The organism is Vogesella oryzagri, from assembly GCF_040148885.1.
In the GTDB taxonomy this organism is placed as follows: domain Bacteria; phylum Pseudomonadota; class Gammaproteobacteria; order Burkholderiales; family Chromobacteriaceae; genus Vogesella; species Vogesella oryzagri.
In genome coordinates this window covers 166,688-222,808 of sequence record NZ_JBEFLD010000006.1, presented here as the reverse complement: position 1 = coordinate 222,808, position 56,121 = coordinate 166,688, and the positions used below count along the sequence as shown (strand labels likewise).

The window sequence follows — 56,121 nt, the reverse complement described above, 5'->3', positions numbered from 1 at the left end:
GAAGGCGGCAAGAAGCTGGAAGTGCGCGGCTTCCTCGGTATCTCGTTGCTGGGCCGCACTCAGGTGTGGGAACGCCAGTAATACCGGTTACAGGTTGGCCGCGGCCAACCTTGCTACTAAACGGGACGGCAGCTGCCGTCCCGTTTGCTTTTGGCTTAGGTACAATCGCAGGCATGAACCATCCCGTCGACATCGCCAGCCAGCCGCCCGCGGCGCCGGCCGCCACCGCCAAGAAACTGGAGAAGCTGGGCATCCGCCGCCGCTTCGATCTGGTGCTGCACCTGCCGCTGCGTTACGAGGACGAAACCCATCTCTATCCCATCGCGCAGGCGCCGTATGGCCAGGCGGTGCTGGTGGAAGGCGAGGTGACAAAGTGCGAGGTGCAGTTCCGCCCGCGCCGCCAGCTGGTGGCGCAGATCGAGGACAAGTCCGGCAAGCTGGTGCTGCGCTTCATCCATTTCTACCCCAATACTCAGCAGGCGCTGGCCGTCGGTAGTCGCGTACGCGCACTGGGCGAGATCCGCCGCGGCTTCTTCGGCGACGAGATGGTGCACCCCAAGCTGCGCAGCGTGCGCGAGGGCGAGGCGCTGGCCGACAGCCTCACCCCGGTGTACCCGACGGTGAATGGCTTGACCCAGCCGGTGCTGCGCCGGCTGGTGCACGCCGAACTGAAAGCCTTGCCGCTGCCGGAGACACTGCCGGACGAGGTGCGGCGCAGTCTGGGGCTGATGCCGTTTGCCGACGCGGTACAGCTGCTGCACCGGCCGGGGCCGGAATATTCCGCCACCCAGCTCACCGACGGCAACCTGCCGGCCTGGCAGCGGCTGAAGTTCGACGAGCTGCTGGCGCAGCAGCTGTCGATGCGGCTGGCCTACCGTGCGCGGCGCGAAGGCACCGCGCCGGTGATCCAGGGCGACGGCAGTCTGCGCCAGCGGCTTGCGGCCAACCTGCCTTTCGCACTGACCGGTGCGCAGCAGAAAGTGTTGGCCGAGATCACCGCCGACCTGGCGCTGCCGCACCCGATGAACCGTCTGCTGCAGGGCGACGTCGGCAGCGGCAAGACCGTGGTGGCGGCGATGAGCGCGCTGGCGGCGATCGAGGCCGGTTTCCAGGTGGCGCTGATGGCGCCGACCGAGATTCTGGCCGAGCAGCATTATCTGAAACTGTCCGCCTGGCTGGCACCGCTGGGCATCGAGGTAGCCTGGCTGTCCGGCAGCCTGCGCAAGAAGGCGCGCGGCGAGATGACCGCCAGCATCGCCAGCGGCGCGGCGCGGCTGGCGGTGGGCACCCACGCGCTGTTCCAGGACGATGTGGCGTTCGAACGGCTGGGGCTGGTGATTGTCGACGAGCAGCACCGCTTTGGCGTCGGTCAGCGGCTGGCGCTGCAGCAGAAGGGGGCCGAGCCGCACCAGCTGATGATGTCGGCGACGCCGATTCCGCGCACGCTGGCGATGAGCTTCTACGCCGATCTGGATGTGTCGGTGATCGACGAGCTGCCGCCGGGGCGCACCCCCATTGTCACCAAGCTGATCAGCGCCGAGCGCCGCGACGCGGTGGTGGCCTATGTCAACAAGACCTGCGGCGAAGGCAACCAGGTGTACTGGGTGTGTCCGCTGATCGAGGAATCAGAGGCGCTGCAGCTGCAGACCGCGGTGGATACCCACGTGGTGCTGCAACAGGATCTGCCGCAGTGGGGTATCGGCCTGGTGCACGGCCGCATGAAGGCGGCGGAAAAGGCCGCGGTGATGGCGCAGTTCGCCGCCGGCGAGCTGCATATCCTGGTGGCGACCACGGTGATCGAAGTCGGTGTGGACGTGCCCAATGCCAGCCTGATGGTGATCGAGCACGCCGAACGCATGGGGCTGGCGCAGCTGCACCAGCTGCGCGGCCGGGTAGGGCGCGGCGCCGCCAAGTCCACCTGCGTGCTGCTGTTCGAAACGCCGCTGTCGGAGCTGGCCAAGGCGCGGCTGAAGGTGATCTACGAGAACACCGACGGCTTCGAGATCGCACGTCAGGACCTGAACATCCGCGGCCCCGGCGAATTCCTCGGCGCACGGCAGAGCGGGCTGCCGATGCTGCGCTTTGCCGACTTGGAAGCGGACATCGAACTGCTGGAGGCTGCCCGCCAGCTGGCGCCGCAGCTGCTGCAACGTTGGCCGCAGCAGGCCCATGCGCACCTGACACGCTGGCTGGCCGGGCGCGAGCACTTCCTCAAGGCGTAAGGTTGGCCGCATGCGGCCAACCTTTACATATGAACAAGGGCTGCCAGTGGCAGCCCTTGTTGTTTGTGCAGTCGTGCTTACACGAACAGCTTCACCCCGGCGTAGTACAGGCCGATGGCCAGACCCATGCTCACCGGCAGGGTCAGCACCCAGGTCAGCGCGATGGTTTTCACGGTGGAGAAGTGAATGCCGGCGCGGTTCACCAGCATGGTGCCGGCTACGGCACTGGACAGGATCTGGGTGGTGGACACCGGTGCGCCGATCAGGCTGGCTAGACCGATGGAGGCCGCCGACATGGTCTGCGCCGCCATGCCCTGAGCGTAGGTCATGTCCTGCTTGCCGATCTTCTCGCCGATGGTATGCACCACGCGCTTCCAGCCCACCATGGTGCCCATGCCGATGGCCAGTGCCACGGCGACGATTACCCAGGTCGGGGCGTATTCGGTGGTGGCGGCCAGGTCTTTCTGCAGGCCCTTCAGCTGTTTCTGGTCAACTTCGCTGATGCTCGGCACCTTGCTGATCTTCTTGGCCGCATCGGCCAGGCAGATCAGCTGGGTGCGCACGTCTGCGCGGGCGTTTTCCGGCAGTTGCTGCAGGGTCTTGGCATCGCCGATGGCAGACAGTAGCGCGCCGCTCTCGGCCACCACCTTGTTTACTTCGCAGGTGTGGTTGCCGCCAGCCGGGTACTTGGCATCGATGATGCTCTGGTTGCGCTGGTACATTTCCTTCAGCTGTACCGCGGCGATCTTGGTGTGCTCGATCTGCAGCGGTTCGGCGTCCAGGTTCACCACGAACTGTGCCGGGGCCAGCGCGATCAGCACCAGCATCACCATGCCGACACCCTTCTGGCCGTCGTTGGAGCCGTGGGTGAAGCTCATGCCCATCGAGGACACGATCAGCATGAAACGTGCCCAGAACGGCGGGTGCTTGCGGCCTTCGATCTGCTGGCGCTGGAACGGCGACTTGTGGATGTTGCTCAGCGGGCGGATTTTCAGCAGCGCGAACAGCATCAGGCCGGCCAGGCCGGCGCCGAACAGCGGCGACACGAACAGCGACAGGAACACGTCGATGGCCTTGCTCCAGTTGATGCCGTTGGCGATGGAGTCGCCGGTGAGCAGCGCGTTGCCGATGCCGACGCCCAGAATGGAGCCGATCAGGGTGTGCGAGCTGGAGGCCGGAATGCCGAAGTACCAGGTGCCCAGGTTCCACAGGATGGCGGAGGAGAGCAGGGCGAACACCATCACCATGCCCTGGGTGGACTGGATGTGCAGCAGCATCTCGGTGGGGATCAGGTTCACGATGGCATAGGCCACGGCTAGGCCGCCGAAGAACACGCCCAGGAAGTTGAAGAAACCGGACAGCAGCACGGCGGTCTGCGGCTTCATCGACTGGGTGTAGATGACGGTGGCCACCGCGTTGGCGGTGTCGTGGAAACCGTTGATGAATTCGAAGGCCAGTACGAAGCCGACGGAGAGGACCAGCACGACCGCAAGAGAGGTATCGAGGCCCGAGAGCAATTCCAGCATGATTTTGGCTGTGGTTATTGGGGAAAGCCGGGATTCTTGGGGCTGTAACATGACACGTCAAGAGCTTGTAATAAACTTTTTGTGTGATGTCGAAAACTTGTGCCAAATGCCGGTGTCAGGCTTGACAAAAGGGTATTTGGGGTCGTTGTAGGTATTTGATGCAAAAAGGAAAAAGCCCTTGCGGCGCAAACCGTAAGGGCTTTGTAATATAACCGTAATATTAGCCGAATTTACCGGTAATGTAGTCTTCGGTCTCTTTGCGCTTGGGCGCGGTGAAGATGTTGTCGGTATCGCCGAATTCCATCAGTTCGCCCAGGTACATGTAGGCGGTGTAGTCCGACACCCGCGCCGCCTGCTGCATGTTGTGGGTGACGATGGCGATGGTGTAATCCTGTTTCAGCTCATGGATCAGCTCTTCGATGTGGCCGGTGGAGATCGGATCCAGCGCCGAGGTCGGCTCGTCCAGCAGCAGCACTTCCGGGCGGGTGGCCACGGCACGGGCGATGCACAGCCGTTGCTGTTGGCCGCCGGACAGCGAGTTGCCGGATTGCTTGAGCTTGTCTTTCACCTCGCCCCACAGCGCGGCCTTGCGCAGTGCCCATTCCACGCGGTCGTCCATCTCGGCGCGCGACAGGTTTTCATACAGTTTCACGCCGAAGGTGATGTTGTCGTAGATCGACATCGGGAATGGCGTCGGCTTCTGGAACACCATGCCGACCTTGGCGCGCAGCATGTTCACGTCCACGCTCTTGGCCAGCAGGTTGCTGCCGTCAAACAGAATCTCGCCCTCGGCGCGCATGCCCGGGTACAGCTCGAACATGCGGTTCAGGGTGCGCAGCAGGGTGGATTTGCCGCAGCCGGACGGACCGATGAAGGCGGTAACCTTGCCGGCGGGAATGTCCAGATTGATGTTCTTCAGCGCGTGGAACTTGCCGTAGTAGAAGTTCAGGTTCTTTACCTGGAGCTTGATATCGTTAGTGGTCATGGGTCGCCAAGCCTTAATGAGATTGCGATTTCTGGCTACCAAGCCAGCGGGCAACGATGTTGAGGGTCAGTACGCTGAAGGTGATCAGGATGGAGCCTGCCCACGCCAGTTGATGCCAGTCTTCGTATGGACTCATGGCGAACTGGAAGATCACGATCGGCAGGTTGGCCATCGGCTGGTTCATATTGCTCCAGAACTGGTTGTTGAGCGCAGTGAACAGCAGCGGAGCGGTTTCGCCGGAGATACGTGCCACCGCCAGCAGAATGCCGGTGATGACGCCGGACTTGGCGGCGCGCAGGGTCACGAACAGGGTGACTTTCCACTGTGGTGCGCCCAGTGCGAAGGCCGCTTCGCGCAGGCTGCCCGGTACCAGCCGCAGCATGTTCTCGGTGGTGCGAACCACTACCGGGATCACCAGCAACGCTAGCGCCAGCGAGCCGGCCCAGCCGGAGAAGTGGCCCACCGAAATCACATACACCTCGTAGATGAACAGCCCGATCACGATGGACGGAGCCGACAGCAGGATGTCGTTGATGAAACGGGTGGCGGGTGCCAACCAGCCGCGATCGCCGAATTCGGCCAGGTAGATGCCAGCCATGATGCCGATCGGTGTGCCGATCATCGTGCCGAAGAAGGTCATCTGCAGCGAGCCGGCAATGGCGTTGGCCAGGCCACCGCTGGAGCCGGGTGGCGGTGTAATCTTGGTGAACACGTCTACCGACAGGCCGGAAAGGCCGTATTGCAGCAGCGTCCACAGGATCCACAGCAGCCAGAACAGGCCGAAGGCCATGGCCAGAGTGGCGCCCAGCATATTGAAGTTGTTGATCAACCGGCGGCGGGCATAAATCGCGCGGCTGCGGTGGGCTTGACTTGCCATGGGCTTGCTTGCCTTGTCAGTGCGGGCAACATTGGTCGTCATGTTGCGTCCTCAGGATGCGCGGCCTTCCTGCTTCTTCAAGCGCAGCAACAGCAGCTTGGAGCAGGCCAGCACGACAAAAGTAATAAAGAACAGAATCAGGCCGAGTTCAATCAGCGATCCCAGGTACAGCTCACCATTGGCTTCGGCAAATTCGTTGGCCAGGGTGGAGGCAATGGAGTTGCCGGCATCGAACAGGCCGGTGGAGAAGTTGGACGAGTTGCCGATCACGAAGGTGACCGCCATGGTTTCGCCCAGCGCGCGGCCAAGGCCGAGCATGATGCCGCCGACCACGCCGGTCTTGGTGTAGGGCAATACCACGTGGCGTACCACCTCCCAGGTGGTGCCGCCCAGGCCATAGGCCGATTCCTTCAGCATCGGCGGGACTACTTCGAACACGTCGCGCATTACCGAGGCGATGAAGGGGATCACCATGATGGCCAGGATCAGGCCGGCGGTGAACATGCCGATGCCCATCGGCGCACCCTGGAACAGGAAGCCGACCAGCGGCAGGTTGCCCATATTGTCCAGCACCCAGGGTTGTACGTATTCACCGAACAGCGGGGCAAACACAAACAGCCCCCACATGCCGTAAATAATGGAAGGAATACCGGCCAGCAGCTCCACCGCGATACCCAGCGGGCGTTTGAGGAACGGGGGGCACAGCTCGGTCAGGAACAGGGCGATACCAAAGCTGATCGGCACACCGATCAACAGTGCGATAACAGAGGTCACCAGCGTGCCGAAGATGGGCACTACGGCACCAAATTTTTCCGCGACTGGGTCCCAGTCGCTGCTGGTCAGGAAACCCCAGCCAAAGTGTTTGATGCTGGGCAGGGCGCCGATCAGCAGGGACAGCAGGATGCCGAGCAGCAGCGCCAGTACCAGAAAGGCGAAGCTTCGGGTCAGCAGGCGGAACAGGGCGTCAAGCAGCATCTGCCGTTTGAGATGCGCGGCGTTCTGGGTGTTTTCCATGTTGCTCACATTTGCGGTAATGCAGGTAAAAAGCCGGGAGGCTCGCGCCCCCGGCTTATCTGGCAGTCAGGCCTGCCGAATTACTTCCATACCTGGGCGCCGGCGGTGCTGGTGATCTGCTTCCAGCTGCCGCGAATCAGGGCTTTTACATTGTTCGGCATCGGCACGTAGTCCAGTTGGCTGGCGGTGGCGTCACCATTGCTGTAGGCCCAGTCGAAGAACTTCAGCGCTTCGGCGCCTTGTTCCGGCTTGTCCTGCTTCTTGTGCATCAGGATGAAGGTGGCGCTGGAGATCGGCCAGCTGTCCTTGCCCGGCTGGTTGGTCAGAATCAGGTAGAAGCCCGGGGTCTTGGCCCAGTCGGCACCGGCGGCTGCGGCCTTGAAGGTGCTGTCATCCGGCTGCACAAAAGTGCCGGCGGCGTTTTGCACCGCGGCGTGGGCAATCTTGTTCTGCTTGGCGTAGGCATATTCAACATAGCCGATGGAACCCTTGATGCGGGTTACATAGTTGGCCACCCCTTCGTTGCCCTTGCCGCCGACACCGGTCTTCCAGTTCACTGCGGTGTTGGAGCCAATGCTGCTGCTCCACTCCGGGGAAACCTTGGACAGGTAGTTGGTGAACACGAAAGTGGTGCCGGAGCCGTCGGAGCGACGCACTACGGTGATTTTCTGATCCGGCAGCTTCACGCCCGGGTTCAGCTTGGCGATGGCGGCATCGTTCCAGTTGCTGATCTTGCCCAGGTAGATATCGGCGATCAGCGGGCCGGTCAGTTTCAGCTGGCCAGCAGCGATGCCCGGCAGGTTAACGACGGGTACCACGCCGCCGATCACGGTCGGGAATTGGGTCAGGCCGGCTTTTTCCAGCTCTTCCGGTTTCAGCGGCATGTCGGATGCGCCGAAGTCCACGGTTTTGGACTGAATCTGCTTGATGCCACCGCCGGAACCGATCGACTGGTAGTTCATGTTGTTGTTGGTCTTGGCCTTGTAGGCTTCGGCCCATTTGGCGTACAGCGGGTACGGGAAGGTAGCGCCAGCGCCAGTGATATCAGCAGCCACCGCATTGCCAACAACAAAACCGGACATTGCCAGGGTAACGGCCCAACGAGTAGTGAAGTTCATGCTTGCTCCGAAAGTTGAAGTACGCGTTTCGACGGTTCGGATGCTAGAGGCTTGGCGTTTCAGAAATATTACAGTTCGTCACATGCGGCCCGAGTTATGGGCAACTGCTATAATCGGCGGCTGTAAAAAGAACAGACATGGAGATGGGCGATGCAAGGCAAGCTGGTGCTGGGCAATTGGAAAATGAATGGTCGTCTTGCGGCCAACCTTGCATTGCTGCAGGCAATGCTGGCGGATGCAGACATCAACCGCGCCGGCGTGGGCATTGCCGCGCCTTATCCTTATCTTGCCCAGTTGGGCGCGGCGTTTGCCGGCAGCCAGTTGGCAGTGGCGGCACAGGATGTCAGCCGCTATGCCGCCGATGGCGCCTTTACCGGTGAAGTTAGCGCCGACATGCTGGCGGACATGGGCTGCCGCTATGTGTTGATCGGCCATTCCGAGCGGCGGCAGTACTTTGCCGAAGATGACGCGTGCTTGCGTCAAAAACTGCAGGCCGCGGTGACGGCCGGCCTGGTGCCGGTGTACTGCGTGGGCGAAACGTTGCAAGAGCGCGAGTCGGGCCGTTTTGCCGAGGTGGTTGGCGAGCAGCTTCAGGCATTGGACGCCATCAGCGGCAAGGAGTACGTGGTGGCATACGAGCCTGTATGGGCCATCGGTACCGGTCGCGTCGCCAGCATCGAGCAGATCGACGAGGCGCACCGGCTGATTCTGGAGCGCGTGTTGCAATGCCATGGGGCGTCTGCTAGTATTCGCGTCCTCTATGGCGGAAGCGTCAAAGCCGATAACGCCGACGCAATCCTGTCGCTGGCAAGTGTAGGCGGAGCCTTAGTTGGCGGGGCCTCTCTTGAAGTTAAAGGGTTTGGCAAGATTTGTCAGTCGGCTAAAAAGACTTTATAATATGGAACTTCTGAATACTTTTGCACTCGTCGCGCTGATCGTTTCTGCGCTGGCAATTATCGTCCTTGTCCTGATGCAGCATGGCAAGGGGGCAGATATGGGCGCAGCCTTTGGTAGTGGTGCGTCTGGTAGTCTGTTTGGTGCAACTGGTTCCGCAAATTTCCTGAGTAGGGCTACCGCGTTGGCGGCAGTCGTATTCTTTTCGATGTTGATGCTGATCAGTTATTTGCATGTTGCTGCTACCAGCAAGCTTGGCGTGATGGATACGGCAGTCGAAAATGTTGCCCCGCAAATCCCGAGCGGTGCAGCAAAGGATAAAAACTCTGGCAAGGTAATTCCGGAGTAACAATCTAGAGTATTGCCGACATGGTGAAATTGGTAGACACGCTATCTTGAGGGGGTAGTGGCCGTAGGCTGTGTGAGTTCGAGTCTCACTGTCGGCACCACATTCAATAAACAGGCCGCCGGGATTCCGGTGGCCTGTTTTGTTTGGAGTCTAAGGAGGTCTTTGGCCTCCTTTCTTTTAGGGGTGTGCGGGAAATGCTGCAAAATTACTTTCCCATTCTGTTGTTTGTCATCGTCGGCCTGCTGGTCGGGGTAGGTCCGCTGGTTCTGGGGTGGCTGTTGGCACCCAATCGGCCTGATCCCGAAAAGCTGTCTCCCTACGAGTGCGGCTTCGAAGCTTTCGAAGACGCTCGGATGAAGTTTGACGTTCGCTACTATCTGATCGCCATTCTCTTCATCCTGTTCGATCTGGAGATCGCCTTTCTGTTCCCATGGGCCGTTGTGTTCAAGGAACTGGGTGTGTATGGCTTCGGCGTGATGCTGGAGTTTCTCACCGTCCTGACGCTTGGCTTCGTATACATGTGGAAAAAAGGAGCTCTGGAATGGGAGTAGAGGGCGTTCTCGAAAAGGGGTTTGTCACCACCACGGCGGACAAACTCATTAACTGGACTCGTACTGGTTCCCTGTGGCCGATGACCTTCGGCTTGGCCTGCTGTGCTGTCGAGATGATGCACGCCGGTGCTGCGCGTTATGACCTGGATCGTTTCGGTATCGTATTCCGTCCCAGTCCACGTCAGTCCGACCTGATGATCGTGGCCGGTACCCTGTGCAACAAGATGGCTCCGGCCCTGCGCAAGGTATATGACCAGATGGCGGAGCCCCGCTGGGTAATTTCCATGGGCTCCTGTGCCAACGGTGGTGGCTACTACCATTACTCCTATTCTGTCGTGCGCGGCTGCGACCGCATCGTGCCGGTGGATGTCTATGTTCCGGGCTGTCCTCCGACCGCCGAGGCGCTGCTGTACGGCATCATCCAGCTGCAGAACAAGATCAAGCGTACTAATACCATCGCCCGCTGAGGTATCACCATGTCTGTGAAAATGGAAAAGCTCAAGACGGCGGTTGAAGAGGTGCTGGGCGACAAGCTCGTCAGCGCCAAGATCGCACTGGATGAGCTGACCGTGGTGTGCAAGGCTGCCGATACACTGGCAGTAATGACCGCCCTGCGCGACCACGACACCCTGTCGTTCGAACAATGCATCGACGTCTGTGGCATGGACTACAGCGCATACAAGGACCAACCCTGGGATGGTCTGCGTTTTGCCGTGGTCTACCACCTGCTGTCGCTCAAGCACAATGCGCGCATTCGCGTGCGCATCTTTGCGGAAGATGACAGCTTCCCGGTGGTGCCGTCCGTGGTCGACATCTGGTCTGCGGCCAACTGGTTCGAGCGTGAAGCGTTCGACCTGTACGGTATCGTGTTTGACGGTCACCCCGACCTGCGCCGCCTGCTGACCGACTATGGCTTTGTCGGCCATCCGTTCCGCAAGGACTTCCCGCTGTCCGGTCATGTGGAAATGCGTTATGACGCCGCTCAACAGCGCGTTATCTACCAGCCGGTAACCATCGAGCCGCGCGAAATCACGCCGCGCATCATCCGCGAGGAGAACTACGGTGGCTGAAATCCGTAACTACACGCTGAACTTCGGTCCGCAACACCCGGCCGCGCACGGTGTGCTGCGTCTGGTGCTGGAACTGGACGGTGAAGTGGTGCAGCGTGCCGACCCGCACATTGGCCTGCTGCATCGCGGCACCGAGAAGCTGGCCGAAAGCAAGACCTTCATCCAGTCGCTGCCGTACATGGATCGTCTGGATTATGTGTCCATGATGTGCAACGAGCACGCCTACTGCCTGGCCATCGAAAAGCTGGCCGGCATCGAAGTGCCGCTGCGTGCGCAATACATCCGTGTGATGTTTGCCGAGGTCACCCGTATCCTCAACCACTTGCTGTGGATTGGCGCGCATGCGCTGGATATCGGGGCGATGACCATGTTCCTGTACGCCTTCCGCGAGCGTGAAGATTTGATGGACTGCTACGAGGCTGTTTCCGGTGCCCGTATGCATGCCGCCTACTTCCGTCCGGGCGGCGTGTATCGTGATCTGCCGGACTCCATGCCGCAGTACACCGTCTCCAAGATCAAGAATGCACGTGAACTGGCCAAGCTCAATGAAGGCCGCCAGGGCACCATGCTGGATTTCATTGAAGACTTCACCAAGCGCTTCCCGGAAAAGATCGACGAGTATGAGACCCTGCTCACCGACAACCGTATCTGGAAGCAGCGTACCGTTGGCATCGGCGTGGTATCGCCGGAGCGTGCCAAGAATCTGGGCCTGACCGGTGCCATGCTGCGTGGTTCGGGTATCGCCTGGGATCTGCGCAAGACCCAGCCGTATGACGTATACGACCGCGTCGACTTCGATGTGCCGGTGGGTGTGACCGGTGACTGCTACGACCGCTACTTGGTGCGCATGGAAGAAATGCGCCAATCCAACCGCATCGTCCAGCAGTGCGTGGCTTGGCTGAAGGCCAATCCGGGTCCGGTCATCACCGAGAACTACAAGTTTGCTCCGCCGAGCCGTGAAGGCATGAAGTCGAACATGGAAGAGCTGATCCACCACTTCAAGCTGTTTACCGAAGGCATGCATGTGCCGGAAGGCGAAGCCTACGCCGCGGTAGAACATCCGAAGGGTGAGTTCGGTATCTATCTGGTGTCCGATGGCGCCAACAAGCCGTACCGTCTGAAAATCCGCGCTCCTGGCTATGCCCACTTGGCAGCCCTGGATGAAATGTCGCGCGGCCACATGATTGCCGACGTGGTGGCAATCATCGGTACCCAGGATATCGTATTTGGGGAGATCGACCGCTGATGCTATCCGCTGAATCCCTGGCAAAAATTGATCGTGAACTGGCGAAATATCCGGCCGATCAAGCTCGCTCTGCCGTGATGGGCGCCCTGCGCATCGCACTGACCGAGCGCCGTGAACAAGGTGCAACGCCGGAAGAGCGTTGCCTGAATTCGGAAGTGATCGAATTCGTGGCCAACTATATCGGCATCGCGCCGGTGGCTGCGTACGAAGTCGCCACTTTCTACAACATGTACGACATGAAGCCGGTGGGTAAGTACAAGATCACCGTCTGCACCAACCTGCCCTGTGCGCTGCGTGGCGGCGTGAATGCGGCCGACTACATCGGCAAGAAGCTGGGCATCCACCTGGGCGAAACCTCTGCCGATGGCAAGTTCACCCTGCTGGAAGGGGAGTGCATGGGGGCCTGTGGTGATGCGCCGGTGCTGCTGGTGAACAACCACTCGATGTGCAGCTTCATGACCCCTGAAGCCATCGATAAGAAACTGGCGGAGTTGGAATAATGGCTATCTTCGTCAAAGGCGTGATTTTTGAAGGTGTGGACACCGCTGCACCGGACTGCTGGCACATCGATGCCTATATGGCGCGTGGTGGTTACCAGGCCCTGAAAAAGATCCTGGATAACAAGATCCCCCAGGAAGACGTGATTGCGGAAGTGAAGGGCTCCGGTCTGCGCGGCCGTGGTGGTGCTGGCTTCCCGACCGGCCTGAAGTGGAGCTTCATGCCGCGTTCCTTCCCGGGCGACAAATACGTGGTGTGCAACACCGACGAGGGCGAGCCGGGTACCTTCAAGGACCGCGACATCCTGCTGTATAACCCGCATGCGTTGATCGAAGGCATGATCATTGCGGGTTACGCCATGGGCTGTAAGGCTGGTTACAACTACATCCACGGCGAAATCTTCGAAGCCTACGAGCTGTTCGAAGCCGCACTGGAAGAAGCCCGCAAGGCGGGTTTCCTGGGACAGAACATCCTGGGTACCGACTTCAGTTTCGACCTGTTCGCCCATCATGGCTACGGTGCCTACATCTGTGGCGAGGAAACTGCGCTGCTGGAGTCGCTGGAAGGCAAAAAAGGCCAGCCGCGCTTCAAGCCGCCGTTCCCGGCCAGCTTTGGCCTGTACGGCAAGCCGACCACCATCAACAACACCGAATCGTTTGCCTCGGTACCGTTCATCATCCGTGATGGCGGCCAGAAATTCCTGGATGCCGGCAAGCCGAACAACGGTGGCACCAAGCTGTTCTCCATTTCCGGGCACGTGAATCGTCCGGGCAACTACGAGATTCCGCTGGGTACCCCGTTCAAGGATCTGCTGGAGATGGCCGGCGGCATGAAGGACGGCAAAAAGCTGAAGGCCGTGATTCCTGGTGGTTCCTCCGCGCCGGTACTGCCGGGTGACGTGATGATGGAACTGACCATGGATTACGACAGCATCGCCAAAGCCGGCTCCATGCTCGGCTCCGGCGCGGTGATCGTGATGAACGAAGACGTGTGCATGGTGACGGCGCTGGAGCGCCTAGCCTACTTCTATCACGAAGAATCCTGCGGTCAGTGCACCCCGTGCCGTGAAGGCACCGGCTGGCTGTATCGCGTGATTCACCGCATTGCCAACGGCGAAGGCCGCCAGGGCGATCTGGAATTGCTGGAATCCGTCGGCAACAACATGGCTGGCCGCACCATTTGTGCGCTGGCCGATGCTGCGGTATTCCCGGTTCGTAGCTTTACCAAACACTTCCGTCACGAGTTCGAGCATCTGATCGAGCACAAGAAGTCTTTGGTAGATCACAAATGGTGTTGAGCGATGCTTGAAATCGAAATCGACGGTAAAAAACTGACAGTCAACCAGGGTAGCACCGTAATGGATGCCGCCCATGCTGCCGGTACCTACATTCCGCACTTCTGCTACCACAAGAAACTGTCGATTGCGGCCAACTGCCGCATGTGTCTGGTGGAAGTCGAGAAGGCGCCGAAACCGCTGCCGGCGTGTGCCACGCCGGTGACTGACGGTATGAAAGTGCACACCGCTTCTCCGCTGGCCAAGAAAGCCCAGGCCGGCGTGATGGAGTTCCTGCTGATCAACCACCCGCTGGACTGCCCTATCTGCGATCAGGGCGGCGAATGCCAATTGCAGGATCTGGCGGTGGGTTACGGCAATTCCGCTTCGCGCTACCAGGAAGAAAAGCGTGTCGTGGTGGGCAAGGACATGGGGCCGCTGGTTTCCGCCGAGGAAATGAGCCGCTGCATCCATTGCACTCGCTGCGTACGTTTCACCGAGGAAATCGGTGGCTTCCAGGAAATCGGCATGGCGAACCGCAGTGAGTTCTCCGAGATCATGCCGTTCCTGGGCAAGACTGTTGATTCGGAAATCTCCGGCAACGTGATTGACCTGTGCCCGGTAGGTGCGCTGACTTCCAAGCCGTTCCGCTACAGCACCCGAGCCTGGGAACTGTCGCGTCGCAAGTCGGTAAGCCCGCATGATGGTCTGGGTGCCAACCTGATCGTACAGGTGAAGCACAACGAAGTGATGCGTGTACTGCCGCTGGAAAACGAAGCCATCAACGAATGCTGGCTGTCTGACCGTGACCGCTTCTCCTACGAAGGCCTGAACTCGACCGAGCGTCTGCAGAAGCCGATGATCAAGTTCGACGGCAAGTGGCACGAGACCGATTGGCAGACCGCGCTGGAATATGTGGTGAAAGGCCTGAACGGCGTGTCCGCCGATCATGGCAAGGACGCCATCGGCTTCCTGCTGTCGCCGCACAGCACTACCGAAGAACTGTACCTGGCGCAGAAACTGGCGCGTGCCTTCGGCGTGAACAACGTCGATGCCGCGCTGCGTCGCAGCGATGCCCGCGTCGCCAAGCAGCAGCAGGGCGCGCTGTGGCTGGGTTCTTCCATCGTGGAACTGGCGGCCAGCAAGTCCATTCTGGTGGTCGGCTCCACCCAGCGTAGCGAGCAGCCACTGTTGGCCGCACGCCTGCGTCAGGCGGTGAAGAAAGGCAGCCAGCTGAACGTGATCCACGTTGCCGACGACGAACTGTTCAGCAGCCTGAACGCCAAGCTGATCGTCGCGCCGCAACAGCTGGTGAACGGCCTGGCCCAGGTGCTGAAAGCGGTGGTTGCTGCCAAGGGTGGTGAAACTGCTATCGATCTGGCTGCGGCCAACGTGTCCGCTGAGGCGCAAGCCATTGCCGACAGCCTGTGCGCAGCCGAAAGCGCTGCCGTGCTGCTGGGCAACGTGGCGCAGAACCACCCGGCGTTCTCCGAACTGTTGGCACTGGCGCAGGAGATCGCGCGTCTGACTGGCGCGCGCTTCGGTATCGCCGCCGCTGCGGCCAACACCGTGGGTGCCGATGTGGTGGGTGCCAACCCGTCGCGTGGCGCTTTCGGCCAGAGCGTGACCGCCGGCCTGACCGCTGCGGAAATGCTGGCTGCACCGCGCAAGGCCTACGTGCTGCTGAACAACGAAGTGGAAGCCGACAGCTACAACGGCCAGCAAGCCGTTGCGGCCATGAAGCAGGCCGCTACCGTGATCGCGCTGACCGCGTACAAGGGCGCTGGCCTGCTGGACTACGCCGATGTGCTGCTGCCGATCGCGCCGTTCTCCGAAACCGCCGGCTCCTTCATCAACATGGAAGGTACGCTGCAGTCCTTCAACGGCGTGGTGCGTCCGCTGGGCGACACCCGTCCGGCCTGGAAGGTGCTGCGCGTGCTGGGCAATATGCTGAACCTGAACGGCTTCGAGCAGAATTCCTGCGAAGAAGTGCGCGCTGAACTGCTGGCACTGGGCGAGCTGTCTGCCCAGCTGGACAACGGCCAATCGCTGCTTGCGGCCAACGTTGCTGCTGGCAACGGCGAGCTGGTACGTGTCGGCGATGTGCCGCTGTACCACGCCGACCCGATCTGCCGTCGTGCCGACTCGCTGCAACAGACCGCCGCTGCTGCCGTACCGCAGCTGCAGCTGCACCCGGCCGATGCCGAGCGTCTGGGTCTGCAGGATGGCCAGCCGGTTGTCGTGGCACAGGGTGCCGCCGAGGTCAGCCTGACACTGCGTGCCGACAAGGCCCTGGCGCAGGGTGCCGCCCGTGTGGCAGCTGCGCATCCGGCGACGCTGTCGCTGGGTGGCCTGTTCGAACCGATTCAGATCAAGCGAGGTTAATCCATGGAACTGCTGCAAAGCTTGTTGGGTACCGATGCCGGTCTGGCAGTGTGGACACTGCTCAAGATCCTGGTCATCGTCGGCCCGATGATGGGGGCTGTAGCCTACCTGACGCTCGCCGAGCGCAAGGTGATCGGCTACATGCAGATCCGTATCGGCCCGAACCGTGTGGGGCCGAAAGGCCTGCTGCAGCCACTGGCCGACGGCGTCAAGCTGCTGATGAAGGAAATCATCCTGCCGACCAAGTCGAGCAAGGGGTTGTTCCTGTTGGCGCCGGTGCTGTCGATCATGCCGGCGCTGGCGGCCTGGGCGGTGATTCCGTTCGATGAAGGCCTGCAGGTCACCAATATCGATGCCTCGCTGCTGTACATCATGGCCATCACCTCGATGGGCGTGTACGGCGTGATCGTGGCCGGTTGGGCCGGTAACTCCAAGTACTCGTTCCTGGGCGCGCTGCGTTCCTCCGCCCAGATCGTGTCCTACGAGATCGCCATGGGTTTCGCGCTGGTGGGGGTACTGATGGTATCCAGCAGCCTGAATCTGGTGGACATCGTGAGACAGCAGGGTGTCGGTATTGCCGGCGGTTCCATCCTGTCGTGGAACTGGCTGCCGCTGTTCCCGCTGTTCATGGTGTATCTGATCTCCGGTGTTGCCGAGACCAACCGTGCGCCGTTCGACGTGGCGGAAGGTGAGTCCGAAATCGTGGCGGGTTTCCACGTGGAATACTCCGGCATGGCTTTCGCCATCTTCTTCCTGGCCGAATACGCCAACATGATCCTGATCGCGGCGCTGACCTCCATCATGTTCCTGGGGGGCTGGCTGTCGCCGTTCCCGGCATCGTGGGGCATTCTGGGCGCCGGCAGCATCCTGTGGCTGTTTGCCAAGATGTCCGTGGTGCTGTTCATGTTCCTGTGGTTCCGCGCCACCTTCCCGCGTTACCGCTACGACCAGATCATGCGTCTGGGTTGGAAAGTGTTCATTCCGGTAACACTGGTATGGGTGCTGGTACTCGGCGTGTGGATGTTGTCTCCGCTGTCGCTGTGGAAGTGATGGAGCTTGGGTGAAATAGCATGGAAATGATCCGCAACTTTTTCAAAACCTTCCTGCTGGTAGAACTGGTGCAGGGCCTGATGGTGACTGGTCGTCACTTCTTCGCCCGCAAGATCACCGTTCAGTTCCCGGAAGAGAAGACCCCGATCTCGCCGCGCTTCCGTGGCCTGCACGCCCAACGCCGTTATGCCAACGGTGAAGAGCGCTGCATCGCCTGTAAGCTGTGCGAGGCCGTGTGTCCGGCAATGGCCATCACCATCGAGTCGGAGCAGCGTGACGACGGTACCCGTCGTACCAGCCGCTACGACATCGATCTGACCAAGTGTATTTTCTGCGGTTTCTGTGAAGAAGCCTGCCCGGTCGACGCCATTGTGGAAACGCACATTTTTGAATACCACGGCGAAAAACGTGGCGACCTCTACTACACCAAGCCGATGCTGCTGGCGGTGGGTGACAAGTACGAGGCTGAAATTGCGGCCAACAAGGCTGCTGATGCCAAGTATCGCTAAGGGGGACCCATGAACTTTCAGGCTGTCGTTTTCTATATCCTGTCGGCGATCCTGATTTTCGCGGGTTTCCGCGTGGTCACGGCGAAGAACCCGGTACATGCTGCACTGTACCTGGTGCTGGCTTTCTTTACGGCCTCCGGCCACTGGCTGCTGCTGCAGGCCGAGTTTTTGGCCATTGCACTGGTACTGGTGTACGTGGGGGCGGTAACCGTTCTGTTCCTGTTTGTGGTGATGATGCTGGACATCAATGTGGAGAAGCTGCGCGCCGGTTTCTGGAGTCACTTTCCACAAGCCGCCATCGTGGCGCTGATCATGATGGCCGAGATCATCCTGGTGCTGTCCAGCCCCGAGGCTGGCCTGTCCAAGTTGCAGCCTGCGGCGGATGCCATGGCCAAGATCAGCAACGTGAAGGTACTGGGCGGTCAGCTTTACACCACCTACCTGCTGCCGTTTGAAGCGGCTGCGGTGATCCTGCTGGTGGCCATGGTGGCTGCTATCGGTATTACCCAGCGTCAGCGCAAAGATAGCAAGGCAGTTGATCCGGGGGTGCAGGTACGTGTCCGTCGCGACGATCGCGTGCGCATCGTCAAGATGGATGTGGTGAAGCCGGAAGTGGCTACTGCATCCGAGTCCAATACCGAGCAACAGGCCTGACGGCCGTAACGACGGGAGTAAACGTGCTTACACTGACTCACTTCCTGGTGCTGGCCGGCATCCTGTTCGCCATCAGCGTCCTGGGCATTTTCCTTAACCGGAAAAACCTGATTGTGCTGTTGATGGCCATCGAATTGATGCTGCTTGCGGTGAACTACAACTTCATCGCGTTCTCGCACTACCTGTCGGATTCGGCAGGGCAGATTTTCGTCTTCTTCATCCTGACCGTGGCGGCTGCCGAATCGGCAATCGGCCTCGCGATCCTGGTGGTGCTGTTCCGTAATCTGAACAGTATCAACGTGGAAGACTTGGGCAGCCTCAAAGGCTAACAAAACCGGATTTCAATTCTAAAAAGCACGACAAACATGGATATGAAGAGCTTATACCTGCTGATTGCGCTCTCACCTTTGGTGGGGTCGATCATTGCAGGCCTGTTTGGCTGGGCGATTGGTCGCCGTGCTGCCCACGTTGTGACGATTCTCGGCGTGGCAGTATCGGCGGTACTGTCGATCGGAGTACTGAAGGGCTTCCTTGATGGCAGCGCCCACGTATTCAACGGCCCTGTCTACACCTGGCTGACGGTTGGCGGCTACGAATTCTCCGTCGGTTTCCTGGTGGATTCGCTGACTGCGATGATGCTGGTGGTGGTAACCAGCGTGTCGCTGATGGTGCACATCTATACCATCGGCTACATGCAGGAGGACCCGGGTTACCAGCGCTTCTTCAGCTACATCTCGCTGTTTACCTTCTCCATGCTGATGCTGGTGATGTCCAACAACTTCATCCAGCTGTTCTTCGGCTGGGAAGCGGTTGGCCTGGTGTCCTACCTGCTGATCGGCTTCTGGTTCAAGCGTCCGACCGCGATCTTCGCCAACCTGAAGGCGTTCCTGGTGAACCGCGTGGGTGACTTCGGCTTCCTGCTGGGCATCGGTCTGGTACTGGCGTACTTCGGCGGTTCGCTGAACTATGCCGACGTGTTTGCTGCCGCGCCTGCGCTGGCGAACAAGACCATCAGCCTGATCCCGGGTACCGAATGGTCGTTGCTGACCGTGACCTGCATTCTGCTGTTCATCGGCGCGATGGGTAAATCGGCACAGTTCCCGCTGCACGTGTGGCTGCCTGACTCCATGGAAGGCCCGACCCCGATCTCGGCACTGATTCACGCCGCGACCATGGTGACCGCCGGTATCTTCATGGTGTCGCGCATGAGCCCGCTGTACGAGATGTCCGACGTGGCGTTGAACGTGGTGATGACCGCCGGTGCGATCACTGCCTTGTTCATGGGCTTCCTCGGCATCGTGCAGAACGACATCAAGCGCGTGGTGGCTTACTCCACGCTGTCGCAGCTGGGTTACATGACCGTGGCGCTGGGAGCTTCCGCCTACTCGGTGGCCATGTTCCATGTGATGACGCACGCGTTCTTCAAGGCCCTGCTGTTCTTGGGTGCCGGTTCCGTGATCATGGGCATGCACCATGACCAGGACATGCGCAACATGGGCGGTCTGCGCAAGTACATGCCGATTACCTGGATTACTTCGCTGCTGGGTTCGCTGGCGCTGATCGGTACCCCGTTCTTCTCCGGCTTCTACTCGAAGGATTCCATCATCGAGGCGGTACATGCATCGCATCTGCCGGCAGCCGGTTTTGCCTACTTTGCCGTCATCGCCGGTGTGTTCGTTACTGCTTTCTACTCCTTCCGCATGTACTTCCTGGTGTTCCATGGCAAGGAACGCTGGATGGAGAACCATGGCAGTGAACACGCGCACCATGGCGACCACGACGACGAAGAGCCGTCTGAAGATCATCATCACGGTCTGGGTCCGCATGACAAACCACATGAGTCGCCGTGGGTAGTGACCCTGCCGCTGGTGCTGCTGGCCATTCCGTCGGTAATCGTGGGTTTCTTTGCGATCGAACCGTTGCTGTATGGCGAGTTCTTCAAGGGTGTTATCCACATCAACCATGAACTGCACCCGGCGCTGGAAGAAATGGGTCACGAGTTCCATGGCCCGGTAGCGATGGCAATCCACGCGCTGTCCACGGCACCGTTCTGGTTGGCCGCAGCCGGTGTGGCGGTAGCCTGGTTCTTCTACATGAAGGCGCCGCATATCCCGGCCGCCATCAAGCAGAAGTTCTCTGCCGTGAATACCCTGCTGGAGAACAAGTACTACCTGGATGAAATCTACTTCGCCGTATTCGCCAAGGGCTCGCGCCTGTTGGGGACTTTCTTCTGGAAAGTGGGCGACATGCTGCTGATCGACGGCCTGCTGGTAAACGGCAGTGCTCGACTGGTGGGTTACTTCTCTGGCGTAGTGCGCAAGCTGCAGACCGGTTTTATCTACAGCTACGCTGCCATCATGATCGTTGGCGTGCTGGTGCTGATGACCTACTGGTTGAAGCCGCTGATCCTGCGTTGAGGGTCGGTTACCGGAATCGCAAAAAGAATAGGTTATCGATATGTTTGCTAATACCTTGAGTCTGGTGATCTGGACTCCGATCGTGGCCGGCCTGCTGGTGCTGGCCACCGGCGGCGACCAGCGGGCGACGCTGGCCCGCTGGCTGGCTGTCGCCGGTGCTCTGGCGGGGTTTGTGGTATCACTGCCGCTGTTTACCCAGTTCAACAACCTGCATGGCGGCATGCAGTTTGTTGAAAAAATGCCGTGGATCGAATCGCTGGGCATCAACTACCACCTGGGGGTGGATGGCATCTCCATGCTGTTCATTGTGCTCAACAGCTTTACCACCTTGCTGGTAGTGCTGGCGGGCTGGGAAGTGATCCAGAAGCGCACTGGTCAGTACATGGCGGCGTTCCTGATCATGTCCGGCCTGATCAACGGCGCGTTTGCCGCGCTGGATGCCATCCTGTTCTACGTGTTCTTCGAGGGCATGCTGATCCCGATGTATCTGATCATCGGTGTCTGGGGTGGCCCGCGTCGTGTATACGCTTCGGTAAAGTTCTTCCTGTACACCCTGCTGGGTTCCCTGTTGATGCTGGTAGCGTTCATCTACCTGTATTTCCAGGCCGGCAAGAGCTTTGAAATCGAAGCCTTCCAGGCGCTGGCGAAAATCCCGCGTGACGTGCAGATCCTGCTGTTTGTTGCCTTCTTCCTGTCGTTCGCCGTGAAGGTGCCGATGTGGCCGGTGCATACCTGGCTGCCGGACGCTCACGTGGAAGCGCCGACCGGTGGTTCCATGGTGCTGGCCGCCATCACGCTGAAGATCGGTGCTTACGGTTTTCTGCGTTTTGCGCTGCCGATCGTGCCGGATGCCGCATTGCAGCTGTCCCCGGTAATCGTGGTGCTGTCGCTGGTGGCCGTGGTGTATATCGGCCTGGTGGCGCTGGTGCAGACCGACATGAAGAAGCTGGTGGCATACTCCTCCATTTCGCACATGGGTTTCGTTACCCTGGGCATGTTCCTGTTCTCCGGCAGCAACCTGAATGCCTGGGCCGTGGAAGGTGCGCTGGTGCAGATGGTGTCGCACGGTTTCGTGTCCGCCGCCATGTTCTTCTGTATCGGTGTGATGTATGACCGCGTACACAGCCGCAACATCGCCGACTACGGTGGTGTGGCCAACAAGATGCCGATTTTTGCCGCTTTCATGATGCTGTTTGCCATGGCCAACTCCGGCCTGCCGGCGACTTCCGGCTTCGTCGGTGAGTTCATGGTGATCATGGGCGCCGTACAGGTGAATTTCTGGGTTGCCGCTCTGGCTGCCACCACGCTGATCTTCGGCGCCGCCTACACCCTGTGGATGTACAAGCGCGTGATTTTCGGTGATGTCGGCAACCACCATGTGGCTGAGCTTTCCGACGTGAACAAGCGCGAGTTCCTGGTGCTGGTAATCCTGGCGGTTGCCGTGCTGGGCATGGGTCTGTACCCGCAAGCCTTTGTCGAGAAGATGCACCTCTCCGTTAATGACCTGATTGCGCACGTAGCGATCAGCAAGCTCTAAGCCAACAAGGACCAAGCGATGAATTGGGCTGATCTCAACCTGATGCCGGCATTGCCCGAGATGTTTCTGCTCGGAGCATTGCTGGTCATCCTGATGCTGGATCTGTTTATCTCGGATGCCAAACGCGTTATCACCTACGGCTTGTCGCTGGTGACGCTGGCGGTGTGCGCGTACCTGCAGATCAACACGTTTGAACCGTTTGCCAGCTACACCTTCAGCGGCATGTTTATTGACGATCCGCTGTCCGACATCGTCAAGGTGGCCATGTACGGCGTGACAGCCACGGTACTGGTGTACACCCGTCAGTACGCCACCGACCGCGGTCTGTTCAAGGGCGAATACTTCACCCTGTCGCTGTTTGCACTGCTGGGCATGAACTTCATGGTGTCGGCCAGCAACTTCGTCAGCCTGTATCTGGGCCTGGAGCTGCTGTCGCTGTCGCTGTACTCGCTGATTGCGCTGCAGCGTGATTCTGCGCGTGCTACCGAATCGGCGATGAAGTACTTCGTGCTGGGCGCGCTGGCTTCCGGCCTGCTGCTGTACGGCATGTCCATGCTGTACGGTGCTACCGGTTCGCTGGATCTGGCGCTGATTGCCAAGTCGATTGCTTCCGGTTCTGCCAACCAGACCCTGCTGGTATTCGGCCTGGTGTTCATTGTTGCCGGCCTGGCATTCAAGCTGGGTGCCGTTCCGTTCCACATGTGGGTGCCGGACGTGTATCACGGTGCACCGACTGCGCTGACGCTGATGATCGGTGCCGCCCCCAAGTTGGCTGCATTCGTGTTCGTGCTGCGCATTCTGGTGCAGGGCCTGGGTGCCATGGTGGCCGACTGGCAGGGCATGCTGGTGATCATCGCCGTGCTGTCGATGGCCATCGGTAACATCACTGCCATCGCCCAGACCAACCTCAAGCGCATGCTGGCGTATTCCACCATCTCGCACATGGGCTTCCTGCTGCTGGGGCTGATTGCCGGCACTCCTGAAGGCTATTCCGCGGCGATGTTCTACGCCATCGTCTACGTGCTGACCACCTTGGTGGGCTTCGGCATCCTGCTGGGCCTGTCCCGTGCCGGTTTCGAGTGCGAAACCCTGGACGACCTGAAGGGCCTGAACAGCCGCAACAGCTGGTATGCACTGCTGATGCTGCTGGCACTGTTCTCCATGGCCGGCATTCCGCCGCTGGCTGGCTTCTATGCCAAGTTTGCGGTGATCCAGGCAATCGTGAACGTGAACCTGGTATGGCTGGCGGTGGTGGCGGTAATGATGTCGCTGATCGGTGCCTTCTACTACCTGCGCGCAGTGAAGGCGATGTACTTCGATGATGTACAGGACAACAGCCCGATCAGCATGGCCGGCGACATGAAGCTGGTTCTGTCGGTCAATGCGGTGGCGTTGCTAGTGCTGGGGATGATGCCGGAACGTCTGGTCGCCATGTGCGTCCAAGCGATGAAACTGTCGCTCACTACCCTGTAAGGACTTGATTGTGGAAACCAGCGTTATCGTGCTGTTGCTTGTCGCCTTCGTTGCGGCCAACCTGCCGTTTGTCAGCAACCGTGTTGCCGGCATCAAGCAGGTCGCCAAGAAGCACTTCGGCTGGCATCTGGCAGAACTGGTAACGCTGTTCCTGCTGCTGGGCCTGCTGGCACGGCTGCTGGAAGGTCGCCTGGCGCCGGTGCATGCGCAAAACTGGCAGTTCTACGTGACCACCATGGCCTTGTTTTTGGTGTTTGCGTTTCCCGGTTTTGTGGCGCGCTACTTCTGGAAGCGTCGCAGCAACTGAGCCAGTCTCGGTCCAACAAAACAGCCCGCATCTGCGGGCTGTTTTGTTTTGGCTGGCCGAAACACGATGGTTCTGTGTGTGGCTGGCACGGTTGCGCGGCTGGCGGCAGCTGCATGACCGCGGGTATGTGCAGCGCTCATACTGTGGCGGCGTGGAAGGGGCGCTGTGTGGCCAAGCTGTCGCTTGGAGACATTGCCGAGCTAGCGTCTCCGGGCACGCGGCAAACTGGATGGGGGAGGCGACAAGCGCAAGCAAAAGCGGCCAGTAGTGTCATTGCCTGGCCGCTTGTTCTGATGGCAGTAAGCTTAGTACAGCTTGGGCTGGCCGGCCGGCCGGGTCTTGAAGCGCTTGTGCAACCAGAAGTATTGCTCTGGCGCTTCCAGAATGCGTTGTTCCAGAAAGGCATTCATCGCGCGGGTATCGGCAACCAGGTCCGCGCTGGGAAAGTTTTCCAGCGGTGGGTGGATGTCCAGCACGAAGCGGCAGCCTTCACGGCGGGCAATCGCGGGCACCACCTTGGCCTTTGCCAGCGAGGAGATGCGCGACAGGCCGGTGATGGTGGCGGCGTCGGTGGCGAAGAATTTCACGAACACCGAGTCACGCGCACCAAAGTCCTGATCGGGCAGATACAGGAACGGGGTGTGATTCTTGCGCATGGCCTTGATGATGCTGCGCAGGCTTTCCTGCCGAGACACGATAAAGGCGTTGTCGAAGCGATTGCGCCCCTGATAGAACTGCGCATCCAGGGTCTTGTTCTTCTGGTGTGAATAAACGCTGACCAGCGGTACCTCCAGATTCAGGCGCAAGGCGCAGATTTCGAAGGCGACAAAATGCGGATAAAACAGGATCACATCCTCGCCTGCTTCGCGCAGGCGGCTGATATGTTCCAGCCCGCGGATCTCCACCAGCCGGCGCAGGCGCTCCGGTGACGACCACCATACGATGCCGTATTCCAGCATCAACTTCATCATTTCCACACAGTGACGGCGAATAAGCTGGCGGCGAGCCTGCGGGCTCATGTCCGGAAAACACAGCCGCAGATTGATCAGGCCGACACGGCGGCGCTCCTTGGCCAGCCGGTACACGATCTGGCCCAGCAGCCAGGCCAGCGCATGAATCAACGGCAGGGGCAATAGGCGGAGCAGCCACAACAAGGCCAACGCAAGTTTCATGCAGCAGACTTTCAGACGTAATCGGGAGCCGGAGCGCCGGCAGGGCGCTTGTAACGGTTGTAGCTCCACAGGTATTGGGATGGGAAGCGGCGAATCAGCTGTTCCACTTCGCTATTCAGGATGGCGACATCGCGCTCACGTTGGCCGCAGAACGGCTGCGACTGCGGCGTAATGTGGACAACGAAACCGCGGCCATGCGGCAGCCGCTCACCGGTAAACCACAGCACGGCCACGTTATCCATTTGGGCCAGTCGTGGCAGCAGACTCATGGTAAAGGCGGGTTGGCCAAAAAATGGCGCCCACACTCCTTCGCCACTGCCCGGTACCTGGTCCGGCAGGATGATGGTGGCTTCGCCGGACTTCAGCGCCTTCATCAGCAAGCGTACGCCGGCGCCAGTAGCCGGCGCGGTCTTGGCACCACCACGGACGCGGCCCTCATTCATGATCGGTTCCAGCCAGCTCAGTTTGGGCGGACGATACATGGCGGTGAGCGGAAAGGGCAGGCGCGAGGAGATATAGCGACCGGCGATGTCGTAGCTGCCCAGATGCGGGGTGACAAAGATCAGCCCCTTGCCGGCGGCCAGTGCCGCTTCGACGTGTTCCCAGCCCTGGCAATCCTTGATCAGGCCGACGATGGCGGTCGGCTCGCGGCACCAGGCGATGGCCAGCTCCAGCGCGCCCTTGCCGGTTTCCGCCGCGGACTGTTTGACGAGCTGTTCACAAACCTGATAATTTCCAGCGATTTTACTGTTCGCAATGTTCGTGCGCATGCGCGCACGAAATCCCGGCGAAAACCAGTACAGCGCTCGCCCGAGCACGCTGCCCAAAGCATGTAGCAGCGGCAGTGGCAAGGCGGCAAGCGCCTGCAGAAGAAAACGTGCGAGTCGGGTCATGGACTTGGACGGACAAAAAAACACAGCATTTTATCATCAACTCACTGGCCATTTTCTGGAACGAAGACAATGAGCGAATATCTTTTTACCTCGGAATCGGTATCGGAAGGACATCCGGACAAGGTTGCCGATCAGATTTCTGACGCCATCCTGGATGCCATCCTGCGCGAGGACAAGTATGCCCGCGTCGCGGCCGAAACGCTGGTAAATACCGGCCTCGTTGTCCTGGCCGGCGAAATCACCACCACGGCCAACATCGATTACATCAAAGTGGCGCGTGAAACCATCAAGCGCATTGGTTACGACAATTCCGAGCTGGGCTTCGACTACCACGGCTGCGCGGTGCTGGTCGGTTACGACAAGCAGTCGCCGGACATCGCCCAGGGCGTGAACGAAGGCGAAGGCCTGGATCTGGAGCAAGGTGCCGGCGACCAGGGTCTGATGTTCGGCTACGCCTGCGACGAAACCCCGACGCTGATGCCGTTCCCGATCTACTACGCGCACCGTCTGGTACAGCGCCAGGCCGAGCTGCGCAAGGACGGCCGCCTGCCGTGGCTGCGTCCGGATGCCAAGAGCCAGATCACCTGCGTGTACGACAGCGCTACCGGCCTGCCCAAGCGCATCGACACCGTGGTGCTGTCCACCCAGCACAGCCCGGACATCGATCACAAGATCCTGACCGAAGCCGTGATCGAAGACATCATCAAGCCGGTGTTGCCGGCAGAAATGATTACCGCCGAGACCAAGTTCCTGATCAACCCGACCGGCCGTTTCGTCATTGGCGGCCCGATGGGCGATTGCGGTCTGACCGGCCGCAAGATCATCGTCGACACCTACGGCGGTGCCGCACCGCACGGTGGTGGTGCCTTCTCTGGCAAGGATCCGACCAAGGTTGACCGTTCCGCCGCCTATGCCGGTCGCTACGTGGCCAAGAACATCGTCGCCGCCGGCTTGGCGCGCCAGTGCCAGATCCAGGTTTCCTACGCCATCGGCGTGGCGCAGCCGACCTCGATCTCGGTGGATACCTTCGGCACCAACGTGATTCCGAACGAGCAGATCGTGGAGCTGGTGAAGCGCCACTTCGACCTGCGCCCGAAAGGCATCGTGCAGATGCTGGATCTGCTGCGTCCGATCTACACCAAGACCGCCGCCTACGGCCACTTCGGCCGCGAAGAGCCGGAGTTCACCTGGGAACGTACCGACAAGGTGGAGGCGCTGCGCGCCGACGCCGGTCTCTAAGCGTTAGCCAAGTCGCAAAGTAAACCGCCAGCCCGCGCTGGCGGTTTTTGTTTTATCAAGCGGCAAAGGTTGGCCGCAAGCTGCGGTAAAGCCCGGAAAAACCACGTATAATCGCGCGATTCCGGGGAGCGCTGCGAGACCATGCCCCAGGCCCGGAACCTCCAAAACGGCGCTCACCTGCTGATAACCTTGCCGCTTCCCGACCGGAGGCGGCCAGAAACCCCGTGCCGGGCACGGGATGCGCGGGTGAGCCATCCCTCCCGGCCTTCGTGAAAGGATTTGCACGATGGCTGATTTCAACGATTACGTTGTTGCCGATATCAACCTGGCCGACTGGGGCCGCAAAGAGCTGAACATCGCCGAGACCGAAATGCCGGGCCTGATGGCGACGCGTCAGGAATACCAGCACAGCCAGCCGCTGCGCGGCGCGCGCATTGCCGGCTCGCTGCACATGACCGTGCAGACCGCGGTGCTGATCGAGACCCTGACTGCGCTGGGCGCCGAAGTGCGCTGGGCATCGTGCAATATCTTCTCCACCCAGGACCATGCTGCCGCCGCCATCGCTGCGGCCAACATTCCGGTATTCGCCTTCAAGGGCGAGAGCCTGGACGAGTACTGGGAATTCAGCCACAAGATCTTCGAATGGCCGGAAGGTCAGCCGGCGAACATGATTCTGGATGATGGCGGCGACGCCACCCTGCTGCTGATGCTGGGCAGCAAGGCGGAGAAGGATCTGGGCGTGATCAGTCACCCGAGCAACGAGGAAGAAACCGCGCTGTTCGCCGCCATCAAGCGTTACCTGGCCATCGACCCGCAGTGGTACTCCAAGCGTCTGCAGCATATCAAGGGCGTGACCGAGGAAACCACTACCGGCGTACACCGCCTGTACCAGCTGGAAAAGGACGGCGCGCTGCCGTTCCCGGCGTTCAACGTCAACGACTCTGTGACCAAGTCCAAGTTCGACAACCTGTACGGCTGCCGCGAATCGCTGGTGGATGGCATCAAGCGCGCCACTGACGTGATGATCGCCGGCAAAGTGGCCGTGGTACTGGGCTATGGCGACGTGGGCAAGGGCTGCGCGCAATCGCTGCGTGGTCTGGGCGCCACCGTGTGGGTCACCGAAATCGACCCGATCTGCGCGCTGCAGGCGGCGATGGAAGGCTACCGCGTGGTACGCATGGACGAAGTCTGCGATCAGGCCGACATCTTCGTCACCACCACCGGCAACGTTGGCGTGATCAACCACGAGCACATGAAGAAAATGCGTAACAACGCCATCGTGTGCAATATCGGTCACTTCGACAGCGAGATCGAAGTGGCCTCGCTGCGCCAGTACCAGTGGGAAAACATCAAGCCGCAGGTGGATCACATCATCTTCCCGGACGGCAAGCGCATCATCCTGCTGGCCGAAGGCCGCCTGGTGAACCTGGGCTGCGCCACTGGCCACCCGAGCTTCGTGATGTCCAACTCTTTCACCAACCAGGTGCTGGCACAGATCGAGATCTTCGCCAACGAGCACAAGTACGAAAACAAGGTGTACGTGCTGCCCAAGCATCTGGACGAGAAGGTGGCGCGCCTGCACCTGGAGCGCATCGGTGCCCGCCTGACCGAGCTGTCCGACCAGCAGGCTGCCTACATCAGCGTGCCGAAGGATGGCCCATATAAGCCGGCACACTATCGTTATTGATATTTGATGTCGGTAAAAAGCGGGCAGGCAGCTAGAATTTCCTGCCCGCTTTTTTGCGGCCAACGTTGGCCGCCAGGCGACAGGTGATAGGCGGCGCAGACCGCTACGCCATGCCAGGGACCCCAGAACTCAGCGACTAGAACTGCCATGACAGAACGCAAACATACCTTCAGCTTCGAATTCTTTCCGCCGCGCACCGCGGAAGGCATGAGCAAGCTGCGTACCACCCGCCAGCAGCTGGCGCAATTCAAGCCGGAATTTTTCTCCGTCACCTTTGGTGCCGGCGGCACCACGCGCGAAGGCACGCTGGCCACGGTGTTGGAGATTCGCGGCGAGGGCAATGCTGCCGCGCCGCACCTGTCGTGCATCGGCTCGACCCGTGACAACATCCGCTCGATCCTGAATGAATACCGCAACCACGGCATCCGTCACATTGTGGCGCTGCGTGGCGATATGCCGTCCGGCATGGTGGAGGCCGGCGAGTTCCGCTACGCCAACGAACTGGTGTCTTTCATCCGCGAAGAGCACGGCGATCACTTCCACATCGAAGTGGCGGCCTACCCGGAGTTCCACCCGCAGGCGCGCTCGGCCGAAGACGACATGAACAACTTCGTGCGCAAGGTGAAGGCCGGTGCCAACTCGGCGATGACGCAGTATTTCTTCAACGCCGATTCCTACTTCCGCTTTGTCGACGAAGTGCAGGCGCGTGGCGTGGATGTGCCCATCGTGCCGGGGATCATGCCGATCGCCAACTTCGGCCAGCTGTGCCGCTTTTCCGACATGTGCGGCGCCGAAGTGCCGCGCTGGCTGCGGCTGCGCATGCAGGCGTATATGGACGACACCGCGTCCATCCGCGCGCTGGGGCTGGACGTGGTCACCGAGCTGTGTGACCGTCTGCTGGCCAATGGTGCGCCTGGCCTGCATTTCTACACCCTGAACCAAGCCGGCATCGTCTCTACCGTGTGGCAGCGGCTGGGGCTGTAACGCGGCATGCGGCCAAGCTGGCCGTAAAAAACCGCCGTCTGCATTGCAGTGCGGCGGTTTTTTTGGGGGGGTAAGAGCGGCTAGTGGCTGTCGTCCGGGCCGATCACGCGGTTGCGACCCTGATGCTTGGCCTGATACAGCCGGCTGTCGGCCTCGGCCAGCAAGTCGTCGATGCTGTCGTGGCGCGCCAGATCCAGGCTGGCCACACCAATGCTGATGGTGACGTAGGTGGATACCGCCGAGGCCATGTGCGGAATGGCCAGCTGCCAGACGCGTTGGCGCAGCTGCTCGGCCAGCTGGCTGGCGTTGCTGGCCGCGGTGCGCGGGAGCAGTACGGCAAACTCCTCGCCGCCGATGCGTGCCACCAGTTGTTCCTCCTGCGGGAACTGCTGCTGCAGTTCGTGTGCCAGCTGGCGCAGGCATTGGTCGCCCTCCAGGTGGCCAAAACAGTCGTTGTAGGCCTTGAACAGGTCCACATCCAACAGCAGCAGAGACAGCGGCTGCTTCAGCGCGCAGGCGGCGGTAAATTCCAGCTGCTTGCGCTGGTCGAACAGGCGGCGATTGGCCAGCCCGGTCAGGCCATCGGTGTTGGCAATGCTTTCCAGTTTGCTGTTGGCCTGCGCCAGCGCGTGTTGCGCGATGTCCAGCTCTTCCATGTGCTGCTTGCGCAGCAGCACGTTGCACAGCATCTCGCCGACCAGTCGCAGCAGCGACAGCTCCTTGTCCAGCCAGGCGCGCGGCCGGCTGACCGCATCGCAGCCGACAAAGCCCAGCAGCTGGCCCTGATGCGACAGCGTGACTACGGCAATGCTCTGGATGCCGTGCTCGGCAAAGCGCTCGCGCTCGTGGTGGCCTTCCTGCGGAATCTCGTCCAGGCTGGAAAACGCCAGTTGTTGCTGGCGCAGCAGCTGCGGCACAAACCACAGCGATTCGCTGATCGGATAGTCTTCGTAAAAGTCGGCGGTACTCTTCACGCCGCTGGCACACCACTCCTGGTTGTCGTGGATAGTCATCTCCGGTGTGACGCGGAACAGGTAGCAGCGGTCCACCTCCAGCAGGGTGCCGATCCGCTCCAGCGCGCTGTCCACTGCCTGGTGCTGTTCCTGCAGCGGCAAATGGATGAAGCGGGTGGACAGCTCGGAAATCAGGTGCTGAAAGCGGCTGAGGTGCTCCAGCTCGGCGGTGCGCATCGCCACCAGCTCGGCCAGGTGGTCGCGGTGGCGGGCCAGCTCGCGTTCCTGTTGCTGGTGGGTGGCTTCGTAGCCGTGCTGCTGCTGTTGCAACTGCTGCAGCGCCTGGGTCAGCGACGCCATTTCATCGGCGGCGTCGTCCAGGTTGGCCGCAGGCAACATGCGGCCGTGCAGTTGCTGCAAGGGCTGCAGGATGCGGCGTTGCTGGAAGTGGTAGCACAGCAGCGTCAGGCCGACGAGGCCGGCCAGCAATTCCAGCAGGGTAAACAGGCTGTCGCGCCACAGTTGCTGCTCCAGCGCGGTTTGCGACAGGCCGATATGCAGCAGCCCCAGCGGCTGATCGCCGGTACGGCGCGACTGCACCGGCAGCTCGATGACATGGCTTACGTCGTCGCCGCTGCCCAGTTCCTGCAGCACCGCACCCTGGTTGTTGCGCAGCGAAATCTGGCGGATGCCATCCTGCTGCAACAAGTCGCGCAGCAATTGTTGGGTAGCGCTCTGGTCCACGTCCCAGACGCTTTGCGCCAGCATCGGCATCAGCTGCAGCTCGATGCGCTGCGGAATGTCGGCCAGCTGCTGCTGTTTGGCGCGATAGCCGAGCGAGAGGTGCAGCAGCAGCGCCAGGGTACAGAATGCGGCGCTGAACAGCAGCGCACGCTGCAGTAGTTGCTGGTTGAGGGGTTTGGATAGTGTCACGGCAGGGTTTCCGCAAGAGTCGGCACCAGGACGCAGCGCAGCCGGCGTCCTGCGCTGCCTACTGTCGGGCAAAAAACGGGCGCTGGCAAGCGCGCCGGCAGCGTGGCGGGCCGAAGCGTGGTGGTGGGGCAAGCGACGGCGGCCAGTCCGGCGGCCGTCGCATGCAACAAGGCCCGGCAGTGCCGGGCCTTGGCGCTCGCATCGGGGAGGGCGGTTGCACACCCGCGGCCACTGTCACACGGCCGCGGCTGGCTGCTTATTGGCCCAGGTGCGAGATCGGCAGCGCAGTGGTCTTCTTGAACTCTTTCAGTACGAAGCTGGATTTCACGTCTTCCACTCCCGGCTGTTGCAGCAGGTCGTCCATCACGAAACGCGAGAAATGTTCCAGGTCTTCAAAGTACACCTGCAGCAGGTAGTCCATTTCGCCGGTCATCGCATAGCAGTTCACCACTTCCGGCCAGCGCTGTACCGCTTCCATGAAGTTTTCCAGGTGACCGCCGCCGCGTTTTTCCAGCGAAACGCGTACAAAGGCCTGCAGACCGAGGCCGATCTTGGCCGGTTCCAGCAAGGCAACGTACTGGCGGATGACGCCGGATTCTTCCAGCTGTTTCAGGCGGCGCAGGCAGGGGGAGGGGGAGAGGGCCACTTTCTCGGCCAGTTCGACGTTGGTCAGACGTCCATTGGCTTGCAATGCGGCCAACATCTTGATGTCGGTCTTGTCCAGGGTAGCCACGGGCATATTATCTCCTGATTGTCGGTTTGCTCTGGAATATTGTTTTATGTTTTTAATTTTCTCAGCACTATATCGCAAGAAAATTGCCGGCAAGTTTACTTAGAATACTTCGCCATAGCCAGTCATTTATTACGGCGGCAGTAGATCGCCGGATACCCAAAGACAAGAGGAGAATGCCGTGGCAGCGCTGCTTGGCGGCAGCTTACGGCACTACAGGCAACAGCCACGCCAGATGGTATCTGCTTGTAGCGGTGTTGCATTTTCATCTCCCCGTATCCGACGTGACGCCGTGGCCTGGCGACACCGGCATCCGTGCCGCACACCTACAGAGCTGCAGCCCGCACCGTGGCTGCAAAGAGGAGAACCGCATGAAAATGGAACACCATCTGATGAACCCGCTGGCTACCGACGGTTTCGAGTTTGTCGAATACACCGCGCCCGATGCCGAGGGCGTGGCCAAACTCACCGCCCTGTTCCTGTCGCTGGGGTTTATCGAGGTTGCCCGCCATCGCAGCAAGAACGTCAGCCTGTTCCGCCAGGGCGACATCAACTTCATCCTGAATGCCGAACCGACGCAGCCGGCCACCGAGTTTGCCGGTGAGCACGGTCCGTCCGCCTGTGCCATGGCCTGGCGCGTGCAGGATGCTGCCAAGGCCTACGACTATGCGCTGGCGCACGGTGCCAAGCCGTATCGCCGCCCGATCGGCTACATGGAGCTGAACATCCCGGCGGTGGAAGGCATTGGCGGTTCCGCGCTGTACTTTGTCGATCGTTATGGCAGCAAGGACATCTACGACATCGACTTCGTGCCGCTGGAAGGTGTGGATCAGCACCCGGTGGGTGTCGGCCTCAAGGTGATCGATCACCTCACCCACAACGTGTTCCGCGGCAATATGGCCAAGTGGGCCGGCTTCTACGAGGACATCGGCAACTTCAAGGAAATCCGCTACTTCGACATCGAAGGCAAGCTCACCGGCCTGGTGTCCAAGGCGATGACCAGTCCATGCGGCAAGATCCGCATCCCGATCAACGAGTCCTCCGACGACAAGAGCCAGATCGAGGAATTCCTCAAGCAGTACAACGGCGAAGGCATCCAGCACATCGCGCTGACCACCGACGACATCTACACTACCGTGGAGACGCTGAAGGCGCGCGGTACCCGCTTCCTCGACACCCCGGCCACCTACTATGAGAAAGTGGACCAGCGCGTGCCGAACCATGGCGAGAATCTGGCCCGCCTGCAGCAGAACAGCATCCTGATCGATGGCGCCCCGGTAGAGGGCATCCTGCTGCAGATCTTCACCGAAACCGTGATCGGGCCGATCTTCTTCGAGATCATCCAGCGCAAGGGCAACGAAGGCTTTGGCGAAGGCAACTTCCGCGCGCTGTTCGAATCGATCGAGGAAGACCAGATCCGCCGCGGCGTACTGTCGGCGGAGTAAGTTTCGGCAGCGGTGCCGGTGGCAGGGTGTGGACGATCTAGGCCGCCCGGCATCGCCCGCCGATCCTATTGTGGCAAGCGTCTGGCCGCAGCCTTCGGGCTGCGGCCAACGTTTTGCCGCTAGCCATTGGAGCAAGCCATGACTGATGTCCCCAACGTTGGCCGCACGCTGTTCGGCTACTTCCGTTCTTCTGCCGCCTACCGCGTGCGCATCGCGCTCAACCTCAAGGGGCTGGACTACCACCAGCAGCCGGTCAGCCTGGTCAAGGGCGAGCAGCGCGGCGACGACTATCTGGCACTGAATCCGCAAGGGCTGGTGCCGGCGCTGCTGGACAACGGCGTGTTGCTGACGCAGTCGCTGGCAATCTGCGAATACCTCGACGACGCCTATCCGGATACGCCGGCGCTGCTGCCGGCCGCGCCTGTGCTGCGGGCCCAGGTGCGGGCGGTGGCGCAGAGCATCGCCTGCGACATCCACCCGTTGAATAATCTGCGGGTGCTCAACTATCTGAAGAATGAACTGCTGCTAGAAGACGATGCGCGCAACGCCTGGTACCAGCACTGGGTCAGCGCGGGCTTTGCCGCGCTGGAGCGGCAACTGGCGGCCAGCGCCGGGCAATACTGTTTTGGCGATGTGCCGACCCTGGCCGATGCCTGCCTGCTGCCGCAGGTATTCAATGCCCAGCGCTTTAATGTCGATATGGCAGCGTACCCACTGCTGGCGGGTATTGCCGGGCGGCTGGAACAATTGCCAGCCTTTGCCGCGGCACATCCGTCGCAACAGCCGGATGCGGCATAAATAAAGTGGCTGATCTGAAAAAACCGCCGTTTTCGGCGGTTTTTTCCGGAAAAGCCTTGACGCATAAATCACGATCTGCTTTAATGCGTGCCTCTGATGCAGCACGCAAGTGCGCGGCAAAGAGGCCAATTAGCTCAGTTGGTAGAGCAACGGATTGAAAATCCGTGTGTCCTTGGTTCGATTCCGAGATTGGCCACCACTTTACCCGATGCAGACGTTTGGCCAATTAGCTCAGTTGGTAGAGCAACGGATTGAAAATCCGTGTGTCCTTGGTTCGATTCCGAGATTGGCCACCAAATACATAAAAAGCCGCAATCAATTGATTGCGGCTTTTTTGCGTCCGTGGCAAACGCGATATGTCCCCGGGTTTGCATTTCCAGCTTCTATACTGCATGACCTGACGCTGGTCAGATGGCAGGCAGCATGCTGATGCTAAGCTGTGAACCGCTCTCAAAGCGGGGCTTAACGTGGAAACTGACAATGGACATGACCGTACTGATTGTAGATGACAATCAGACCAATCTGATGGTGCTGGAACATATGGTTGGCCGCATCAGCGGCTGCGTGGTAGTGGCCATGACGGAACCCGAAGCGGCGCTGCACTGGTGCCGTTTTCATGAGCCAGATCTGATTCTGACCGATTACATGATGCCGGGGATGGATGGCATTGCGCTGGTGCGCGAACTGCGCAACCTGACGCATGTGGTTGATGTGCCCATCATCATGGTGACGACCAGTGACATGAAGACGGTGCGCCAGAGTGCGCTGGAAAGCGGTACCACCGATTTTCTGGCCAAGCCACTGGACCCGGCGGAAACCCGGGCGCGCATCCAGAATCTGCTGAAGCTGCGACAGGCGCAGCGCAGCTTGAAGGAGGCCGCGGCGCAGGACCTGATCATGCGTTTGTCGCACATGGCGGAATCGCGCGACCCGGAAACCGGGCGGCACATTGAACGCATGGCGCAGTATTCGTACATTATCGCCGGGCAAATGGGGCTGGATGAGCATGTCCAGCAACTATTGTTGCTGGCGGCGCCAATGCATGATATCGGCAAGGTGGCGATTCCCGATCATATTCTGCTCAAGCCGGGCCGCCTGACGCCGGACGAGTTCACCATCATGCAGACGCACTCCACGCGCGGCGCCGAATTTTTGCGTGGCAGCAGCTCGCCGTTGCTGGAAATGGCATATCACATTGCCATGACGCACCATGAAAAATTCGATGGCAGCGGTTACCCCAACGGCTTGAGCGGGGAGGAGATCCCACTGGTTGGCCGCATCGTGGCCGTGGCCGATGTGTTTGATGCACTGACCTCGGCGCGGCCGTACAAGCCGGCATGGCCGCTGGATAAGGCGCTGGCGCTGTTGCAGGAACAGCGCAGCAAGCATTTCGATCCGCAGGTGGTGGATGCCTTCTTTGCCGTCCAGCCGCAAATCATGCAGGTATACGAGCAGTTGCACGATGACGTGGATGTCTCCGCGCCATCGGAGTAGCGCGGGCGCGTTTAGGCTAGCTTCTTGATGTAGGCGGCCACGCCGCCCAGCAGCATCTCGATGGAGATGGCGGTCAGGATCAAGCCCATCAGCCGCTCCATCGCCGTCATCGCCTGCTCGCCCAGCAGGCGGTGAATCTTGCCGGAAAACAGAAACACCACCAGCGTCACCAGCATGGTGATGCTCAGTGCACCAATCCACTCCAGCATGCGCTCCGGTTCGCGCGTCGACATCAGCAGCACGGTGGCCATCGCCGATGGGCCGGCAATCAGCGGCACGGCAATCGGTACGATGAACGGCTCACCATTCAACTGGTTGGCCGCATGCCCGCCGTCGCCGGGAAAAATCATCTTCAGCGCGATCAGAAACAGGATCACCCCGCCGGCCACGCGCAGGCTTTCGTCGGTGAGGTGCATCACCTCCAGAAAACCCTTGCCGAAGAACATGAAGGTCAGCAGTACCACAAAGGCGATCAGGCATTCGCGGTACACCACCTTGCGGCGGCGCTCCGGCTTGACCTGCTTCAGCGCGGAGATGAACAGCGGAATATTGCCCAGCGGATCGGTGATCAGGATCAGCAGCACGGTGGCGGAGAAAAAAGAGGTATTCATCAGGCGTTCCGGAAAAAGGCCAAAATGAGAAAAAGGGCGCTGTGACACGCCCTTTTGCAACATAGCCTACAACTTGTCTTATTGGCTATCGTCGGCCGATTTTTCCTTGCGGTTGGAGCCGGCTACCAGCTCGAAGCCATATACATGGCAGGCCAGCGGGCCGTTGAACAGCTGTGGACGACTGCTGACGGACAGGCGCATCAGCGACGGCAGGCGGCTGTCCGCCGTCATGAAATGTGCGTGCCAGCCGGCGAAGTTGCGCTTCAGCCAGGTCGCCAGCTGTGGATACAGCTCGGCCAGGCTTTCCTGCTCGTCCAGACGCACGCCATACGGTGGGTTGCATACGATCAGGCCATTGGCTGCTGGTGCGGCCAAGGCGGTGGCATCGCCACAGCTCAGGGTGACCAGTTGTTCGATGTCGGCGCGCGCCAGGTTGCGGCGGGTGATCTCCACCAACTGCGGGTCGCGGTCGTTGCCGAACAGCGGCAGGCTGGCAAGCTTGCGCTGCGCCAGCTCGGCATCGTTGCGGATGCTGTGCCATAGCAGGTCGTTGTGGCCGAGCAGCAGTTCAAAGCCGAAGCGGCGGGCACGGCCCGGCGCGCGGTTCATTGCGATGTCTGCCGCTTCCACCAGGAAGGTGCCGCTACCGCACATCGGATCCAGCAGCGGTTGGCTACCGGTGTAACCTGCCAACAGCAGAATGCCGGCGGCCAGGTTTTCACGCAGCGGCGCCTCGCCGGTTTCTTCGCGCCAGCCGCGCTTGAACAGTGCCTCGCCGCTGGTGTCGAGGTAGATCTGCACGTCAAAGCCGGAAATGAACACGCGGATGCGCATGTCCGGGTGGCGGGTATCCACGCTGGGGCGTTCGCCGCAAGCTTCGCGGAAACGGTCGCAAATGGCGTCTTTCACCAGCAGCGACACGTAGTCCATGCTGCGCAGGCGCGAGTGGCCGTCGGTGTTGACCTTGATGGTACGGCTGACTTCGAACAGTGCCGGCCAGTCGATGCCGTGCGCCAGGGTGTAGATGTCGCGCTCTTCCTGGAAGCTGCCCTGCGCCAGCTGCATCAGTACGCGGCTGGCCACGCGCGAATGCAGGTTCACCCGCATCATCACTTCGCGGTTGCCGATAAAGGCGATGCCGCCATCGGTCAGCTGCAGTTCGCTGCCGCCTTGCAGGCTGATCTCGTCGGCCAGAATCTTTTCCAGTCCGCGCGGGCAGCTGGCAAACAGCGCCAGCTCGTTTTCCTGCAGCGCACGGAATTGGGTTTTCACAAACGGCGTGCGGCCAACCTTGCCGCCAGCGTCTCCGCCTTCAGCCTGGCCCTTGTCGAACAGCGCGCGCGGCTGCTCGCCACGTGGCTGGAAACCGCCATCGCGACGCTCGCCGCCGAAACGCGGTTTGTCATTGCTGCCGAAACGTGGTTTGTCGGTGCCGTGGCGCGAACGGTCGAACTCGCGCTCGCCACGCGGCTGGAAGTCGCCGTCGCGACGCTCGCCGCCGAAGCGTGGTTTGTCATCGCCACCGAAACGCGGCTTGTCGGTGCCGTGGCGCGAACGGTCGAACTCGCGTTCGCCACGCGGCTGGAAACCGCCGTCGCGACGTTCGCCGCCGAAGCGTGGTTGCGGCTTGTCGGCGCCGTGGCGCGAACGATCGAATTCGCGTTCGCCACGCGGCTGGAAGCCGCCGTCACGCTTGAAGCCGTCATCGCGGCTGTTGCTATCCGCTGCCGGCTGTTCGCTGCTGCGCGGTGCGCCCGGTTGCTCGTCGCTGACACGCTTCAGAAAGCTGGTGCTCGTGCTGGTGCCACTGCGCGGCGCAGCGGCTGACGGGGCAGGTGGGGTGGCTGTCTCAGCGTCTTCACGTATCGGCGGCGCAATATAGTCGGGGTGGGTTTTGCCGCCGCGGCCCGCGACGCGGTCGCGGGTGTAGCGGCGTTCTGCCGGTGCCTCGCTGGCGGCCGGCGCTGACGGGGCCACCGTTTTGCCACCAAACAGGGTGCGTGGTTTTTCAATGGCATGATCGCCGCGCGGCTGGAATTCGTGGCGCTGATGCGGGCTGTTGCCATCACGCTTCAGGCCATCGTTGTGGCGGAAACCACCTTCGCGATGCTCGTTGCTGTAACGCGGCTTGTCGTCGCCACCGAAACGCGGTTTGTCCCCGGCATTGTGGCGCGCACGATCAAAGTCACGCTCACCCCGCGGCTGGAATTCGCCCTCGCGCTTGAAGCCGCCTTCGCGGTGTTCATTGTTGTAGCGCGGCTTGCCGAAGTTGCGCTCGCCCCGTGGCTGGGATTCGCCTTCGCGCTTGAAGCCGCCTTCGCGACGCTCGCCGCCGCCAAAGCGCGGTTTGTCGTCACCACCGAACCGCGGCTTGTCGAAGCTGCGTTCGCCTTCGCGTTTGAAGCCTCCTTCGCGACGCTCACCGCCGCCGAAGCGCGGTTTGTCGTCACCACCGAACCGCGGCTTGTCGAAGCTGCGATCGCCTTCGCGTTTGAAGCCTCCTTCGCGACGCTCACCGCCGCCGAAGCGCGGTTTGTCGTCACTACCGAAGCGCGGCTTGTCGAAGTTGCGTTCGCCTTCGCGCTTGAAGTCGCCTTCGCGACGCTCACCGCCTCCGAAGCGCGGTTTGTCGTCACCACCGAAGCGTGGCTTGTCGAAGCTGCGTTCGCCTTCGCGCTTGAAGCCGCCTTCGCGATGCTCGCCGCCGCCGAAACGCGGTTTATCTTCGCCACCGAAGCGTGGCTTGTCGAAGCTACGTTCGCCTTCGCGCTTGAAGCCGCCTTCGTGACGCTCGCCGCCACCGAAGCGTGGCTTGTCGAAGTTGCGTTCGCCTTCGCGCTTGAAGCCGCCTTCACGACGTTCGCCGCCCCCGACGCGCGGCTTGTCGCCGCCCCCGACGCGCGGCTTGTCGTCGCCGCCGAAGCGTGGCTTGTCGAAATTGCGTTCGCCTTCACGTTTGACGCCGCCCTCGCGACGCTCGCCGCCGAAGCGCGGCTTGGCCGGAGCCTGTCCTGCCGCGGGCGTCTGGTGCCCGGCGGGGGGCGCGTTACGCTCGGCGGGTGTGGTGGGCTGTCGGCGCACTGCTGCGCGCTGGCGGGAACGGAAGGTGGACATAAAGCGGTAATCCTTTGAAAACAATCCATCATTCTAGCCTATTCGCCCGTCCCCCGCTTGGTTGCCGCCGGCCTTTGGTTTACCATGCTCGGTTCGATTTCAACAGGCGGTGGTGCTTGGCAGTGGAACAGCAATTTGCCCCCCGGCTGGTAGCCTGGCAAAAAGTGCACGGGCGGCATGGCCTGCCGTGGCAGGTGTGCGACCCGTACCGGGTGTGGCTGTCGGAGATCATGCTGCAGCAGACTCAGGTCAGTACCGTGCTGGGTTACTACCCGCGCTTTCTCGATCGTTTCCCTGATCTGGCAACGTTGGCCGCAGCGCCGGTGGATGATGTGCTGGCGTACTGGAGCGGCCTTGGCTACTACAGCCGTGCCCGCAATCTGCACAAGGCGGCGCAGCAGGTGATGTGCGATTTCGGTGGCGAGTTTCCATCCGCACGCAATGCCATCGAGACGCTGCCGGGTATCGGCCGTTCCACCGCCGCGGCGATTGCCGCCTTCTGCTTTGGCCAGCGCGAGACCATTCTCGACGGCAACGTCAAGCGCGTGCTGGCGCGCTGCTTCGGTGTGGACGGCTTTCCCGGCGACAAGCAGGTGGAGGCGCAGATGTGGCAGCTGGCCGAGCGGCTGCTGCCGGCCGCGACCGCCGACATGGTGGCCTACACCCAGGGGCTGATGGATCTGGGTGCCACGGTCTGCACCCGCAGCAAGCCGGCATGTACGGTATGCCCGCTGGTGGATGGCTGTGTGGCGGCGCGCGAGGGCCGTACCGCCGAACTGCCGGTGAAGAAGCCGAAGAAAGTGGTGCCGGAGCGCGAGACGGTAATGCTGCTGGCGCTGCGCAATGGCGAGGTGCTGCTGGAGCGCCGCCCACCCACCGGCATCTGGGGCGGGCTGCTGTCGCTGCCGCAGTTCGACTCCACGCTGGCGATTGCCGACTGGCTGGCGCTCAACGGCGATGGTGATCTGCCGCCGGCCTGGCCGCCGCTACTGCATGTTTTTACCCATTTTAAATTGACGATCACGCCCCAATGTGTGGAGGTAACCCGGCTTGCGGGTGAGGTCTGCGCCGATAACGGCTGGCAGTGGCTGCCGCTGGCTACGGCGCTGGATGCCGGCGTGCCGGCGCCGGTGCGCCGCTTGCTACAGCTGGCGCTGGATGGTGCCGTTCCGGCGGAATGAGTTAGCAGCGGCGTTGGCCGCAAGGTTGGATTGATACATGGTTTCCGTAGTCCGTTCCGTGGCCGATACCCTGGCCGATGCCGCTGATCCGGCCAACTGGCTGGCGCAGCTGGGCGCCTCGCTCAGCGCCGATGAGCGCGTCTTGCTCACCCGTGCCTTCGATGCCGCGCGCGAGCTGTACAGCGGCAAGACCCTGCCGCACACCGGCGAAGACATCTTCAGCCATGCGGTGGGGGCGGCGGCCATCGTGGCCGATCTCAACCTGCTGCCGGATGCCATCGCCGCCACGCTGCTGTTTGCGGTGCCGGAGTTCCGCAAGGATTGGCAGGAGTGGCTGCCCAAGGCATTCAACCGCACCGTGCTGACGCTGGTGGAGGGCGGCAACCGCGTGCAGCGGCTGACCGAACTGGCGCGTATCGACAAGCTGGCCACACCGGACGACCGCGCCAAACAGGCGGAAACCATGCGCAAGATGCTGCTGGCGATGGTGGCCGACATCCGCGTGGTGCTGATCGAACTGGCCTGGCGCACTCAGACCATGCACCACCTGGCACTGGTGCCGGACGAGCGTGTGCGGCGGCAGATCGCGCAGGAGACGCTGGATCTGTTCGCGCCGCTGGCCAACCGTCTGGGGGTGTGGCAGATCAAGTGGGAGCTGGAAGACCTGGGCTTTCGCCACACCGAGCCGGAAAACTACAAGAAGATCGCCAAGCTGCTGGACGAGCGCCGGCTGGAGCGCATCGATTACATCGAGCGCGTGCTGGACATCCTGCGTGGCGAGCTGAAAAAAGCCGGCATCCGCGGCGATGTCGCCGGCCGCCCCAAGCACATCTATTCCATCTGGAAGAAGATGAAGAAGAAAAAGCTCGATTTCTCCGAGCTGTACGACATTCGCGCGGTGCGCATCCTGGTGGACAAGCTGCAGGACTGCTACACCGTGCTGGGGCTGATCCACAGCATGTGGCAGCCGATTCCGGGCGAATTCGACGACTACATCAGCAACCCCAAGGCCAACGATTACCGCAGCCTGCACACCGCGGTGATCGGCCCGGAAGATCGTGGCGTCGAGGTGCAGATCCGCACCTTCGAGATGCACGAGCACGCCGAGTTCGGTGTCGCCGCCCACTGGCGCTACAAAGAAGGCGGGCAGGGCGATGCGCAGTACGAAGAGAAAATCTCCTGGCTGCGCCAGCTGCTGGACTGGCGCGAGGATATGTCCGGCTCGGAAAGGGAAGACCTGGCCGACGCCTTCAAGACCGAGCTGTTCTCCGACACCATCTATGTGCTGACGCCGCAGGGCCGGGTACTGGCCTTGCCGCACGGCGCCACGCCGATCGACTTTGCCTACGCGCTGCATACCGACGTCGGCCACCGCTGCCGCGGCGCCAAGGTGGAGGGCAGCATCGTGCCGCTGTCCACCCCGCTGCAGAACGGCCAGCGGGTGGAAGTGCTGACCGCCAAGGATGGCGGCCCATCAGTGAACTGGCTGCACGAAGGCTGGGTGAAAAGCCCGCGCGCGATTGCCAAGATCCGCCAGTACATCCGTCAGCAGAACTCCGATGCGGTGCGCGAAACCGGGCGCCAGATTTTCGAGCGCGAGCTGGCGCGCCATCCGCATGTGCAGCCCAGTCTGGCGGCACTGGCGGAAAAGCTGGGCTACGACCGGCTGGACGAACTGTACGCCGCCATCGGCCATGGCGAAGTGGGGTTGCGCGCGGTGGCCAACGCCATCGAGAGTTTCGCCCCACCGCCGGTGGTGGAGCTGACCGCGGCCGACCTGATCCGCCGCAGCAAGGGCGGCCACGATGCCGGCGGCGTGCTGATCGAAGGGGTGGGCAATCTGATGACCATCCTCGCCAAGTGCTGCAAGCCGGCACCGCCGGACAGTGTGGTGGGTTTTGTCACCCGCGGCCGCGGCATCTCCATTCACCGCAATAACTGCATCACCCTCAAGCGGCTGTCGGCCGACGCGCCGGAGCGGCTGATCGCCGCCGACTGGGGCGAGCAGAAAAGCAGCGTGTTCCCGATCGACCTGGAAGTACATGCCGCCGATCGCCCGGGACTGTTGCGTGATATTTCCGACGTGTTCTCGCGCGAGAAGCTCAACGTTATCGGCGTCAACACGCTGTCGCGCAACCAGAAGGCCAAGCTACGCTTCACGGTGGAGGTGCGCCACGTGCGCGAGATCAGCCGCGTGCTGGCGCACGTGATGGAAGTGCGCGGCGTGCAGGAAGCGCGCCGGGTATAAGTGCGGCAAGGTTGGCCGCAGGCGGCCAACCTTGGCGGGAGAACCGACATGCAGGATGCGGTAAACACGGCGCGGCTGGCGCTGTCGCTGATGGATCTCACCAGCCTGAATGACGACGACAGTGGCAACACGATACGTGCGCTGTGCGCCCAGGCCGACAGCGATGCCGGCACCGTGGCGGCGGTATGCGTCTATCCTTGCTTTGTCGCCGTTGCGCGGCAGGCGCTGGCTGCCGCCGCTACGCCGCAGGTGCGGGTGGCCACGGTGGCCAACTTTCCGCATGGCAATGCCGCGGTCGCCAGCGCGGAGGCGGAAACCCGTGCCGCCATCGCCGCTGGCGCCGACGAAGTGGACGTGGTGTTTCCCTACCGTGCGCTGCTGGCGGGAGATGGCGCGGTTGGTGCCGTGCTGGTGGCGGCCTGCAAGGCGGCCTGTGGCGACAAAATCCTGAAGGTGATCATCGAAAGTGGCGAGTTGGCCGCGGCGGCGCTGATTCGCCAGGCCAGCGACATCGCGCTGGCGGCCGGCGCCGATTTTCTCAAGACATCTACTGGCAAGGTGGCGGTGAATGCCACGCCGCAAGCGGCGCGCATCATGCTGCAGGCGATCCGCGACAGCGGCCGCGATGCCGGTTTCAAGGCCGCCGGCGGGGTGCGCACGCTGGCAGATGCCGCCATCTATCTGCAACTGGCGGCCGAGATCATGGGGGAGGCGTGGCTGACGCCGGCGCATTTCCGCTTCGGTGCCTCCGGCCTGCTGGCAAATCTGCAGGCGGTGATCGCCGGCCAGACGGCGCCGCCCGGCCGCGGCTACTGAACCGCCGCCGCAGGTTGGCCGCATCCCGCAGCGTGGCCTTGCTGCGCGGCGGACAATATCGCTGTGGCGGCATGGCGCCGCCTTGCCATCTGGCGAGCGCAACCGGCGGCGCGCCATGCCGGGGTGTCGGCGCAACGGTTGCCGGCTGGCCGCGCATGGCAATCGGCCATGCCAGTTGAAGTGTGGCGGCCGGGCCATCATCATCAGTGCATGGCCGCCAGCGCGGCCGTGACGAGGAGACATGCATGGACACGCGACGCGTCATCATGCTGGTGCTGGACTCGCTCGGCATCGGCGCCAGTGCCGATGCCGCCAAGTTTGGCGATGTTGGCAGCAACACGTTGGGCCGCATCGCCCGCGCCGCCGCCAGTGGCGCGGCCAACGTTGGCCGCAACGGGCCGCTGCAGCTGCCCAATCTGTCGGCGCTGGGGCTGGCGCATGCCTGCGAGCTGTCGTCCGGCTACTTTCCCGAGGGCATGCTGCGCACGGCGCCGCTTGCCGCCTACGGCTACGCGCGCGAGCTGTCCAGCGGCAAGGACACGCCGTCCGGGCACTGGGAGATCGCCGGGGTGCCGGTGCTGTTCGACTGGGGGTATTTCCACGAGCGGGACAACAGCTTTCCACCGGAGCTGCTGGCCGCCATCGTGCGTGAGGCTGACTTGCCCGGCTGGCTGGGCAACTGCCATGCCAGCGGTACCGAGATCATCGACCGCCTGGGCATGGAGCACATGGCCAGCGGCAAGCCGATCTTTTATACCTCGGCCGATTCGGTGTTCCAGATCGCCTGCCACGAACAGACCTTCGGCCTGCAGCGCTTGTACCAGCTGTGTGCCATCACCCGTGAGTTGCTGGCGCCGTACAACATCGGCCGCGTGATCGCACGGCCGTTTGTCGGCGACGCGCCGGGCCGCTTCGTGCGTACCGGCAATCGCAAGGATCTGGCCTTACCGCCGCCGGCAGCGACGGTGCTGCAGAAACTGGCGGAGGCTGGCGGCGAGGTGGTGTCCATCGGCAAGATCGCCGACATCTATGCCCATATCGGCATCACGCAAGCGCTAAAGGCCACCGGGCTGGATGAGCTGTGGCAGCAAACGTTGGCTGCCATGGACACTACCCCCGGTCGCAGCATCATTTTTACCAATTTTGTCGATTTCGACTCCAGCTATGGGCATCGTCGCGATATTCCCGGTTATGCCCGTGAACTGGAGGCGTTCGATGCCCGGCTGCCGGCGCTGCTGGGCCGGCTGCGCGACGACGACATTGTGATCCTCACCGCCGACCACGGCTGTGATCCCGGCTGGCCGGGCTCCGACCACACCCGCGAACACATCCCGGTGCTGTGCTACGGCAGGCAGGTGGCAGCGGGCAGCCTGGGCGAGCGCGCCACCTTTGCCGACATCGGCCAGAGCGTGGCCAGCTGGCTGGGACTGCCGGCGCTGGCTTACGGTACTTCATTTCTGTACTGATTGTTTCTGCACTGATTCGATTTTTTGTGCCATGCCAATACACGGAGGGACACGGACGTTTGCATGGCAGGGACTTCCGGCGGCGGGTAGAACACCGTACCTGCGCAGCACGCGCTGCGGCTTTCCGTGTATCGGCGTGCCGTCGGGCAAGACAGGAGACAAGCCATGGCTACACCGCATATCGGTGCCGAGAAGGGCGATTTTGCCGACATCGTACTGATGCCGGGCGATCCGCTGCGCGCCAAACTGATCGCGGAAACCTATCTGCAGGATGCGGTACAGGTGACCAGTGTGCGCAATATGTTCGGCTATACCGGCCACTACCGCGGCCGGCGGCTGTCGGTGATGGCGCACGGCATGGGTATTCCATCGGCCAGCATTTACGCCACCGAGCTGATAAAGGACTACGGCGTGAGCAGCATCATCCGCATCGGCTCCTGCGGCTCGGTGGATGGCACGCGGCTGGGGCTGCGCGAGGTGGTGATCGCCATGGGCGCCTGCACCGATAGCAAGGTCAACCGCATGCGCTTGCTGGATCACGACTTTGCCGCCATTGCCGATTTCACGTTGTTGCGCACGGCGGTGGATACCGCCACGCGGCTGGGCAAGCCGGTACAGGTGGGCAATGTGTTTTCCGCCGACCTGTTCTACGGCGTGCAGCCGCAGTTGCTGGAGGTGCTCAAGAGCATGAACGTCAACGCGGTGGAGATGGAGGTGGCCGGCATTTACGGTGTTGCGGCGCAATACGGCGCACGGGCGCTGGGCATACTCACGGTGTCGGATGTGATCCCGACCGGGGAGGCGATGGATGCGGAAGCACGGCAGAACAGCTTTCGCGACATGATGGAAATCGCGCTGGAAACCGCGCTGCAGCTGTAAAGTGATATTTTTTCAAACGGATGTTGGTTGCGTGTCGGTTGCGGCCAACATTTTTTGATGCAATGCACAAAAAAATCTTGCCAAACCGCCATGGCGTCACCATAATCAAAACACATCAGGGCGTTGCACTAACGGTGTGCGTTTTGGTGTTGTCTCCTCCATCCTCCTTCAACAGGTGGAACTTGGCGCAATCAGTTTGTCTGATTGCGCTCTTTTTTTGCTTTTCCGCCTGCTTGTTGCGCGCCAGGTTTTTCTTTGCCGGACAAGGCTTTGAACTGCCACTTAAGTTTGACAGCGTAAGCTCTCTGTAATAGAATCCGGAACTTTCAAGAATTACGATGGAAGAGTTCCATGAAGACCTTTTCTGCCAAGCCGCATGAGGTAAAGCGCGAGTGGTTCGTGGTCGACGCCGAAGACAAGGTGTTGGGCCGTCTCGCTGCTGAAATCGCTCGTCGTCTGCGCGGCAAGCATAAGCCGGAGTTTACTCCGCACGTTGATACCGGTGATTACATCGTTGTCGTTAACGCCGAAAAACTGCGCGTTACCGGTAACAAGGCACTGGATAAGAAATACTACCGTCACTCCGGTTACCCGGGCGGTATCTACGAACGCAACTTCACCGAACTGCAAAACCAGTTCCCGGAGCGCGTTCTGGAAAAAGCCGTTAAGGGTATGCTGCCGAAAGGTCCGCTGGGCTACGCAATGATCAAGAAGCTCAAGGTCTATGCTGGCACCGAGCACCCGCACGCCGCACAACAGCCGAAAGTGCTGGAAATCTGATTCAGAGGCAACATTTAGATGAACGGTAAATACTACTACGGCACTGGCCGTCGCAAGAGCTCCGTAGCTCGTGTGTTCATGCAAAAGGGCACCGGTCAGATCGTCGTTAACGGCAAGCCGGTTGACCAGTATTTCGCTCGCGAAACCGGTCGCATGGTTATCCGTCAACCGCTGCAGATCACCGAGCACCTGGAGTCGTTTGACATTATGGTCAACGTATCCGGTGGCGGTGAAACCGGTCAGTCTGGTGCTATCCGTCTGGGTATCACCCGCGCGCTGATCGACTTCAGCGCCGAACTGAAGCCGACCCTGTCCACCGCTGGCTTCGTTACTCGCGATGCCCGTGAAGTGGAACGTAAAAAAGTGGGTCTGCGCAAAGCACGTCGTCGCAAGCAATTCTCCAAGCGTTAATCTGCTTGTTGCGAGACCGAAAAAGCCACCGTTCGCGGTGGCTTTTTTCTTTGTTGCAATGCACTGCCGCACTCCTTAACATGTCGCCTTTGCGACATTTTTTTACATCAAGGAGCCTCGCATGATTAAGGTGGGCATCGTCGGCGGCACCGGTTATACCGGTGTCGAGCTGTTGCGTCTGTTGGCTAACCATCCGGGGGCAGAAGTGGTGGCCGTGACCTCGCGCAAGGAAGCCGGCATGAAGGTGGCCGAGATGTTCCCCAGCCTGCGTGGCCGTGTGGACGTTGCGTTTACCACCCCGGATGAAACTGATCTCAAGCAGTGCGACGTGGTGTTCTTCGCCACCCCACATGGGGTGGCCATGGCGCAGGCGCGCGAGCTGCTGCAAGCCGGGGTGAAGGTCATCGACCTGGCTGCCGACTTCCGCCTGAAAGACCCGGAGCTGTTCGCCAAGTGGTACGCGATGGAGCACAGCTGCACCGACCTGCTGGCCGAGGCGGTGTATGGTCTGCCGGAAGTGAACCGTGAGGCGATCAAGGCTGCACGTCTGATCGGCATGGCCGGCTGCTATCCGACCTCGGTGCAGCTGGGTCTGCTGCCGTTGCTGGATGGTGGCAAGCAGTACATCGATACCCAGACGCTGATTGCCGATTGCAAGTCCGGCGTGTCCGGCGCCGGTCGCAAGGCCGAGGTGGGTACGCTGTTTGCCGAGGCTGGCGACAATTTCAAGGCCTATGGTGTGAAGGGCCATCGCCATTCGCCGGAAATCGAGCAGGGCCTGTCCGAGATCCACGGTGCACCGGTAAAGCTGACTTTCGTGCCGCACCTGACGCCGATGATCCGCGGCATTCACTCCACCATTTATGCGCGCATCCAGCCGGCAGGCCGCGATGTCGACTACCAGCAGCTGTTCGAACAGCGCTTTGCCGGTGAGCCGTTCGTGGATGTGTTGCCGGCTGGCAGCTGCCCGGAAACCCGCTCGGTACGTGGTGCCAATACCGCCCGCATCGCCGTGCATCGCCCGAACAATGGCGATCTGCTGATCATCCTGGTGGTGGAGGACAATCTGGTGAAAGGCGCTTCCGGTCAGGCGGTACAGGTGATGAACCTGATGTTCGGCCAGCCGGAAAACGCCGGTCTCGACATCGTGCCGCTGCTGCCCTGAGCTTGAAAACTCGCCAACCGGACCAATATCCGACTAAAATACTAGGATGAAAGGCCGCCGGCGCGGCCTGTCCCGTTGTGAAAGGCTTGAGACATGACTGCTGCAACCGAAACCCTGTCCCCGATCATGTTTACCGACGCTGCATGCGACAAGGTGCGCGACCTGGTAGCAGAAGAGGGCAACCCTGACCTGAAACTGCGCGTGTTCGTGACCGGCGGCGGCTGCTCCGGCTTCCAGTACGGTTTTACCTTCGATGAAATCGCCAACGAAGACGATACCGCGATCGATAAGGGCGGCGTGACCTTCCTGGTCGACCCGATGAGCTACCAGTATCTGGTGGGCGCGGAGATCGACTACCAGGATAGCCTGGAAGGTTCGCAGTTCGTGATTCGCAATCCGAACGCACAAACTACCTGCGGTTGCGGTTCGTCGTTCTCGGTATAATTCGCACCATGCACCACGGAAACCCGGGCCTGCTCCCGGGTTTTTTATTTTGCGGAGACCGGCATGCAGAACAAGATACCGCCCATTGTGTTGCCCAAGTTCGAGCTCAAGCGTGAGTTCGACTTTCGCGATCAGGATTTCGAGCGCATCCGCCAGTTGATTCACAAAGAGGCCGGCATTGCCCTGAATGCCACCAAGAAAGACATGGTGTATGGCCGCCTGGTACGCCGCATCCGCGAGCTGAAGCTGCCGACGTTTGCCGCCTATATCGATTTTCTGCAAAGCCTGGCCGGCAAGCGCGAGTTCGAGCAGTTCGTCAACGCGCTGACTACCAACCTCACCTTCTTCTTCCGCGAGGAGCATCACTTCCAGATGCTGTCCGCACACCTGAAAACCCTCGCCGGCAAGGGCGAGGTGGCGATCTGGTGCGCCGCGGCCTCTTCCGGCGAGGAGCCGTATTCCATCGCGATGAGTGCGCTGGAGGCGTTTCCGCTGGGCAGCAAGCCGCCGATCCACATCATTGCCACCGATCTGGATACCAGCATGCTGGAGGTTGGCCGCAAGGGGGTTTACAGCGAGGACAAAATTGCCAAGCTGCCTGCCGGCTATGCCGGGAAATACTTCGACAAGCTGGCGGATGGCCACTATCAGGCCAAAAGTGTGCTGCGCGACATGATCCAGTTTTCGCGGCTGAATCTGATCGATAGCAGCTGGGGGCTGCGCAAGCAGTTCGATGCCATTTTCTGCCGCAATGTGATGATCTACTTCGACCGCGACACCCAATTCGCGGTGCTGAAGAAGTTTCATCCGCTGATCAAGCCGCACGGCCTGCTGTTTGTCGGCCACTCCGAGAATTTCTACTTTGCCTCGGACTACTTCACGCTAAAAGGCAAAACCGTGTACGAACTGTCCAAGCCCAAGCAATGATGGCTTGGCATGCTGCGGCTGCAGCATTACCATCGTTCTGTCTGACAATAAACGGCCCCGTGTGGGCCGTTGTCTTTGGGGAATGGCGATGAGGGTGGCAGTTCTGGGGGCGGGCATCGTGGGTATCAGTACCGCCTGGTTCTTGCGGCAGGCCGGGCACGAGGTGGTGGTGGTGGACCGTGGCAGCGGGCCGGCGCGCGAAACCAGCTTTGCCAATGGTGGTCAGATATCGGTAAGCCAGTCCGAGCCGTGGGCACATCCGACCACGCCGTGGCAGGTGCTGAAGTGGCTGCCGCGCGACGATGCGCCGCTGCTGTTTCGGCCGCGTTTCGATCCGCAGCAATGGCGCTGGATCGCCGGCTTTCTTGGGCAATGCCGCAGCAGCCGCCATGCGGCCAACCTCAAGGCCATGGTGGCGCTGGGGCGCTATAGTCAGCAGACCTTTGCCCAGCTGCGCCAGGCACTGGCCCCCAGTTACGCGCATCGGCAACAGGGCATTCTGGCATTGCTGTTTGATCGTCAGGGCGTACGCCATGCTGAACATGCCTGCCGCTTGCTGGCGGCCGAGGGGATTCGCCGCGAGTTGATCAGTGTCAGCGAGGCGGTGGCACGCGAGCCGGCGCTGGCCAGCATTGCGCCACGCATGTTGGCCGCAAGCTGGTGCGAAAGCGATGAATCCGGTGATGTGCATCGTTTCAGTAGCCAGCTGGCGGATGCCTGCGTCGCGGCCGGGGTGACGTTTTGCTATCAGACGCGCATCAACGCGCTGGAGCCGGTAGGCGAGCGCATCGCCCGGGTCTCGGTTACCGGGGCGGATGGCGCGTATCGCAGCCTGGATGCCGACGCCTTTGTGCTGGCGCTGGGCAGCCACAGTCCGCTGCTGCTGCAGTCGTTGGGACTGCGTTTGCCGATATACCCGCTGAAAGGCTACTCCGCCACCGTGCCGGTGTGGGATGCGCAGTTGGCGCCGCAGGTCAGCATTACCGATGAGTCGCACAAGCTGGTGTTCTCGCGGCTGGATGACGAGCTGCGCATTGCCGGCACGGCCGAGTTGTCCGGCTATTCCAGTCATCTCAACCCGGTGCGCTGTGCCGCGTTGTTGCGCCGCGCCCGCGAGTTATTCGGCGATGCCTGCGACTGGCAGGCGGCGCGCTTCTGGAGCGGGCTGCGCCCGGCGACGCCGGGTAATGTGCCGCTGATCGGCCGGCTGAAGTTCGACAATTTGTGGCTGAACACCGGCCACGGTACGCTGGGCTGGACCGAAGGCCCGGGCTCGGGGCGGGCGTTGGCCGAATTGATGTCCGGCCAGACGCCGGCGCTGGCTTTTCCGTTTCTGCGCGCTTAAGCACGTAAGGTTGATCATGGACAGGGACGGGCGGCAACTGCGTGTTACCATGCCGCCCTGGTGAAAACGGGGATGACACGATGAAGGAAATGACCCCTTACGAATTGCTGGGCGGGGCCGGCGTGGTGCGCTGGTTGACCGACCGTTTCTACGACATCATGGATAGCGATCCAACGGTGAAACCGTTGCGCGATATGCATCCGGAGGATCTGGCGGGTTCGCGCGAGAAACTGTACATGTTTCTGTCCGGCTGGCTGGGCGGACCGCAGCTGTTCATCGAGAAGTTCGGTCATCCGCGGCTGCGCATGCGGCACATGCCGTTCGCGGTGGATGGCGAGGCGCGCGACATGTGGATGAAGTGCATGACCCAGGCGGTGGGTGAGCTGCTGTGCGAGGATTGGCTGAAAGCCAAGCTGCTGGAGGCTTTTTACAACACGGCCGACTTCATGCGTAACCAGCAGGAATAAGCAGCGCATTTAAATTGTAATCAGCACTTGCATGTAGTTGCAGATGATCCAAGCTGAGATCAGCGACAGTTATTTGTCGATCTGGCAGGACGATCATCATGAAACACGCATTTTGCTGGGCTGCACTGCTCGTTGTCGTCGCGTTGCCCGCGCTGGCTGCCTGCCCGCCAACCGCATTGTTGTGCGCCACGCCGATGTCGACAGCGCCGCAAAGCAGCGATCCGTTACGGTTGAATGAGCAAGAGAGTACGCTATGGCAAGCTGGGGCGTTCCGGCTAGAGCGGGTGGATGCGAGTGATGGCGGACGTTTCGGCTTACGGCCAAGCTGGCAGCTGGATGGGCACACCCGGCTGTCTTTCAAGGTCACCAAGAGCAAGGCCGAGCTGCGCTTGAGGGTGACCTGGTAGCGCCGCTTCCGGCGGCGGCAGGTCAAACAAAACGGCCCGCGCGATGGCGGGCCGTTTTGTTTGTGTCCGGGCGGTTTCAGTGCGGGCGATGGCCACGTTCGATCATCACGCCGACGTGTTTTACATCCGGCAGGATGTTGAGCTTGGTGACTGCCACTTTCACCCACGGTGCGCCAAATTCTTCGCGCACGATGCGGGCGATGTGCTCGGCCAATGCCTCGATCAGCAGGAAGTGTTGCTCTGCCAGCGAGCTGCGTACCCGCTCGACCACTTCGCCGTAGTGAATGGTGTCGCCGATGTCGTCGCTGTGACAGGCTACTTCACTGGGGATGCCGTATTCGATGTCCAGCAGGACGGTTTGGGGCGCGGTGCGCTCCCAGTCGTACACGCCAATCACCGTTTCGGCGCGCACTTCGCGCAAGTAAATGATGTCCATCGTTGCGGGCTTTGGGTTTACTGCCCGATACCGTAAAATGCCAAGCCTTGCATTCTAGTGGATAAGACATGACCACAACAGCATTTGCCTTCATTTTGGGCGCCTACCTGCTCGGTTCCCTGTCGTTTGCGGTGATCGTGTCCAAGGTCATGGGTATGGCCGATCCGCGTACCTATGGCTCGAAGAACCCAGGTGCCACCAATGTGCTGCGCAGCGGCAAGAAGTTGGCCGCCGTGTTGACGCTGTTGGGCGATGGCCTCAAGGGCTGGGTGGCGGTGGCGCTGGTGCAGGCCTTCGGCCCGGCTTACGGCCTGAGTGGGCAGGGCGTGGCGATGGCCGGCCTGGCGGTATTGATCGGCCACATGTGGCCGCTGTTCTTCGGCTTCAAGGGTGGCAAGGGCGTGGCCACCGCGGTGGGGGTGCTGTTCGGCTTCAACCTGTGGCTGGCGCTGGCGGCGGTGGCAACCTGGCTGTTCATGGCCTTCGTGGTGAAGATTTCCTCGTTGTCCGCCATTGTGGCCTGCGTGCTGGTACCAGTTTATGCCTACTTTATTGTCGGACCGCAAAGCGTGTACTTCGGCAGCTGCATCATCATCGCCATTCTGGTGATTCATCGTCATAAATCGAACCTGATCAATCTGCTGACCGGCAACGAAGACAAGATCGGCAAGCCGTCTTCGGGCGACCAGTCCCAGCCCTGAGAACCGCCCCGCGCGCTGCGCGTCCGTTCTGGGCGACGCAGCGTGATCGGGCCGCTGGTTCTCATCATGAGTATTCGCCCCATCCTTTCTTTACGCGACGCATGCCTGCGTCAGCCGGCACTGCCGGTTACCGATGTCCGTACCGTTCAGCCGCTGATCGATGATCTGCTGGATACCCTCTATGCCACGACCAACGCGGTCGGGCTAGCCGCGCCACAGCTGGGTGAGCGGCCGGCGGTGGCGGTGGTGGATGTCAGTGATGCGCGTGATTGCCCGCTGATATTGATCAATCCACAGTTGCTGGATGCCAGTGGTTACGAGGTTAACCGGGAGGGTTGCCTGTCCGTGCCAGGGGTGCGGGCCAAGGTTGGCCGCGCCAATCGCATCCAGCTGCGCCTGCAGACTCGGCATGGCGAGTGGCTGCAGCTGCAGGCGGCGGATTTTCTGGCCGCTGCCATTCAGCACGAGCTGGACCATCTGGCCGGGCGGGTGTTTATCGACCACCTGCCGCGCTGGCGCCAGCGCTGGCTGTATTGGCGTCATCCGGATTGGCTGCGGCAACATTGAAAGCAAAACGGCACCCAGCGGGTGCCGTTGTTGCTGCTGCCATCCGTGTTAGCCGTCGGACAGCACCTTCACGTGCGCGGTAACGCTGCGCGCCAGCGACGACAAGTCATAGCCGCCTTCCAGTGCCGACACGATGCGACCCTCGCTATGCTCGGCGGCCACCTGCATCAGCTGCCGTGTCACCCACTCGTAATCGGCCTCCACCAGGCCCAGCGAGCCCATGTCGTCTTCCCGGTGGGCGTCAAAACCGGCCGAGATGAAGATCATCTGCGGCTTGAATTCGTGCAGTCGCGGCAGCCATTGGTATTCCACCGCCTCGCGGAATTCACGGCCGCTGCTGCCGGCCTTCAGCGGCACGTTCAGCATATTGCTGCCCAGCGGCACGTCGCCGCAGTAGGGGTAGAACGGGTGCTGGAAGGTGGACACCATCAGCACGCGCGGATCATCGCGGAAAATTTCTTCGGTGCCATTGCCGTGGTGCACGTCGAAATCGATCACCGCCACGCGTTCCAGGCGATATTGCGACAGCGCATGCGCCACGCCCACGGCGATATTGTTGAAGAAGCAGAAGCCCATCGCCTTGGCGCTTTCGGCGTGGTGGCCGGGCGGGCGGATGGCGCAGAAGGCATTGGGGGCCTCGCGGTTCATCACCATGTCCACCGCCTTTACCACGGCGCCGGCGGCATGCAGGGCGGCCGGCAGGGTGCCGGTGTTCATCGCGGTGTCCGGATCGACACGAAAGGTGCCAACCGACGGGGCGCAGGATTCGATGTATTCCACATAGTGGGGCGGGTGCACGCGCGCCAGTTGCTGCTCGCTTACCAGCGGGGCGTCGACTTCGTGCAGGCTGTCATAGATCTGCGAAGCCTTAAGCTGGTCGCGGATGGCGATCAGGCGTTCCGGGCATTCCGGATGGCCAACCCCCATATTGTGTTGCAGACAGCTGGAATGCGAAATGAAGGCGGTTAGGCCACTGCCAGGGAGATGGGATTTCAACCAGGTCAACACGAGCGTTTCCTTGTCTCCGGCGGCGGGCCTGTCACGGGCTTGCAGATGGACACGGGGTGCGCTGCCGGCTCTATTGCTTTGCAGGGACAATTCGGGAAATATGATTTTTTAATAGATACTGCGCGTAAGCGAGGGCAAATGCAATCCGTCACTTTTGCGAATCGTCAACTGAATGCGTTGATTCTGGGCAAGCCGCAGGCCACCCGGCTGGCGCTGGCCTGCCTGCTGGCCGGTGGCCACTTGTTGATCGAAGACGTGCCCGGTGTCGGCAAGACCACCCTGGCGCATAGTCTGGCGGCGGTACTGGGGCTGAGCTACCGCCGTGTGCAGTTCACCAGCGACCTGTTGCCGGCTGATGTGCTGGGCAGCAGTGTGTTCCTGCCGGCTGACGGGCGCTTCGAGTTTCGCCCCGGGCCGGTGTTCTCGCAGCTGCTGCTCGCCGACGAGATCAACCGTGCCTCGCCCAAGGTGCAATCGGCGTTGCTGGAGGCGATGGAAGAGCAGCAGGTGTCGGTGGACGGCACCACCCATGCGTTGCCGTCGCCGTTCTTTGTGATCGCCACCCAGAACCCGTTCGGGCAGCAGGGCACTTTCCCGTTGCCGGAGTCCCAGCTTGACCGCTTTCTGATGCGCATTTCTCTGGGCTACCCGCCGGCCGAGGCCGAACTCAAACTTCTGCAGGATGGTGATCGGCGCCAGCTGTTGCCCAAGCTGCAGCCGGCGCTGGCCGCGGACGAGCTGCGCCGTCTGCAGCAGCAGGTGGCGGCGCTGCATGTCTCACCGGCTTTGGCCGGCTATGTGCTGGCCCTGCTGCAAGCGACGCGCCAGAACGAGCAGTTCGTGCATGGTCTCAGCCCGCGTGCCG

General features: G+C 61.3%; 54 protein-coding genes, 3 tRNA genes and 1 riboswitch (2 of these 58 only partly in view). Of the genes, 44 read left to right on the top strand and 13 right to left on the bottom strand.

The genetic code is table 11. The annotated features are described in order from the left end of the window. A protein-coding gene (locus tag ABNW52_RS13050; protein ID WP_349588535.1) for a DUF2147 domain-containing protein crosses the window boundary here: on the top strand, positions 1 to 81 show its final stretch. The gene continues 351 nt to the left of window position 1, outside the view; 81 of the gene's 432 nt are visible here — the last part of the coding sequence; the start codon falls outside the window, past its left edge; it ends in the stop codon at positions 79 to 81. A gap of 92 nt (positions 82 to 173) precedes the next feature. Then, positions 174 to 2,222 carry an ATP-dependent DNA helicase RecG gene (gene recG / locus ABNW52_RS13045; protein ID WP_349588533.1) on the top strand — a complete coding sequence of 683 codons (2,049 nt, stop codon included), beginning with the start codon at positions 174 to 176 and terminating at the stop codon, positions 2,220 to 2,222. 77 nt (positions 2,223 to 2,299) lie between these two features. Here recG and ABNW52_RS13040 read toward each other — a convergent pair whose 3' ends face one another. The 5 genes from ABNW52_RS13040 to pstS form a co-directional block, all read right to left on the bottom strand. After that, on the bottom strand, positions 2,300 to 3,748 hold the full coding sequence (locus tag ABNW52_RS13040) for an inorganic phosphate transporter (protein WP_349588530.1): 1,449 nt from the start codon (positions 3,746 to 3,748) through the stop codon (positions 2,300 to 2,302). Positions 3,749 to 3,968: 220 nt separating this feature from the next. Further along, a complete protein-coding gene (gene pstB, locus ABNW52_RS13035; protein WP_349588527.1) occupies positions 3,969 to 4,733 on the bottom strand; it encodes a phosphate ABC transporter ATP-binding protein PstB in 765 nt (254 codons plus the stop codon). Between the two features lie 13 nt (positions 4,734 to 4,746). After that, entirely contained in the window at positions 4,747 to 5,610 is an 864-nt protein-coding gene (gene pstA / locus ABNW52_RS13030) for a phosphate ABC transporter permease PstA (protein WP_349588525.1), read from the bottom strand. Between the two features lie 51 nt (positions 5,611 to 5,661). Next, entirely contained in the window at positions 5,662 to 6,624 is a 963-nt protein-coding gene (gene pstC / locus ABNW52_RS13025) for a phosphate ABC transporter permease subunit PstC (RefSeq protein ID WP_349588523.1), read from the bottom strand. A gap of 80 nt (positions 6,625 to 6,704) precedes the next feature. Beyond that, a complete protein-coding gene (gene pstS, locus ABNW52_RS13020; protein WP_349588520.1) occupies positions 6,705 to 7,742 on the bottom strand; it encodes a phosphate ABC transporter substrate-binding protein PstS in 1,038 nt (345 codons plus the stop codon). Between the two features lie 150 nt (positions 7,743 to 7,892). Here pstS and tpiA point away from each other — a divergent pair, with 150 nt between their 5' ends. The 18 genes from tpiA to ABNW52_RS12930 all read left to right on the top strand — a co-directional run bounded on the left by tpiA (position 7,893) and on the right by ABNW52_RS12930 (position 23,955). Beyond that, a complete protein-coding gene (gene tpiA, locus ABNW52_RS13015; RefSeq protein ID WP_349588518.1) occupies positions 7,893 to 8,639 on the top strand; it encodes a triose-phosphate isomerase in 747 nt (248 codons plus the stop codon). Between the two features lies 1 nt (position 8,640). Further along, a complete protein-coding gene (gene secG / locus ABNW52_RS13010) occupies positions 8,641 to 8,985 on the top strand; it encodes a preprotein translocase subunit SecG (protein ID WP_349588516.1) in 345 nt (114 codons plus the stop codon). Positions 8,986 to 8,999: 14 nt separating this feature from the next. Next, a tRNA-Leu gene (locus ABNW52_RS13005) sits at positions 9,000 to 9,085 on the top strand. Between the two features lie 94 nt (positions 9,086 to 9,179). Further along, positions 9,180 to 9,536, top strand: coding sequence for an NADH-quinone oxidoreductase subunit A (locus ABNW52_RS13000; protein WP_349588513.1), 357 nt, complete (start codon positions 9,180 to 9,182; stop codon positions 9,534 to 9,536). Further along, complete coding sequence (locus ABNW52_RS12995; RefSeq protein ID WP_047966924.1) at positions 9,527 to 10,003, top strand: NuoB/complex I 20 kDa subunit family protein; 477 nt, start codon at positions 9,527 to 9,529, stop codon at positions 10,001 to 10,003. Before ABNW52_RS13000 ends, ABNW52_RS12995 begins: the two co-directional genes overlap by 10 nt. Before the next feature lie 21 nt (positions 10,004 to 10,024). Further along, on the top strand, positions 10,025 to 10,606 hold the full coding sequence (locus ABNW52_RS12990; protein ID WP_386107975.1) for an NADH-quinone oxidoreductase subunit C: 582 nt from the start codon (positions 10,025 to 10,027) through the stop codon (positions 10,604 to 10,606). Next, the gene (locus tag ABNW52_RS12985) at positions 10,599 to 11,852 is read left to right on the top strand and encodes an NADH-quinone oxidoreductase subunit D (RefSeq protein ID WP_349588507.1); all 1,254 of its coding nucleotides are present in this window, start codon (positions 10,599 to 10,601) and stop codon (positions 11,850 to 11,852) included. Before ABNW52_RS12990 ends, ABNW52_RS12985 begins: the two co-directional genes overlap by 8 nt. Next, on the top strand, positions 11,852 to 12,352 hold the full coding sequence (gene nuoE, locus ABNW52_RS12980) for an NADH-quinone oxidoreductase subunit NuoE (protein WP_349588505.1): 501 nt from the start codon (positions 11,852 to 11,854) through the stop codon (positions 12,350 to 12,352). The genes ABNW52_RS12985 and nuoE overlap by 1 nt, the downstream gene beginning before the upstream one ends. After that, the gene (gene nuoF, locus ABNW52_RS12975) at positions 12,352 to 13,647 is read left to right on the top strand and encodes an NADH-quinone oxidoreductase subunit NuoF (RefSeq protein ID WP_349588503.1); all 1,296 of its coding nucleotides are present in this window, start codon (positions 12,352 to 12,354) and stop codon (positions 13,645 to 13,647) included. Before nuoE ends, nuoF begins: the two co-directional genes overlap by 1 nt. Positions 13,648 to 13,650: 3 nt before the next feature. After that, the gene (gene nuoG, locus ABNW52_RS12970) at positions 13,651 to 16,008 is read left to right on the top strand and encodes an NADH-quinone oxidoreductase subunit NuoG (protein WP_349588500.1); all 2,358 of its coding nucleotides are present in this window, start codon (positions 13,651 to 13,653) and stop codon (positions 16,006 to 16,008) included. 3 nt (positions 16,009 to 16,011) lie between these two features. Then, positions 16,012 to 17,058: an NADH-quinone oxidoreductase subunit NuoH gene (gene nuoH, locus ABNW52_RS12965; protein WP_349588497.1), complete on the top strand. Its 1,047-nt coding sequence runs from the start codon at positions 16,012 to 16,014 to the stop codon at positions 17,056 to 17,058. A 29-nt stretch (positions 17,059 to 17,087) separates the two neighbouring features. Continuing rightward, positions 17,088 to 17,567, top strand: a complete 480-nt coding sequence (nuoI, locus tag ABNW52_RS12960) for an NADH-quinone oxidoreductase subunit NuoI (protein ID WP_197693963.1) — start codon at positions 17,088 to 17,090, stop codon at positions 17,565 to 17,567. 9 nt (positions 17,568 to 17,576) lie between these two features. After that, on the top strand, positions 17,577 to 18,221 hold the full coding sequence (locus tag ABNW52_RS12955) for an NADH-quinone oxidoreductase subunit J (RefSeq protein WP_349588494.1): 645 nt from the start codon (positions 17,577 to 17,579) through the stop codon (positions 18,219 to 18,221). Between the two features lie 23 nt (positions 18,222 to 18,244). Next, the gene (nuoK, locus tag ABNW52_RS12950; RefSeq protein WP_174875937.1) at positions 18,245 to 18,550 is read left to right on the top strand and encodes an NADH-quinone oxidoreductase subunit NuoK; all 306 of its coding nucleotides are present in this window, start codon (positions 18,245 to 18,247) and stop codon (positions 18,548 to 18,550) included. 36 nt (positions 18,551 to 18,586) lie between these two features. After that, positions 18,587 to 20,638, top strand: coding sequence for an NADH-quinone oxidoreductase subunit L (gene nuoL / locus ABNW52_RS12945; RefSeq protein ID WP_349588491.1), 2,052 nt, complete (start codon positions 18,587 to 18,589; stop codon positions 20,636 to 20,638). 40 nt (positions 20,639 to 20,678) lie between these two features. Continuing rightward, positions 20,679 to 22,175, top strand: coding sequence for an NADH-quinone oxidoreductase subunit M (locus tag ABNW52_RS12940; RefSeq protein WP_349588488.1), 1,497 nt, complete (start codon positions 20,679 to 20,681; stop codon positions 22,173 to 22,175). Between the two features lie 18 nt (positions 22,176 to 22,193). Continuing rightward, a complete protein-coding gene (gene nuoN, locus ABNW52_RS12935) occupies positions 22,194 to 23,648 on the top strand; it encodes an NADH-quinone oxidoreductase subunit NuoN (RefSeq protein WP_349588485.1) in 1,455 nt (484 codons plus the stop codon). Positions 23,649 to 23,658: 10 nt separating this feature from the next. Further along, on the top strand, positions 23,659 to 23,955 hold the full coding sequence (locus ABNW52_RS12930) for a DUF2818 family protein (protein ID WP_349588483.1): 297 nt from the start codon (positions 23,659 to 23,661) through the stop codon (positions 23,953 to 23,955). 305 nt (positions 23,956 to 24,260) lie between these two features. Here ABNW52_RS12930 and ABNW52_RS12925 read toward each other — a convergent pair whose 3' ends face one another. Together ABNW52_RS12925 and ABNW52_RS12920 are read right to left on the bottom strand one after the other, a co-directional pair. Beyond that, on the bottom strand, positions 24,261 to 25,127 hold the full coding sequence (locus tag ABNW52_RS12925) for a lipid A biosynthesis lauroyl acyltransferase (protein ID WP_349588480.1): 867 nt from the start codon (positions 25,125 to 25,127) through the stop codon (positions 24,261 to 24,263). Between the two features lie 11 nt (positions 25,128 to 25,138). Next, positions 25,139 to 26,020 carry a lysophospholipid acyltransferase family protein gene (locus ABNW52_RS12920; protein ID WP_349588478.1) on the bottom strand — a complete coding sequence of 294 codons (882 nt, stop codon included), beginning with the start codon at positions 26,018 to 26,020 and terminating at the stop codon, positions 25,139 to 25,141. Positions 26,021 to 26,089: 69 nt separating this feature from the next. Between ABNW52_RS12920 and metK the strand changes: the two genes are divergently transcribed. The 3 genes from metK (at position 26,090) to metF (ending at position 29,930) form a co-directional block, all read left to right on the top strand. Continuing rightward, complete coding sequence (metK, locus tag ABNW52_RS12915; protein WP_349588475.1) at positions 26,090 to 27,259, top strand: methionine adenosyltransferase; 1,170 nt, start codon at positions 26,090 to 26,092, stop codon at positions 27,257 to 27,259. A gap of 117 nt (positions 27,260 to 27,376) precedes the next feature. After that, a riboswitch (S-adenosyl-L-homocysteine riboswitch) is annotated at positions 27,377 to 27,441 on the top strand. 104 nt (positions 27,442 to 27,545) lie between these two features. Further along, positions 27,546 to 28,946 carry an adenosylhomocysteinase gene (gene ahcY / locus ABNW52_RS12910; RefSeq protein ID WP_349588472.1) on the top strand — a complete coding sequence of 467 codons (1,401 nt, stop codon included), beginning with the start codon at positions 27,546 to 27,548 and terminating at the stop codon, positions 28,944 to 28,946. Between the two features lie 147 nt (positions 28,947 to 29,093). Continuing rightward, the gene (gene metF / locus ABNW52_RS12905) at positions 29,094 to 29,930 is read left to right on the top strand and encodes a methylenetetrahydrofolate reductase [NAD(P)H] (RefSeq protein ID WP_349588469.1); all 837 of its coding nucleotides are present in this window, start codon (positions 29,094 to 29,096) and stop codon (positions 29,928 to 29,930) included. 80 nt (positions 29,931 to 30,010) lie between these two features. Here metF and ABNW52_RS12900 read toward each other — a convergent pair whose 3' ends face one another. Then, positions 30,011 to 31,816 carry a GGDEF domain-containing protein gene (locus tag ABNW52_RS12900; protein WP_349588466.1) on the bottom strand — a complete coding sequence of 602 codons (1,806 nt, stop codon included), beginning with the start codon at positions 31,814 to 31,816 and terminating at the stop codon, positions 30,011 to 30,013. A gap of 256 nt (positions 31,817 to 32,072) precedes the next feature. Next, positions 32,073 to 32,555 carry an Lrp/AsnC family transcriptional regulator gene (locus ABNW52_RS12895; protein ID WP_174875947.1) on the bottom strand — a complete coding sequence of 161 codons (483 nt, stop codon included), beginning with the start codon at positions 32,553 to 32,555 and terminating at the stop codon, positions 32,073 to 32,075. Positions 32,556 to 32,917: 362 nt separating this feature from the next. Between ABNW52_RS12895 and hppD the strand changes: the two genes are divergently transcribed. The 5 genes from hppD (at position 32,918) to ABNW52_RS12870 (ending at position 36,283) form a co-directional block, all read left to right on the top strand. Continuing rightward, positions 32,918 to 33,991 carry a 4-hydroxyphenylpyruvate dioxygenase gene (gene hppD / locus ABNW52_RS12890; protein WP_349588462.1) on the top strand — a complete coding sequence of 358 codons (1,074 nt, stop codon included), beginning with the start codon at positions 32,918 to 32,920 and terminating at the stop codon, positions 33,989 to 33,991. A 138-nt stretch (positions 33,992 to 34,129) separates the two neighbouring features. Then, complete coding sequence (gene maiA, locus ABNW52_RS12885; RefSeq protein ID WP_349588459.1) at positions 34,130 to 34,789, top strand: maleylacetoacetate isomerase; 660 nt, start codon at positions 34,130 to 34,132, stop codon at positions 34,787 to 34,789. A gap of 123 nt (positions 34,790 to 34,912) precedes the next feature. Further along, positions 34,913 to 34,988, top strand: a tRNA-Phe gene (locus tag ABNW52_RS12880). 21 nt (positions 34,989 to 35,009) lie between these two features. Continuing rightward, positions 35,010 to 35,085, top strand: a tRNA-Phe gene (locus tag ABNW52_RS12875). 190 nt (positions 35,086 to 35,275) lie between these two features. Beyond that, positions 35,276 to 36,283, top strand: coding sequence for an HD-GYP domain-containing protein (locus ABNW52_RS12870; RefSeq protein WP_349588457.1), 1,008 nt, complete (start codon positions 35,276 to 35,278; stop codon positions 36,281 to 36,283). Between the two features lie 11 nt (positions 36,284 to 36,294). Here ABNW52_RS12870 and ABNW52_RS12865 read toward each other — a convergent pair whose 3' ends face one another. Beyond that, positions 36,295 to 36,894: a MarC family protein gene (locus tag ABNW52_RS12865; RefSeq protein WP_349588455.1), complete on the bottom strand. Its 600-nt coding sequence runs from the start codon at positions 36,892 to 36,894 to the stop codon at positions 36,295 to 36,297. A 78-nt stretch (positions 36,895 to 36,972) separates the two neighbouring features. Then, positions 36,973 to 40,008 carry a THUMP domain-containing protein gene (locus tag ABNW52_RS12860; protein WP_349588453.1) on the bottom strand — a complete coding sequence of 1,012 codons (3,036 nt, stop codon included), beginning with the start codon at positions 40,006 to 40,008 and terminating at the stop codon, positions 36,973 to 36,975. A 122-nt stretch (positions 40,009 to 40,130) separates the two neighbouring features. Between ABNW52_RS12860 and mutY the strand changes: the two genes are divergently transcribed. The 13 genes from mutY (at position 40,131) to ABNW52_RS12795 (ending at position 52,544) form a co-directional block, all read left to right on the top strand. Continuing rightward, positions 40,131 to 41,189: an A/G-specific adenine glycosylase gene (mutY, locus tag ABNW52_RS12855; RefSeq protein WP_349588451.1), complete on the top strand. Its 1,059-nt coding sequence runs from the start codon at positions 40,131 to 40,133 to the stop codon at positions 41,187 to 41,189. A 37-nt stretch (positions 41,190 to 41,226) separates the two neighbouring features. Beyond that, positions 41,227 to 43,437: a RelA/SpoT family protein gene (locus ABNW52_RS12850; RefSeq protein WP_349588449.1), complete on the top strand. Its 2,211-nt coding sequence runs from the start codon at positions 41,227 to 41,229 to the stop codon at positions 43,435 to 43,437. Between the two features lie 48 nt (positions 43,438 to 43,485). Next, a complete protein-coding gene (gene deoC / locus ABNW52_RS12845; RefSeq protein ID WP_349588447.1) occupies positions 43,486 to 44,253 on the top strand; it encodes a deoxyribose-phosphate aldolase in 768 nt (255 codons plus the stop codon). A gap of 245 nt (positions 44,254 to 44,498) precedes the next feature. Continuing rightward, entirely contained in the window at positions 44,499 to 45,719 is a 1,221-nt protein-coding gene (locus ABNW52_RS12840) for a phosphopentomutase (protein WP_349588446.1), read from the top strand. Between the two features lie 165 nt (positions 45,720 to 45,884). Further along, a complete protein-coding gene (gene deoD, locus ABNW52_RS12835) occupies positions 45,885 to 46,598 on the top strand; it encodes a purine-nucleoside phosphorylase (protein WP_349588444.1) in 714 nt (237 codons plus the stop codon). Positions 46,599 to 46,949: 351 nt separating this feature from the next. Further along, complete coding sequence (gene rplM, locus ABNW52_RS12830; RefSeq protein WP_349588442.1) at positions 46,950 to 47,378, top strand: 50S ribosomal protein L13; 429 nt, start codon at positions 46,950 to 46,952, stop codon at positions 47,376 to 47,378. A gap of 18 nt (positions 47,379 to 47,396) precedes the next feature. Then, entirely contained in the window at positions 47,397 to 47,789 is a 393-nt protein-coding gene (gene rpsI / locus ABNW52_RS12825; RefSeq protein ID WP_349588439.1) for a 30S ribosomal protein S9, read from the top strand. Between the two features lie 121 nt (positions 47,790 to 47,910). Continuing rightward, positions 47,911 to 48,954: an N-acetyl-gamma-glutamyl-phosphate reductase gene (argC, locus tag ABNW52_RS12820; RefSeq protein ID WP_349588438.1), complete on the top strand. Its 1,044-nt coding sequence runs from the start codon at positions 47,911 to 47,913 to the stop codon at positions 48,952 to 48,954. Between the two features lie 93 nt (positions 48,955 to 49,047). Further along, positions 49,048 to 49,398, top strand: coding sequence for an iron-sulfur cluster insertion protein ErpA (erpA, locus tag ABNW52_RS12815; protein ID WP_349588435.1), 351 nt, complete (start codon positions 49,048 to 49,050; stop codon positions 49,396 to 49,398). A gap of 63 nt (positions 49,399 to 49,461) precedes the next feature. Further along, positions 49,462 to 50,325, top strand: coding sequence for a CheR family methyltransferase (locus ABNW52_RS12810; RefSeq protein WP_349588433.1), 864 nt, complete (start codon positions 49,462 to 49,464; stop codon positions 50,323 to 50,325). A gap of 88 nt (positions 50,326 to 50,413) precedes the next feature. Next, entirely contained in the window at positions 50,414 to 51,670 is a 1,257-nt protein-coding gene (locus ABNW52_RS12805; RefSeq protein WP_349588431.1) for a D-amino acid dehydrogenase, read from the top strand. 89 nt (positions 51,671 to 51,759) lie between these two features. Beyond that, positions 51,760 to 52,137, top strand: a complete 378-nt coding sequence (locus tag ABNW52_RS12800; protein WP_349588430.1) for a group II truncated hemoglobin — start codon at positions 51,760 to 51,762, stop codon at positions 52,135 to 52,137. A gap of 98 nt (positions 52,138 to 52,235) precedes the next feature. Next, complete coding sequence (locus ABNW52_RS12795) at positions 52,236 to 52,544, top strand: hypothetical protein (protein WP_349588429.1); 309 nt, start codon at positions 52,236 to 52,238, stop codon at positions 52,542 to 52,544. Positions 52,545 to 52,620: 76 nt separating this feature from the next. On the opposite strand, the gene folB is transcribed toward ABNW52_RS12795, so the two are convergent. Further along, entirely contained in the window at positions 52,621 to 52,980 is a 360-nt protein-coding gene (gene folB, locus ABNW52_RS12790; protein WP_174875964.1) for a dihydroneopterin aldolase, read from the bottom strand. Between the two features lie 68 nt (positions 52,981 to 53,048). Here folB and plsY point away from each other — a divergent pair, with 68 nt between their 5' ends. Both plsY and def read left to right on the top strand, forming a co-directional pair. Further along, positions 53,049 to 53,681 carry a glycerol-3-phosphate 1-O-acyltransferase PlsY gene (gene plsY, locus ABNW52_RS12785; RefSeq protein WP_349588427.1) on the top strand — a complete coding sequence of 211 codons (633 nt, stop codon included), beginning with the start codon at positions 53,049 to 53,051 and terminating at the stop codon, positions 53,679 to 53,681. A 66-nt stretch (positions 53,682 to 53,747) separates the two neighbouring features. After that, positions 53,748 to 54,248 carry a peptide deformylase gene (def, locus tag ABNW52_RS12780; RefSeq protein WP_349588425.1) on the top strand — a complete coding sequence of 167 codons (501 nt, stop codon included), beginning with the start codon at positions 53,748 to 53,750 and terminating at the stop codon, positions 54,246 to 54,248. A gap of 48 nt (positions 54,249 to 54,296) precedes the next feature. On the opposite strand, the gene ABNW52_RS12775 is transcribed toward def, so the two are convergent. Continuing rightward, entirely contained in the window at positions 54,297 to 55,256 is a 960-nt protein-coding gene (locus ABNW52_RS12775) for a histone deacetylase family protein (protein WP_349588423.1), read from the bottom strand. A gap of 138 nt (positions 55,257 to 55,394) precedes the next feature. Here ABNW52_RS12775 and ABNW52_RS12770 point away from each other — a divergent pair, with 138 nt between their 5' ends. Next, positions 55,395 to 56,121, top strand: partial view of an AAA family ATPase gene (locus tag ABNW52_RS12770; protein WP_349588421.1) — the 5' portion only. It continues 182 nt past the right edge of the window; the window shows 727 of its 909 coding nt (coding positions 1–727); the start codon lies at positions 55,395 to 55,397; the stop codon falls past the right edge of the window.

What these genes read in the sequence shown, in the direction of transcription:
- ABNW52_RS13040 (WP_349588530.1), bottom strand. Translation starts at nt 3,748, where the DNA reads ATGCTGGAATTGCTCTCGGGCCTCGATACCTCTCTTGCGGTCGTGCTG.
- secG (WP_349588516.1), top strand. Translation starts at nt 8,641, where the DNA reads ATGGAACTTCTGAATACTTTTGCACTCGTCGCGCTGATCGTTTCTGCG.
- ABNW52_RS12870 (WP_349588457.1), top strand. Translation starts at nt 35,276, where the DNA reads ATGACCGTACTGATTGTAGATGACAATCAGACCAATCTGATGGTGCTG.
- ABNW52_RS12995 (WP_047966924.1), top strand. Translation starts at nt 9,527, where the DNA reads ATGGGAGTAGAGGGCGTTCTCGAAAAGGGGTTTGTCACCACCACGGCG.
- ABNW52_RS12865 (WP_349588455.1), bottom strand. Translation starts at nt 36,894, where the DNA reads ATGAATACCTCTTTTTTCTCCGCCACCGTGCTGCTGATCCTGATCACC.
- ABNW52_RS12990 (WP_386107975.1), top strand. Translation starts at nt 10,025, where the DNA reads ATGGAAAAGCTCAAGACGGCGGTTGAAGAGGTGCTGGGCGACAAGCTC.
- recG (WP_349588533.1), top strand. Translation starts at nt 174, where the DNA reads ATGAACCATCCCGTCGACATCGCCAGCCAGCCGCCCGCGGCGCCGGCC.
- ABNW52_RS12860 (WP_349588453.1), bottom strand. Translation starts at nt 40,008, where the DNA reads ATGTCCACCTTCCGTTCCCGCCAGCGCGCAGCAGTGCGCCGACAGCCC.
- ABNW52_RS12895 (WP_174875947.1), bottom strand. Translation starts at nt 32,555, where the DNA reads ATGCCCGTGGCTACCCTGGACAAGACCGACATCAAGATGTTGGCCGCA.
- ABNW52_RS12920 (WP_349588478.1), bottom strand. Translation starts at nt 26,020, where the DNA reads ATGACCCGACTCGCACGTTTTCTTCTGCAGGCGCTTGCCGCCTTGCCA.
- rplM (WP_349588442.1), top strand. Translation starts at nt 46,950, where the DNA reads ATGAAGACCTTTTCTGCCAAGCCGCATGAGGTAAAGCGCGAGTGGTTC.
- def (WP_349588425.1), top strand. Translation starts at nt 53,748, where the DNA reads ATGAGTATTCGCCCCATCCTTTCTTTACGCGACGCATGCCTGCGTCAG.
- maiA (WP_349588459.1), top strand. Translation starts at nt 34,130, where the DNA reads ATGACTGATGTCCCCAACGTTGGCCGCACGCTGTTCGGCTACTTCCGT.
- metF (WP_349588469.1), top strand. Translation starts at nt 29,094, where the DNA reads ATGACAGAACGCAAACATACCTTCAGCTTCGAATTCTTTCCGCCGCGC.
- nuoN (WP_349588485.1), top strand. Translation starts at nt 22,194, where the DNA reads ATGAATTGGGCTGATCTCAACCTGATGCCGGCATTGCCCGAGATGTTT.
- ABNW52_RS12805 (WP_349588431.1), top strand. Translation starts at nt 50,414, where the DNA reads ATGAGGGTGGCAGTTCTGGGGGCGGGCATCGTGGGTATCAGTACCGCC.
- erpA (WP_349588435.1), top strand. Translation starts at nt 49,048, where the DNA reads ATGACTGCTGCAACCGAAACCCTGTCCCCGATCATGTTTACCGACGCT.
- deoD (WP_349588444.1), top strand. Translation starts at nt 45,885, where the DNA reads ATGGCTACACCGCATATCGGTGCCGAGAAGGGCGATTTTGCCGACATC.
- argC (WP_349588438.1), top strand. Translation starts at nt 47,911, where the DNA reads ATGATTAAGGTGGGCATCGTCGGCGGCACCGGTTATACCGGTGTCGAG.
- deoC (WP_349588447.1), top strand. Translation starts at nt 43,486, where the DNA reads ATGCAGGATGCGGTAAACACGGCGCGGCTGGCGCTGTCGCTGATGGAT.
- ABNW52_RS12940 (WP_349588488.1), top strand. Translation starts at nt 20,679, where the DNA reads ATGTTTGCTAATACCTTGAGTCTGGTGATCTGGACTCCGATCGTGGCC.
- nuoL (WP_349588491.1), top strand. Translation starts at nt 18,587, where the DNA reads ATGGATATGAAGAGCTTATACCTGCTGATTGCGCTCTCACCTTTGGTG.
- ABNW52_RS12800 (WP_349588430.1), top strand. Translation starts at nt 51,760, where the DNA reads ATGACCCCTTACGAATTGCTGGGCGGGGCCGGCGTGGTGCGCTGGTTG.
- ABNW52_RS12840 (WP_349588446.1), top strand. Translation starts at nt 44,499, where the DNA reads ATGGACACGCGACGCGTCATCATGCTGGTGCTGGACTCGCTCGGCATC.
- plsY (WP_349588427.1), top strand. Translation starts at nt 53,049, where the DNA reads ATGACCACAACAGCATTTGCCTTCATTTTGGGCGCCTACCTGCTCGGT.
- pstA (WP_349588525.1), bottom strand. Translation starts at nt 5,610, where the DNA reads ATGGCAAGTCAAGCCCACCGCAGCCGCGCGATTTATGCCCGCCGCCGG.
- ABNW52_RS12795 (WP_349588429.1), top strand. Translation starts at nt 52,236, where the DNA reads ATGAAACACGCATTTTGCTGGGCTGCACTGCTCGTTGTCGTCGCGTTG.
- nuoE (WP_349588505.1), top strand. Translation starts at nt 11,852, where the DNA reads ATGCTATCCGCTGAATCCCTGGCAAAAATTGATCGTGAACTGGCGAAA.
- pstC (WP_349588523.1), bottom strand. Translation starts at nt 6,624, where the DNA reads ATGGAAAACACCCAGAACGCCGCGCATCTCAAACGGCAGATGCTGCTT.
- tpiA (WP_349588518.1), top strand. Translation starts at nt 7,893, where the DNA reads ATGCAAGGCAAGCTGGTGCTGGGCAATTGGAAAATGAATGGTCGTCTT.
- ABNW52_RS13000 (WP_349588513.1), top strand. Translation starts at nt 9,180, where the DNA reads ATGCTGCAAAATTACTTTCCCATTCTGTTGTTTGTCATCGTCGGCCTG.
- nuoF (WP_349588503.1), top strand. Translation starts at nt 12,352, where the DNA reads ATGGCTATCTTCGTCAAAGGCGTGATTTTTGAAGGTGTGGACACCGCT.
- ahcY (WP_349588472.1), top strand. Translation starts at nt 27,546, where the DNA reads ATGGCTGATTTCAACGATTACGTTGTTGCCGATATCAACCTGGCCGAC.
- pstS (WP_349588520.1), bottom strand. Translation starts at nt 7,742, where the DNA reads ATGAACTTCACTACTCGTTGGGCCGTTACCCTGGCAATGTCCGGTTTT.
- hppD (WP_349588462.1), top strand. Translation starts at nt 32,918, where the DNA reads ATGAAAATGGAACACCATCTGATGAACCCGCTGGCTACCGACGGTTTC.
- metK (WP_349588475.1), top strand. Translation starts at nt 26,090, where the DNA reads ATGAGCGAATATCTTTTTACCTCGGAATCGGTATCGGAAGGACATCCG.
- ABNW52_RS12955 (WP_349588494.1), top strand. Translation starts at nt 17,577, where the DNA reads ATGAACTTTCAGGCTGTCGTTTTCTATATCCTGTCGGCGATCCTGATT.
- folB (WP_174875964.1), bottom strand. Translation starts at nt 52,980, where the DNA reads ATGGACATCATTTACTTGCGCGAAGTGCGCGCCGAAACGGTGATTGGC.
- nuoG (WP_349588500.1), top strand. Translation starts at nt 13,651, where the DNA reads ATGCTTGAAATCGAAATCGACGGTAAAAAACTGACAGTCAACCAGGGT.
- ABNW52_RS12925 (WP_349588480.1), bottom strand. Translation starts at nt 25,127, where the DNA reads ATGAAACTTGCGTTGGCCTTGTTGTGGCTGCTCCGCCTATTGCCCCTG.
- pstB (WP_349588527.1), bottom strand. Translation starts at nt 4,733, where the DNA reads ATGACCACTAACGATATCAAGCTCCAGGTAAAGAACCTGAACTTCTAC.
- ABNW52_RS12850 (WP_349588449.1), top strand. Translation starts at nt 41,227, where the DNA reads ATGGTTTCCGTAGTCCGTTCCGTGGCCGATACCCTGGCCGATGCCGCT.
- ABNW52_RS12810 (WP_349588433.1), top strand. Translation starts at nt 49,462, where the DNA reads ATGCAGAACAAGATACCGCCCATTGTGTTGCCCAAGTTCGAGCTCAAG.
- nuoH (WP_349588497.1), top strand. Translation starts at nt 16,012, where the DNA reads ATGGAACTGCTGCAAAGCTTGTTGGGTACCGATGCCGGTCTGGCAGTG.
- rpsI (WP_349588439.1), top strand. Translation starts at nt 47,397, where the DNA reads ATGAACGGTAAATACTACTACGGCACTGGCCGTCGCAAGAGCTCCGTA.